The organism is Bradyrhizobium sp. CB82, from assembly GCF_029714405.1.
Taxonomy (GTDB): Bacteria; Pseudomonadota; Alphaproteobacteria; order Rhizobiales; family Xanthobacteraceae; genus Bradyrhizobium.
In genome coordinates this window covers 6,658,825-6,715,808 of record NZ_CP121650.1, presented here as the reverse complement: position 1 = coordinate 6,715,808, position 56,984 = coordinate 6,658,825, and the positions used below count along the sequence as shown (strand labels likewise).

54 protein-coding genes and 2 pseudogenes (2 of these 56 only partly in view) are annotated in these 56,984 nt (G+C 59.3%); 45 read left to right on the top strand and 11 right to left on the bottom strand.

Annotation, left to right across the window (positions count from 1 at the left end):
• The 9 genes from msrA to QA640_RS32585 all read left to right on the top strand — a co-directional run.
• On the top strand, positions 1 to 230 hold the end of the coding sequence (msrA, locus tag QA640_RS32625) for a peptide-methionine (S)-S-oxide reductase MsrA (protein WP_283036934.1). Its footprint begins 286 nt before the window's first position; the window shows 230 of its 516 coding nt (coding positions 287-516); its start codon lies off the left edge, out of view; its stop codon occupies positions 228 to 230.
• A complete protein-coding gene (locus tag QA640_RS32620; RefSeq protein ID WP_283036933.1) occupies positions 227 to 745 on the top strand; it encodes a DNA starvation/stationary phase protection protein in 519 nt (172 codons plus the stop codon). The genes msrA and QA640_RS32620 overlap by 4 nt, the downstream gene beginning before the upstream one ends.
• Before the next feature lie 451 nt (positions 746 to 1,196).
• Positions 1,197 to 2,087: a hypothetical protein gene (locus QA640_RS32615; RefSeq protein WP_283036932.1), complete on the top strand. Its 891-nt coding sequence runs from the start codon at positions 1,197 to 1,199 to the stop codon at positions 2,085 to 2,087.
• Positions 2,023 to 3,942: a KUP/HAK/KT family potassium transporter gene (locus QA640_RS32610; protein ID WP_283036931.1), complete on the top strand. Its 1,920-nt coding sequence runs from the start codon at positions 2,023 to 2,025 to the stop codon at positions 3,940 to 3,942. Before QA640_RS32615 ends, QA640_RS32610 begins: the two co-directional genes overlap by 65 nt.
• Before the next feature lie 809 nt (positions 3,943 to 4,751).
• Positions 4,752 to 5,582, top strand: coding sequence for a haloacid dehalogenase type II (locus QA640_RS32605; protein WP_283036930.1), 831 nt, complete (start codon positions 4,752 to 4,754; stop codon positions 5,580 to 5,582).
• A gap of 154 nt (positions 5,583 to 5,736) precedes the next feature.
• Positions 5,737 to 6,312, top strand: a complete 576-nt coding sequence (locus tag QA640_RS32600) for a carboxymuconolactone decarboxylase family protein (protein ID WP_283036929.1) — start codon at positions 5,737 to 5,739, stop codon at positions 6,310 to 6,312.
• 182 nt (positions 6,313 to 6,494) lie between these two features.
• The gene (locus tag QA640_RS32595; protein WP_283036928.1) at positions 6,495 to 7,334 is read left to right on the top strand and encodes an alpha/beta hydrolase; all 840 of its coding nucleotides are present in this window, start codon (positions 6,495 to 6,497) and stop codon (positions 7,332 to 7,334) included.
• Positions 7,331 to 8,272, top strand: a complete 942-nt coding sequence (locus tag QA640_RS32590; protein WP_283036927.1) for a D-2-hydroxyacid dehydrogenase family protein — start codon at positions 7,331 to 7,333, stop codon at positions 8,270 to 8,272. The genes QA640_RS32595 and QA640_RS32590 overlap by 4 nt, the downstream gene beginning before the upstream one ends.
• Positions 8,273 to 8,372: 100 nt before the next feature.
• Positions 8,373 to 8,882 carry a hypothetical protein gene (locus QA640_RS32585; RefSeq protein WP_283036926.1) on the top strand — a complete coding sequence of 170 codons (510 nt, stop codon included), beginning with the start codon at positions 8,373 to 8,375 and terminating at the stop codon, positions 8,880 to 8,882.
• A 420-nt stretch (positions 8,883 to 9,302) separates the two neighbouring features.
• On the opposite strand, the gene QA640_RS32580 is transcribed toward QA640_RS32585, so the two are convergent.
• On the bottom strand, positions 9,303 to 9,524 hold the full coding sequence (locus QA640_RS32580) for a hypothetical protein (protein WP_283036925.1): 222 nt from the start codon (positions 9,522 to 9,524) through the stop codon (positions 9,303 to 9,305).
• A 78-nt stretch (positions 9,525 to 9,602) separates the two neighbouring features.
• Between QA640_RS32580 and QA640_RS32575 the strand changes: the two genes are divergently transcribed.
• The 3 genes and pseudogenes from QA640_RS32575 to QA640_RS32565 form a co-directional block, all read left to right on the top strand.
• On the top strand, positions 9,603 to 10,187 hold the full coding sequence (locus tag QA640_RS32575; protein ID WP_283036924.1) for a hypothetical protein: 585 nt from the start codon (positions 9,603 to 9,605) through the stop codon (positions 10,185 to 10,187).
• Between the two features lie 394 nt (positions 10,188 to 10,581).
• Entirely contained in the window at positions 10,582 to 11,493 is a 912-nt protein-coding gene (locus QA640_RS48395) for a hypothetical protein (protein WP_349253648.1), read from the top strand.
• A 186-nt stretch (positions 11,494 to 11,679) separates the two neighbouring features.
• Positions 11,680 to 12,314: pseudogene (locus tag QA640_RS32565) on the top strand (transposase); the annotation flags it as partial.
• Between the two features lie 178 nt (positions 12,315 to 12,492).
• Here the strand turns inward: QA640_RS32565 and QA640_RS32560 are convergent.
• Positions 12,493 to 12,951, bottom strand: a complete 459-nt coding sequence (locus QA640_RS32560) for a hypothetical protein (RefSeq protein WP_283036923.1) — start codon at positions 12,949 to 12,951, stop codon at positions 12,493 to 12,495.
• 476 nt (positions 12,952 to 13,427) lie between these two features.
• Here QA640_RS32560 and QA640_RS32555 point away from each other — a divergent pair, with 476 nt between their 5' ends.
• Entirely contained in the window at positions 13,428 to 15,380 is a 1,953-nt protein-coding gene (locus tag QA640_RS32555) for an adenylate/guanylate cyclase domain-containing protein (protein ID WP_283036922.1), read from the top strand.
• Positions 15,381 to 15,433: 53 nt separating this feature from the next.
• Positions 15,434 to 16,669, top strand: a complete 1,236-nt coding sequence (gene urtA / locus QA640_RS32550) for an urea ABC transporter substrate-binding protein (RefSeq protein WP_283042950.1) — start codon at positions 15,434 to 15,436, stop codon at positions 16,667 to 16,669.
• Positions 16,670 to 17,008: 339 nt separating this feature from the next.
• Here urtA and QA640_RS32545 read toward each other — a convergent pair whose 3' ends face one another.
• A complete protein-coding gene (locus tag QA640_RS32545; RefSeq protein ID WP_283036921.1) occupies positions 17,009 to 17,971 on the bottom strand; it encodes a helix-turn-helix domain-containing protein in 963 nt (320 codons plus the stop codon).
• Positions 17,972 to 18,828: 857 nt separating this feature from the next.
• Here QA640_RS32545 and QA640_RS32540 point away from each other — a divergent pair.
• On the top strand, positions 18,829 to 19,401 hold the full coding sequence (locus tag QA640_RS32540; RefSeq protein ID WP_283036920.1) for an NYN domain-containing protein: 573 nt from the start codon (positions 18,829 to 18,831) through the stop codon (positions 19,399 to 19,401).
• Between the two features lie 1,985 nt (positions 19,402 to 21,386).
• Here the strand turns inward: QA640_RS32540 and QA640_RS32535 are convergent.
• Positions 21,387 to 22,298, bottom strand: a complete 912-nt coding sequence (locus tag QA640_RS32535) for a LysR family transcriptional regulator (RefSeq protein ID WP_283036919.1) — start codon at positions 22,296 to 22,298, stop codon at positions 21,387 to 21,389.
• Between the two features lie 151 nt (positions 22,299 to 22,449).
• Here QA640_RS32535 and QA640_RS32530 point away from each other — a divergent pair, with 151 nt between their 5' ends.
• From QA640_RS32530 to QA640_RS32515, 4 genes are all read left to right on the top strand, one after another.
• Entirely contained in the window at positions 22,450 to 23,109 is a 660-nt protein-coding gene (locus tag QA640_RS32530) for a peroxiredoxin-like family protein (RefSeq protein WP_283036918.1), read from the top strand.
• Positions 23,110 to 23,131: 22 nt separating this feature from the next.
• Complete coding sequence (locus QA640_RS32525; protein ID WP_283036917.1) at positions 23,132 to 23,335, top strand: hypothetical protein; 204 nt, start codon at positions 23,132 to 23,134, stop codon at positions 23,333 to 23,335.
• A 121-nt stretch (positions 23,336 to 23,456) separates the two neighbouring features.
• Entirely contained in the window at positions 23,457 to 24,164 is a 708-nt protein-coding gene (locus QA640_RS32520) for a glutathione binding-like protein (protein ID WP_283036916.1), read from the top strand.
• A gap of 12 nt (positions 24,165 to 24,176) precedes the next feature.
• Entirely contained in the window at positions 24,177 to 24,872 is a 696-nt protein-coding gene (locus QA640_RS32515) for a glutathione S-transferase family protein (RefSeq protein WP_283036915.1), read from the top strand.
• Here QA640_RS32515 and QA640_RS32510 read toward each other — a convergent pair.
• Together QA640_RS32510 and QA640_RS32505 are read right to left on the bottom strand one after the other, a co-directional pair.
• Positions 24,869 to 25,537 (bottom strand): annotated as a pseudogene (locus tag QA640_RS32510) (glutathione S-transferase C-terminal domain-containing protein); the annotation flags it as partial. The gene QA640_RS32515 and the pseudogene QA640_RS32510 overlap by 4 nt on opposite strands.
• Entirely contained in the window at positions 25,500 to 26,147 is a 648-nt protein-coding gene (locus tag QA640_RS32505; RefSeq protein ID WP_283036914.1) for a hypothetical protein, read from the bottom strand. The pseudogene QA640_RS32510 and the gene QA640_RS32505, both read right to left, overlap by 38 nt.
• 354 nt (positions 26,148 to 26,501) lie before the next feature.
• Between QA640_RS32505 and QA640_RS32500 the strand changes: the two genes are divergently transcribed.
• Positions 26,502 to 27,506 (top strand): integrase arm-type DNA-binding domain-containing protein, encoded by a 1,005-nt coding sequence (locus tag QA640_RS32500; RefSeq protein WP_283036913.1) that lies wholly within the window; start codon positions 26,502 to 26,504, stop codon positions 27,504 to 27,506.
• Positions 27,473 to 27,898: a hypothetical protein gene (locus QA640_RS32495; RefSeq protein ID WP_283036912.1), complete on the top strand. Its 426-nt coding sequence runs from the start codon at positions 27,473 to 27,475 to the stop codon at positions 27,896 to 27,898. The genes QA640_RS32500 and QA640_RS32495 overlap by 34 nt, the downstream gene beginning before the upstream one ends.
• Before the next feature lie 52 nt (positions 27,899 to 27,950).
• Here the strand turns inward: QA640_RS32495 and QA640_RS32490 are convergent, their stop codons facing one another.
• A complete protein-coding gene (locus tag QA640_RS32490) occupies positions 27,951 to 28,904 on the bottom strand; it encodes a helix-turn-helix domain-containing protein (protein ID WP_283036911.1) in 954 nt (317 codons plus the stop codon).
• Positions 28,905 to 29,365: 461 nt separating this feature from the next.
• On the opposite strand from QA640_RS32490, the gene QA640_RS32485 reads away from it, so the two are divergent.
• The 7 genes from QA640_RS32485 to QA640_RS32455 all read left to right on the top strand — a co-directional run bounded on the left by QA640_RS32485 (position 29,366) and on the right by QA640_RS32455 (position 33,149).
• Complete coding sequence (locus QA640_RS32485) at positions 29,366 to 29,980, top strand: hypothetical protein (RefSeq protein ID WP_283036910.1); 615 nt, start codon at positions 29,366 to 29,368, stop codon at positions 29,978 to 29,980.
• Positions 29,928 to 30,644 carry a hypothetical protein gene (locus QA640_RS32480; RefSeq protein WP_283036909.1) on the top strand — a complete coding sequence of 239 codons (717 nt, stop codon included), beginning with the start codon at positions 29,928 to 29,930 and terminating at the stop codon, positions 30,642 to 30,644. The genes QA640_RS32485 and QA640_RS32480 overlap by 53 nt, the downstream gene beginning before the upstream one ends.
• Positions 30,637 to 31,020, top strand: coding sequence for a helix-turn-helix domain-containing protein (locus tag QA640_RS32475; RefSeq protein WP_283036908.1), 384 nt, complete (start codon positions 30,637 to 30,639; stop codon positions 31,018 to 31,020). The genes QA640_RS32480 and QA640_RS32475 overlap by 8 nt, the downstream gene beginning before the upstream one ends.
• A 4-nt stretch (positions 31,021 to 31,024) precedes the next feature.
• On the top strand, positions 31,025 to 31,450 hold the full coding sequence (locus QA640_RS32470; RefSeq protein WP_283036907.1) for a helix-turn-helix transcriptional regulator: 426 nt from the start codon (positions 31,025 to 31,027) through the stop codon (positions 31,448 to 31,450).
• Positions 31,425 to 31,778, top strand: a complete 354-nt coding sequence (locus QA640_RS32465; protein WP_283036906.1) for a hypothetical protein — start codon at positions 31,425 to 31,427, stop codon at positions 31,776 to 31,778. The genes QA640_RS32470 and QA640_RS32465 overlap by 26 nt, the downstream gene beginning before the upstream one ends.
• A gap of 81 nt (positions 31,779 to 31,859) precedes the next feature.
• Positions 31,860 to 32,102, top strand: coding sequence for a hypothetical protein (locus QA640_RS32460; RefSeq protein ID WP_283036905.1), 243 nt, complete (start codon positions 31,860 to 31,862; stop codon positions 32,100 to 32,102).
• Between the two features lie 342 nt (positions 32,103 to 32,444).
• Positions 32,445 to 33,149, top strand: a complete 705-nt coding sequence (locus QA640_RS32455) for a nucleoside deaminase (protein WP_283036904.1) — start codon at positions 32,445 to 32,447, stop codon at positions 33,147 to 33,149.
• A gap of 139 nt (positions 33,150 to 33,288) precedes the next feature.
• Here the strand turns inward: QA640_RS32455 and QA640_RS32450 are convergent, their stop codons facing one another.
• A complete protein-coding gene (locus tag QA640_RS32450; RefSeq protein ID WP_283036903.1) occupies positions 33,289 to 34,041 on the bottom strand; it encodes an adenosylhopane nucleosidase in 753 nt (250 codons plus the stop codon).
• 222 nt (positions 34,042 to 34,263) lie between these two features.
• Between QA640_RS32450 and QA640_RS32445 the strand changes: the two genes are divergently transcribed.
• Both QA640_RS32445 and QA640_RS32440 read left to right on the top strand, forming a co-directional pair.
• Positions 34,264 to 34,458: a hypothetical protein gene (locus QA640_RS32445; RefSeq protein ID WP_283036902.1), complete on the top strand. Its 195-nt coding sequence runs from the start codon at positions 34,264 to 34,266 to the stop codon at positions 34,456 to 34,458.
• A gap of 240 nt (positions 34,459 to 34,698) precedes the next feature.
• Positions 34,699 to 35,121, top strand: coding sequence for a GFA family protein (locus QA640_RS32440; protein ID WP_283036901.1), 423 nt, complete (start codon positions 34,699 to 34,701; stop codon positions 35,119 to 35,121).
• Between the two features lie 113 nt (positions 35,122 to 35,234).
• Here QA640_RS32440 and QA640_RS32435 read toward each other — a convergent pair whose 3' ends face one another.
• Positions 35,235 to 36,620 (bottom strand): FAD-dependent oxidoreductase, encoded by a 1,386-nt coding sequence (locus QA640_RS32435; RefSeq protein WP_283036900.1) that lies wholly within the window; start codon positions 36,618 to 36,620, stop codon positions 35,235 to 35,237.
• 477 nt (positions 36,621 to 37,097) lie between these two features.
• On the opposite strand from QA640_RS32435, the gene soxC reads away from it, so the two are divergent.
• The 5 genes from soxC to QA640_RS32410 all read left to right on the top strand — a co-directional run bounded on the left by soxC (position 37,098) and on the right by QA640_RS32410 (position 40,837).
• A complete protein-coding gene (soxC, locus tag QA640_RS32430) occupies positions 37,098 to 38,513 on the top strand; it encodes a sulfite dehydrogenase (protein ID WP_283036899.1) in 1,416 nt (471 codons plus the stop codon).
• Complete coding sequence (locus QA640_RS32425) at positions 38,500 to 39,039, top strand: cytochrome c (protein WP_283036898.1); 540 nt, start codon at positions 38,500 to 38,502, stop codon at positions 39,037 to 39,039. The genes soxC and QA640_RS32425 overlap by 14 nt, the downstream gene beginning before the upstream one ends.
• 810 nt (positions 39,040 to 39,849) lie before the next feature.
• Positions 39,850 to 40,431 (top strand): ABC transporter substrate binding protein, encoded by a 582-nt coding sequence (locus tag QA640_RS32420; RefSeq protein WP_283036897.1) that lies wholly within the window; start codon positions 39,850 to 39,852, stop codon positions 40,429 to 40,431.
• A 16-nt stretch (positions 40,432 to 40,447) separates the two neighbouring features.
• Positions 40,448 to 40,684 (top strand): hypothetical protein, encoded by a 237-nt coding sequence (locus QA640_RS32415; protein ID WP_283036896.1) that lies wholly within the window; start codon positions 40,448 to 40,450, stop codon positions 40,682 to 40,684.
• Between the two features lie 12 nt (positions 40,685 to 40,696).
• Positions 40,697 to 40,837 (top strand): ABC transporter substrate binding protein, encoded by a 141-nt coding sequence (locus QA640_RS32410; RefSeq protein ID WP_283036895.1) that lies wholly within the window; start codon positions 40,697 to 40,699, stop codon positions 40,835 to 40,837.
• Between the two features lie 821 nt (positions 40,838 to 41,658).
• On the opposite strand, the gene QA640_RS32405 is transcribed toward QA640_RS32410, so the two are convergent.
• Positions 41,659 to 42,321 carry a phytochelatin synthase family protein gene (locus tag QA640_RS32405; RefSeq protein ID WP_283036894.1) on the bottom strand — a complete coding sequence of 221 codons (663 nt, stop codon included), beginning with the start codon at positions 42,319 to 42,321 and terminating at the stop codon, positions 41,659 to 41,661.
• Positions 42,322 to 42,516: 195 nt separating this feature from the next.
• Between QA640_RS32405 and QA640_RS32400 the strand changes: the two genes are divergently transcribed.
• From QA640_RS32400 to QA640_RS32365, 8 genes are all read left to right on the top strand, one after another.
• On the top strand, positions 42,517 to 43,746 hold the full coding sequence (locus QA640_RS32400) for an adenylate/guanylate cyclase domain-containing protein (RefSeq protein ID WP_349253647.1): 1,230 nt from the start codon (positions 42,517 to 42,519) through the stop codon (positions 43,744 to 43,746).
• Between the two features lie 257 nt (positions 43,747 to 44,003).
• The gene (locus tag QA640_RS32395; RefSeq protein WP_283036892.1) at positions 44,004 to 45,059 is read left to right on the top strand and encodes a class I SAM-dependent methyltransferase; all 1,056 of its coding nucleotides are present in this window, start codon (positions 44,004 to 44,006) and stop codon (positions 45,057 to 45,059) included.
• A gap of 194 nt (positions 45,060 to 45,253) precedes the next feature.
• Positions 45,254 to 46,285: an IS110 family transposase gene (locus QA640_RS32390; protein ID WP_283036891.1), complete on the top strand. Its 1,032-nt coding sequence runs from the start codon at positions 45,254 to 45,256 to the stop codon at positions 46,283 to 46,285.
• 368 nt (positions 46,286 to 46,653) lie between these two features.
• Positions 46,654 to 47,631: an ABC transporter substrate-binding protein gene (locus tag QA640_RS32385; RefSeq protein WP_283036890.1), complete on the top strand. Its 978-nt coding sequence runs from the start codon at positions 46,654 to 46,656 to the stop codon at positions 47,629 to 47,631.
• A gap of 233 nt (positions 47,632 to 47,864) precedes the next feature.
• A complete protein-coding gene (locus QA640_RS32380; RefSeq protein WP_283036889.1) occupies positions 47,865 to 48,830 on the top strand; it encodes an ABC transporter substrate-binding protein in 966 nt (321 codons plus the stop codon).
• 225 nt (positions 48,831 to 49,055) lie between these two features.
• Positions 49,056 to 49,289: a hypothetical protein gene (locus QA640_RS32375; RefSeq protein WP_283036888.1), complete on the top strand. Its 234-nt coding sequence runs from the start codon at positions 49,056 to 49,058 to the stop codon at positions 49,287 to 49,289.
• 14 nt (positions 49,290 to 49,303) lie between these two features.
• A complete protein-coding gene (locus QA640_RS32370) occupies positions 49,304 to 50,824 on the top strand; it encodes an adenylate/guanylate cyclase domain-containing protein (RefSeq protein WP_283036887.1) in 1,521 nt (506 codons plus the stop codon).
• 1,036 nt (positions 50,825 to 51,860) lie between these two features.
• A complete protein-coding gene (locus tag QA640_RS32365) occupies positions 51,861 to 52,112 on the top strand; it encodes a hypothetical protein (RefSeq protein WP_283036886.1) in 252 nt (83 codons plus the stop codon).
• A 177-nt stretch (positions 52,113 to 52,289) separates the two neighbouring features.
• On the opposite strand, the gene QA640_RS32360 is transcribed toward QA640_RS32365, so the two are convergent.
• Complete coding sequence (locus QA640_RS32360) at positions 52,290 to 52,877, bottom strand: hypothetical protein (RefSeq protein WP_283036885.1); 588 nt, start codon at positions 52,875 to 52,877, stop codon at positions 52,290 to 52,292.
• Between the two features lie 466 nt (positions 52,878 to 53,343).
• Between QA640_RS32360 and QA640_RS32355 the strand changes: the two genes are divergently transcribed.
• Together QA640_RS32355 and QA640_RS32350 are read left to right on the top strand one after the other, a co-directional pair.
• Positions 53,344 to 56,316, top strand: coding sequence for a GAF domain-containing protein (locus tag QA640_RS32355; RefSeq protein WP_349253646.1), 2,973 nt, complete (start codon positions 53,344 to 53,346; stop codon positions 56,314 to 56,316).
• 413 nt (positions 56,317 to 56,729) lie between these two features.
• On the top strand, positions 56,730 to 56,984 hold the 5' portion of the coding sequence (locus QA640_RS32350) for an NADP-dependent oxidoreductase (RefSeq protein ID WP_283036883.1). It continues 750 nt past the right edge of the window; only the first 255 of its 1,005 coding nucleotides appear in the window; it begins with the start codon at positions 56,730 to 56,732; its stop codon lies beyond the right edge, outside the window.

Here is a 56,984-nt window from a genome sequence, read left to right as displayed (position 1 = left end):
TCTATACGAGCGACCAGCAAAGGAAGGTCGCCGAAGACACGATCGCGGACGTCGATGCTTCACATCTTTGGCCTGGCAAGGTGGTGACCGAGGTCACTCCTGCCGCCGACTTCTGGGAAGCCGAGCCCGAGCATCAGGATTATCTCGAGCGCTATCCAGACGGCTACACCTGTCATTATGTGCGCCCCGGCTGGAAACTGCCGAAACGCGTGAAAGGATCGAACGTATGAGCATTCGAAACGCCAAAGAGCTGAAAACTGCTTCGCTCCAGACGCCCACAGATCTGAAGTCGGATGCTATACGAGATATTTCAGGCGCGTTGAACATCCTGCTCGCCGACATGTTCGGGTTGTACCTGAAGACCATGAACTTTCACTGGCACATGGCAGGCCCGCACTTTCGCGACTATCACCTCCTCCTGGATGAGCAGGGCGATCAGATCTTCGCCGCTACCGATGCTATTGCCGAACGCGTTCGCAAGGTTGGCGGCACGACGTTGCGATCAATCGGGCACATCGGTCGGCTGCAACGCATCCTCGACAACGACGCAGATTTCGTGACGCCCATGGACATGCTCGCCGAGCTTCGTGACGACAACAAGCAGCTCACCGCGAACTTGCGCGAAACGCATGGACTTTGTGACGCGTACGGCGATATCGCCACCGCAAGTCTGTTGGAAAACTGGATTGATGAAGCCGAGCGGCGAACCTGGTTCCTATTCGAGGCCACACGCCAACGAGAGTAGTTCGCATTCAATGACGGACTGTCGCGGTTGTGAGGTCAACAATTAACGCCATGACGCCTGCGATGGGAGACAGGAGTTGCTCGTCAAGATCAAGGAGGAGAGAAGGCAGAGTTCTCGCTGTGCGAGACGCGGGCCTGGGGCTGACGCCGGAGGCCGTCGAAGGTCTTTTCGACGCATTCTACACGATAAAGCCGTGGGGATGAGACCTGTCGATCTGTCGTACGATCGTCGAAGTACACGGCGGACGATTGTGGGCGAACACACATGCCGCATTGGGCCACCTTCGTCACCGTTTCTAGCCGTCGACAGTTCGATCAAATCTTGCGAGCGGCACGGCAGTATTCTGTCGCGCCGACCATAGCGGTCCCTGATGCTACCGGTCGGCATTGCCCTTGTCGCGCTTGTCACTGGGAATCGCAGCGGTACGGACTCATCCCGCGGAAAGGCAAGCATGAGCGACGACCGAATTCAAACCGATGGCCTGCGCAAAGTCGCGGTGCTCGCCGCGAAACTCTGGGCCGCGGCCCAGGTTCAGCGCAGGCTTGAGCGTTACCGCAAGAAGATCGCCGAATATGTTGACCGTTCGTTGATGCGGGCAACCGTGGGCCCGCCGGTAAATCGGTTGCGACAAGGCCCACGGCTCCGCCAGAGCCCACGGGATAGCACCATGTCGTTCTTGCTGAGAGGCGTCGGCTGGCGGTATGTGTTTGCGCTGATGTTGTCGTGCGCCGCCTCGCCAGCCTGGGCCGGCGGAGCAATGACGCCGAACGCTGGCGACACTGCTTGGGTCTTAGTCGCGTCGGCGCTTGTGCTGTTTATGACGTTTCCCGGGCTCGTGTTATTCTACGGCGGTTTGGCGCGCGCGCGGAAGAATCGTCTCTCAGTACTGATGCATTGCTTCGGCATTTGTTGCATCGTCTCGCTGCTCTGGGCGGGATTCGGCTACAGTCTTAGCTTTGGCCACGGCGGGGCATTGATCGGTCCGCTGGACAACGCCTTCCTCGTCCATTTCGGCAACAAGGAGCTCCGCAGCAACCTGCCAGAGGTGGTGTTCCTGCTGTTTCAAATGACCTTCGCCGTCATCACCTCTGCGCTCATAATCGGCGCATTTCCCGAGCGCGTGCGCTTTCCGTTCGTCCTGCTCTTTACGATGGGGTGGCTCGTTATAGTCTATTTGCCGGTTACCCATTGGGTGTGGGGCGGCGGGTGGGCCGCGGCCGCGGGCGTCATCGATTTCGCTGGCGGCATCTCACTGCTCGCAGACCTTGGTGCAAACTATGCCCTATTCGACCACTTCTGCCCTCAATCGCCACACCGGGTTCGCCGGGGAGATTCACAATAAGCTGGGGCAAAGTCCGAACCTCGCAACGGTTCTCGTTGCGCTCGGCATCGTATATGGCGATCTAGGAACGAGTCCGCTCTATACGCTCCAGACCATCGTTCATATCATTGGACATGAATTCACGCCCGAGGAAGCCCTTGGTTCTCTATCTTTGATAGTTTGGTCGTTGATCATCACGATCTCGGTCAAATACAACGTGTTAGTCATGCGTGCGGACAATCACGGTGAGGGTGGTATTCTCGCGCTCATGGCTATGACCGGTGAAGATCGGTCAGGACGGCGGCGTTGGCTGGTCATTTTCGGGTTATTTGGGGCGGCTCTCATCTACGGCGATGGCATCATTACACCAGCCCTTTCGGTCTTGAGTGCGGTGGAAGGCCTGAACGTCGCGACTGACATTTTCAAACCTTACACAATGCCGATCGCGGTTCTAATCCTTGTCGCCCTGTTCGCGCTGCAAACCCGAGGCACAGCCACCGTCGGCAAGGCGTTTGGACCGGTTATGCTGATTTGGTTCGCAACGATGGCCATGCTGGGCATCGGTGCCATTGTGCGGCATCCGCAGGTGCTATGCGCACTCGACCCTGTTCACGCTTTCCGGTTACTGAGTACGAATGGATTCGTTGGCTTTGCCGTTCTTGGTGGTGTTTTTCTGGCGCTCACGGGGGGTGAGGCCTTGTACGCTGATATGGGCCACGTTGGTCGTTACCCCATCCGCCTTGCATGGTATTGTATCGTACTTCCTGCCCTCGTTCTAAACTATGCCGGTCAGGTCGGGAATTTTCTGGACGCTCCTGATATGGAGTCGAATCCATTTTTCAAGCTTGCGCCGGATTGGGCGATCTACCCTCTGGTAGCTTTGGCAACCCTCGCAACCATCATCGCAAGCCAGGCCATCATTACCGGGTCGTTCTCGATGACCCGACAAGCAATGCAACTAGGATGGTTTCCTGGCGTTCGGATCGATCAGACTTCGGCTGAGGCATATGGCCAGATCTACGTGCCCTTCGTGAATTGGACCATGATGTTCCTTACAGTTGCTTTGACCGCAGTTTTCGGAAATTCGGAGCGCATTGCCGGAGCTTACGGCACGGCTGTCTCAACAACGATGGTTTTGACGTCAGTCCTTCTGTACGAGGTGATGCGACGTCGCTGGCGTTGGACGCTCTATCAAGCTGCCGCAACCGCGGCGCTTTTGCTGGCGGTCGACTTGGCCTTCTTCTCCGCGAACCTTTTTAAGATCCTCGAGGGGGGCTGGATTCCACTGACTTTCGGCATCCTTGTCTTCACTATCATGACCACATGGCATTTCGGCGTTGAGGCGTTGTACCGGCGAAATATCGCGCGACCCCAGCAACGAACCGAATTCTTCGGTCGCCTCCGCAACGAGAATGTGGTCCGCGTTTCGGGTACCGCCATCTTTCTAACGCGGTCTGGCAAGGGTATGCCGCCGATCATCGTCAACTACGTTAAACAAGGACGATGTCTCCACAAGACAGCCATAGCGCTGACGGTTAGCTTTGAGAGCGTTCCCAGGGTTCGTCCGCGGGATCGCATGCGATGCGAGAATCTTGGCGAGGGGGTGTGGCACGTCACCGTGCATTTTGGTTTTGTTGAGATTCCTGACCTTCCCTCGGTGATCTCCCGGGCTACGAGAAAGGGAGTGCCCGCGTGGGATGAGCCAATCTATTACATCGAGCGACATGATCCCATAAGCCGCAAAAATCGAAATATGCTCTCGCGTTGTGGCGTTGCGCTGTTCGCTTTCATGTCCCGAAACTCCGCCCACGCAATCGACCGATTTAGAATACCCTCCAATGCCTTGGTAGAAATTGGACGGCGGATCGAGCTTTAAGTTCAAGGGAAGTGATGCTCGCTGCTACGTTCAATGCTGAAGTTCACCAGAGCTAGACGGCATCCCCCTACATATTGCTTGCTGCCTGAAACCATGCGCGCCGCTAGCCCGTACTTTGTGACTGCGAAGACTCTTAAAGCAGGCACTCAAAACTTCGCAACGATATACCCGCTTTGTCAACTTCCGCTTTCCACTACACGCCACGTCGCCCGTTGAGAGATCGAGTGCGGCTTACTGCTTCGCTTTGATGCTCAAGTGCTGTGTCCCTGCTCATAACATCCGAGATGAGCTGCAACGGATTTGCGATGTACTGGTAGGTCCGCGGCTCTAGGTTTCCGGATTGGCGTAGATTCCCATCGAATGCAGGCGCCACTGACGCAAGGAACAGCAAAATGCAGCATTCTCGGATCAGCACGTGATCCATGAGCCGGGTATTGTTCGAATTGAGATCGGAAGAATGTCGTACGTCGCGCAAAGCGTCTTTGGTGCCATCGTCCTCCTCTCTCGCGTCTGTTCCGGATTTGGTGGATCATGTCGGCCGGTAGGTCCATCACAAACTCGGCACCGGACTTAAGCCCGTTGCTCAAGGCCAACCTGCGTATGAATGTTTTCGCACCAAAGTTCGACGAGAGCGGCGGGCTTCCATCTGGCTGCTGTCATCCTTGGAAAGTTGCTAGCTAAAGCGCGATGGAAATTCGGGACCAACTGCGGAGACGTGTCGGCGCTCCAATTCGACGCGGCAGCCACGCGCTGCGCTCGCAAAGCGCAGGAAAGGATACTCAGCCGTCGAAATGGAAAAGGAGAACCCGATGACGGACGATGTTCTGCTCTCATTGCCGCGCCGCAAGCTACTTGCCGGGCTCAGAGCTTCCGCAATTGGTGGTGTGACGGCGAGTGCTGTCGGGCGAACTGAGCCCGCGCGCGCTCAAGAAAGCAAGAGCGGCGCTGCGGTGCCGTCGATCCTTGCGTTCGTGGTCAATGGGTCGCTGCTCGACATCCGGCACCTGGCACCGCTGTTTGAACGGCTATTCGGCGACGGCAGGCTCATGAACGAGTGGTATACAAGGCTCATCCTCCACTCGGAGGCAATAAGCCTGGCTGGGGGACCATACATACCGTTCTTTAATTTGTCGGAGGCCGTGTTCAAATCGATGGGCTCGATCCACGGCGTCTCGATACAGCAGGCCGATATCGTCGAACTGGAAATGCGATCCGCCACGCTGCCCGCGCACTCCGATGTACCGGCAAGGCTGAAGCAATTGAAGGACGCTGGTTTTCGGCTAGTCACGCTTTCGAACTCGCCGGAGGGCGCGCAGAGCGTACAGCTAACGCGCGCAGGTATCGATGGTTTCTTTGAAAAATTGCTGAGTGTTGATCTCGTGCGTCGATATAAACCGGCGCCACGGGTATACCATATGGCCGCGGAGGAGCTGTGGGTACCGACGGCTGCGATTTGCATGGTATCGACCCAGGTGTGGGATAATCTCGGGGCGCAGAACGTTGGTTGCCCGGCAGCGCTTATCGCCCGACCGGGCAGTGCTCCGCCGCCGACGCTGGCCGTGCCTGGGTGGCCGGCGCCGGTAGCCGTCGGGCCAGATCTTCCAAGCGTGGAGGCGCAACTGATCAAGCTCTGGCGATGATAGTGTTCGTGCCGAACTTGGAAGACACCGTGTCGGCGGTTTCATGCACATTCCACGGAGGAATGAATGATATGGCCGCGGCGCATCTGCCGCCGCGCCGCGGAATGGATGAGTTTGCCCGCACATCATTCATCGACCATCGAGGAGAAGGACAATGATCAACGGCTTCAAACTTCAGGACGCCACGACCGCGCCCGCGGCGTCCGCCGAGATCCTGAACGGCGTCCAGAAGACCTGGGGTTTTGTGCCCAACCTGCACCGCGTCCTCGCAGAGAGCCCGGCAGCGCTCGAGGCGTACAGCACGCTATGGGAAATCGCCGAGAAAACGGGCTTTACTCCGCAGGAACGCAACATCGTCTATCTGGCCATCATCTACGAGAATGAATGCACCTATTGCATGGCCGGCCATACCAACCTGTCGCGCATGGCCAAGGTCGACCCTGCCGCGATCGCTGCGGTGCGAGAGGGCCGTCCCATTGCCGATCCGAAGCTCGAGGCGCTGCGCCTGTTCGCCGCCAAGTTGACTCGCCAGCGCGGCGTGGTCAGCGAAGCCGACGTCGCGGCCTTCAGGCAAGCGGGCTACGACAACCGCGCACTGCTCGACGTGCTCGTGCTCGAAGCGACCAAGTTGATCTCCAACTACACCAACCATCTCGCGGAGACGCCGAACGACTCCTTCATGAAGGGCGCCGAATGGACCGCGCCCGGTAAACTCAAGCCGGTTGCTTGACCAGCGGGACACGCTGCCCCTCCTTCCGGGCTGGGGCGGCGCTTCGCTTCCCGAGCCGTCGCAAGGATCTTGGGGGACAATGACGATTCTGGCAGGCGATTGTCGAACAAGGAGGCAAGCATGATCAGCACACATTTCGCAGACGAGATCTTGGACTCGGCGCAGGTCAAGAGGCTCGTCCGATGACGCGTCGGGCTACGATCAACGTCGACGGCATTCCGATCAGCTATCTGACCGCCGGCGAGGGCGGTCCGTTGGTGCTGCTGCTTCATGGCACCTATTGGAGTCGCGTTTGGCTGCCCGTGCTGGATGACATTGCAGCCGCGGGGCTTCGCCCTGTGGCGGTCGATTTCCCCGGTTTCGGGCGTTCCGCCGGCGAACTCACCATAAACGAGGCTTCCGTCCCGCGCCTTTCCGCTTGGCTGGTGCGTTTCCTCGAGGCGCTCGGGCACAAGGGTCCGGTCGTGGTCGCCGGCCACGACATCGGCGGAGGCGTGGCGCAGCATCTGATGCTCGCAAAGGAGATGGAGGTGCCGCGCGTGGCCGTCGTGAACGGGATCATGTACGACTCGTGGCCCGTGCCAGGCGTAGCCCGCTTCCGGGATCCGGCGGTCGCTGCAGCCACCACGCGCGACGATATTCTGGCTGCGCGTCGTGTATCCGTCGTGAAGGCGCTCGGACGTCCGGCCAGTGAAGCCGAGATCGCGGAATATCTCGAACCATGGACCGATCCCAGGGTTGCCCGATCCTGGCTGGCGCTCGCGGCTGCTGCCGACCACCGCTATACTATGGAGATGCTGCCGGCCTTACTGCAATCCAAGACGCCGAAGCTCCTGGTGTGGGGCGAGGACGACCCATTTCAGACTATCGACTATGCCGAACGTTATGTCCGCGAGATTCCGGACACGAGGCTCGTTCGGATCAAGTCGGCTGGCCATATTCCGATGGAAAACGATCCCAAAGCCGTTGCGGGGGCCTTGGCCGAGTTCTTTGCCGGCGAGCCTGAAGGAGGGATCCAATGAAAGTTGCGATCCTCGACGACTACCAGAACGTGGCCCTGCAGCTCGCCGACTGGTCGGGCGTCCGTCGGCACGCCAAGATCATTGTATTCAATGACCATGTGGCCCACCCCTCGGCTGTTGTCGAACGGTTGCGGCCGTTCGATGTGGTTTGCGTGATGCGCGAACGCACGCCTCTTCCAAGGGAGATCCTGCAGCAGTTACCGAACCTGCGGATGATAGCTTCCACGGGACCGCGAAACGCCTCGATCGATACCCAGACCGCGGCCGATCTCGGCATCGCGGTCACGGCGACGGGCTATAATTCCACTCCGACCATCGAGTTCACCTGGTCGCTGATCCTGGCGAGCATGCGGGGTATCGACCGGGAGTCCGCCTCGCTGAAGGCCGGTGCGTGGCAAACGGGCCTCGGCTCGAACCTGCGAGGCAAGAGCCTTGGCGTCGTCGGGGTAGGCAACGTCGGCAAGGAAGTCGCGCGCATCGGACTCGCCTTCGGCATGAAGGTGATCGCCTGGAGCCAGAACTTGACCGAGGAGAAGGCCAGCGCCGCTGGCGCGAGTCTCGTCGACAAGCAGACGCTGTTTCGCAAAGCCGATATCGTGACCGTCCATCTCGTCCTCAGCCCTCGTACCAGGGGCCTGATCGGAGCGCCCGAACTCGCGCTGATGAAGCCGACGGCAAGACTCGTTAACACGTCACGTGGTCCGATCGTCGACGAGCCTGCTCTGATCGAAGCGCTGCAGACACGCCGGATAGCCGGGGCCGCGGTCGACGTATTCGAAATCGAGCCGCTGCCTGCCGACCATCCTTTCCGGAAGCTTGATAACGTTCTCGCGACTCCGCACATCGGCTACGTTACCGAGGATCTTTATCGAACGTTCTATGGCGACGCCGCAGCCAAAATCACGAAGTGGCTCGACGTCAACGCAACGTCGGCATAGCCACCTTCACGAGTAACGCTCTACATCAGACAACGATGTCTTGGAATCATGAGCACGATCAATCAGAGCAAGATCGTTCCGAAGAAGGTACTGATCACAGGTGCAAGCGGCCTGCTGGGGGTCGCCGCGATCGAGAAGTTTCTTTCCGCCGGTTGGCGTCTCACGCCGCAAGCCTGAGCTGACCAGCGGCCGCAAGATTGACTTTCTGTCGGTCGATTTGCGAGACGAGGAAGCCCGCGCTGCGTTCGAGCCGCTGACTGACATTACGCACATCGCTTACAGGGCTCCGCACGAGAAGCCCGAGCTGGTCGCTGGCTGGTCGAGTAAGGAACAGATCGAGACTAATAGCGCCATGCTGCGCAACGCGGTCGAGCCGATCGTGCGCAACACCCCGAACTTCCAGCACATCAGCATCCTGCAGGGAACGAAGGTCTACGGCGTGCACCTACAATCGATCCCAATCCCCGCCCGCGAACGTAATGCCCGTAAAGATCACCCGAACTTCTTCTTCGATCAGGAAGCCTATGTGCGTGAGATGGGCGCACAGAATGGTTTCAACTACATGGCACTGCGTCCTCAACTCGTCACCGGGCCTACTCCAGGCGAGTGAACGTTTTCCCGCCATCGGTGCCTACGCGGCAATCCGCCGCGAGAAGGGTGAACCGTTCGGTTATCCCCGCGGTCCGTCGTTCGTCTGGGAGGCCGCCGATGCGGACCTCGTCGCCGACGTGATGGTCTGGGCTGCGCAGTCATCGCAGGCGGCGAACGAGGCTTTCAACATCACCAACAGCGATATGTTTGAGTGGCGCAACGTGTGGCCGGTCCTAGCCGAAACCCTCGGTGTCGAAACCGGGCCGGACAAGCCAACGAGCGTGGCAGCCTGGAAGAAGACGCTGATGTCTGGAACCGGATCGCAAAGTACAATCTTCGCTCGCGGAACCTGGGGAGCTGGTCGGCCAAGGAGACCAGCATGCGGACTTTGCGTTCGCCTATGGCGACCTGGAAGGACCTCGGGCATTCGTGAGCACCATCAAAGCTGCGCCAGGCTGGGTTCACAAAAACGATTGATACCGAGGTCTCGTTTCGCAACGCACTGCTGTCTCTGATCGACCACAGGCTTCTGCCGCCAACCGCGACGAGCGTCATGTTTAACAAATGCCGCTGCTGCCGCCGCCCCGTACATTCCAGACTGGAATAAGTCCTGTTCCAGCACGAGAGTTACCTGGATGGCAGGAACGAGCGATACACTCATCGCCCGATCACGGCTTGAGTGCGCTTTGACGGCCTGAAGCAGCAATAAGTCTAGCCTTGAATATGTACCGAGACTGAAATGAGCCTCCTCGTCACAAGCGCCGCCGGCGCGGGCTACGGAAACATTCTGGCCTTCGCTGACAACGGCGAACTAGTTGGCACTTTCGGCGACGATCCACGGATTGTCGATCCGCGCGGGCTTGGGATCGACCCGGTCGACAGATTGCTCTTTATCAACAGCGGATCCAATCGGATTCTCGCACTTGATCGCAACGGAAAGGTCGTGCGCGCGACGGGAAGCGTGGAAGGGTTGAATCCAGGTGGCGGCAATCTTGGACCGGACGGAAGATACCATGTCGGCCTCCGCAGCGAGCGAACGATCATGGCGTACGCGCGGCAGCTGGATAGGCCGGGCGAATATTTCCTGCCGCCGCACATCGTCCCGTTTTCGCGCGGTTTTGCGTTTGGTGCCGATGGCGCGCTATTTCTCGCGTCCGGCAGCGAGCATCCCTTCGGTGTAGCGAATGCAGTGACGACGGTTCGCGAATACGACCGCGCCGACGGGCGTCTCGTGCGGGTCCTCCTCCCAAATGATGGCGTGCGATTTCAGAAGCCGCGCGGTTTGCGCTTTGGGCCGCATGGCCAGCTCTATTGCGTGGCTTAAGATGAGGTCGTCGCTTTCGATTTCAAGTCTGGAGATTGCCTTGGCCCGATCGTCACGCTGCCAGATCTCAACGGCCAGGCCTTGATCTCTTTTCATAACGTGAACCCTTCAGAGAAAGCGCGATGAAGGGCGATCCAGGGAGGGCCCTCGGGCTACTGCGTCCGGAGTAATTGCGCGCTTCTGCGCTGCTCACGAAACGCGCAATCGGGGTCATTCGAGTGCTTCAACGAAGTCCAGCGCGCTCCCCGCCTGCGCATCCGCGCCAAAAATGGGTCGTGCACCCAAAGTTGCTGCCGAATCATACGAGAGATTAATCGAGATATACCACCGACGGGAGGCGCCGCACGGCTCACTATGGTAGTCGACGGTCTGGGGCCAAACGATCGAGTTGAGGATGCCTGAAGAGATCGCGAAGGCGAACATCGAGCATAGCGAGGCGATGCGCATTATGGCACGCGACCTCGGCGGCGATCGACTTCGCATCACCAGAGAACAGCGCGAAGAGATTTTGCGGCTCTATGTAGGTGGCGAGACTCGGAAGGCACAGCTGTACGCCATGAGCTTAGGTTTGCGCGAACAATACGCCTACCGGCTGGCAAGAGAGCGCGGCGCGATTCCGTTTGCGAGTAGCGGCCACTCCCACCGAGAGCGAGTGGAAAAATCCACTCCCACTCCACAGGCGCCGGCTGGCGCAATTCCAAAGGCGCAACCGCGGAGCATGCCAGTGCTAACGACGATATTGCCGCTTGCTGCGATCGCAAGGTCAAGTGGACTGAGTTGTCGCCTTCTCCGCCAGGTCCGATGTGTGATAGGCCTCGTTCGGCGTCCCGACGTGAAGGCCATCATCCCACCTCGCTCACCTCAAGCCCCAAGGCGAGGGCATGGCGCTCGTCGGGGGTTTTCAGCAAATGAGAGAAAGGATGTCCTGATGCGAAGTCGGTTGTGGTTGTGCCTCACAGGCGGGCTGATCTCGGGAGTTTTCCCGCACGGCGCCGTGCATGCGCATGACCACGAGCATCCCGAGCTCAACAAGTGGTTCGAGAGCCTGAAAAGCGGCAAAGGCTTGTGCTGCGATGGTAAAGACGCCGTGCACGTCGCCGATCCCGATTGGGAAACCAAGAACGGTCACTACCGCGTTCGCATCGATGTCTCTTCGGAGATGGGCAAGGTTGATATGGAATGGATCGACGTGCCCGATGAGGCCGTGATCACCGAGCCGAACCTTTCGGGACATACGCTGGTGTGGCCACTCAGGGGGCATCTCGGCGTTACCATCCGCTGCTTCATGCCGGGGACGATGACTTAAACTCTATCGCCGTGTGCAGGGAGGTGCGATGTAAGGGGCCTTCAATGCTGTCTCAGCCGGACAAGGTGTGAATTTTGTCGCTCAAGGCCCAACCGCCCCGGCAGCGCGTCGCAGTTCCCGGCTAGACTGACGAGGCGACGCGGAACGCGATCGAGGTGTGACGTGCTCCTAACCACAACTGCGCCCGTTGACTGGGAAGGTCGGCGTCAGGTGCTTGCGGTTGAGCTCACCAACCGGGAGAGCCGATCGAGCTGAAAGGAGCTTTTGGAGGGACTGAAGGCCCGCCGCCTTCAAGGCGTCGAGTTCGTCGTCTCCGACGATCATCCCGGGCTGAAGAAGGCGATCGCTGAAGTCCTCGCAGAGGTGTTCTGGCAGCGCTGCTATGTGCACTTCCTTAGGAACGCGCTCGACTACGTGCCGCGCAGGGTCGACGACGATTGTCTGCTCGAGCGACGATGGATGTACGACCGGCGTGATCTTGGCGAGGTGCGGCTCGATATGGCGGCGTGGCTCGGCAAATGGGGCGGCAAATACCCCAAGCTCACCGGCTGGGTCGAGGAGAACATCGAGGAGACGCTCACCTACTTCCATCTGCCGCTAGTGCATCGCAAGCACATGAAGTCGACCAACATGCTCGAACGTCTCAACGAGGAGATCAGGCGGCGCACCTATGTGGTGCGAATCTTCCCCAACTCCGAGAGAGCTGCTTACGGCTCGTCCGGGCGCTGACCGTCGAGCGCCATGATGCCTGGCTCGAGGACCATTTCAACATGGATCTGTTGAAGGAGCACAAGGAGGAGGCGCTACGCCAAGCGGCCTGACGATGCTCAGGCCCACCAAGCGGATAGCTCGGCCGGACCCCATGATCAATTTTGCTGAACTTGACGCACAGAACTCCGATCACCGCAGGGTTCTGGTAACGGGCATGGGTTGCAGCTGAGGTTGGCCTTGAGCTGGTCTCAGCATTTCACCGTTCTTACGATGTTGCTCCCGGCTCCTTTAGTCGGTCAGGTCGCGAATTCGCGGTCGGGTATGAATCCGATACCGATCCGGCGCGCTGTCCAAGGACTGGAATTGTTCTGACCAGGTGTCCCGAAACACAAGATGGTGGAAAAGCGCCGCCGTCACGTGGAGAGAAATAATCGCTAGAAGCGACCAAATAAAGAAAACATGAACGTGGTACGTCATCGCCCTGATTGGATGGCCGATGGAAAAGCTGGAGCCGAGACGATCGATGTTCGGCAGCCTAGGAACCGCCGTGCATCCCACCTCTGCGGCGCCGCCAAAGGTGACGATGGCTTCCGCGGAAGCCGGGCTGAAGCCGGCAGCCGCGATCAAAGTCCGCGAGAACTTCGACCACAGGTGCTGAGCGGCGATCGGCGCTCGGCCATGCGAGACTTCTTCGGTGCCACTGATGCCGCTCGACCACGTGGGGTAGCCTGCGACAGCGACGGTCACCTTTGACTGATTCCGCCGGGGCGAAACACCGTTCGCTTCCCTCACGCGCGGATTTCGACTCGTAAGGTCCTCACTCACTAGCTCCCGAACTGAAAAACCTACCCGCTCATCCATTGAGACGCCGGCGATCCCATAAGCTCCCTTCTGATCGACAGTCGGATCACATGCAACCATTTCGGAGCTCTCGAATGGATTGTCACTATAAACTCGCCCGACTGAACTCAACATTTGCCGCGTAGCCGACTGAGCAGCCTGAGCGAGCAATATTTGGCGGGCAGAGCGACGAGCTTAGGCTCAATTGCTCTCGTTCGCTCGTTATTGCGGTTATTTGCGACGCAAGGATTGCTGAACACAGCTGACAGATTTATCGCGAAAGTGGACGGCTGGATGGAGTCTGAACAATGAACCTTTTGCATTGGCGCAGCCGGCCGTAACCAAACCGGCAGGGCGCACGAACTAGCAGAGATAGAGCAGGTATGGCGATCCAGGAGATTGAACTCGAAGCATTAACGCGGCCAAGTGACCAGTGGATGTTGACATTTCGAACCTCAATTACCTTCGCGGTGATGGCGTTCATCATCGCTCTAGCCGCGCTGCTAATCACTATTCAGGTCCGGGCTCTTCATTTGGCAACGCAGGAAGCTGCGTCTGCCTTTATGGACGCGACCAGCTCGAAGGCGTTGGGACGTCTTCAAATGGAGATTACCGCTATGGCGTCGTTGGTGCGTGTGCTGGCGACCAGTTCCAGCGTAGCCGATTCAAATGAAAGCATCGAGACCAGCCCTGCGATCAATCTATTCAAAGCCGCGCTGCAGGAACTGCCCCAAATGGACAGTATCTATGTCGGCTTTGAAAATGGCGCTTGGTTGGAGGTGCGACGTACCAGCGACCTCAACGAGGAGCAGCGCGAGAGGTTACGTGCGACACCTCGCGCTGATATTGCCATCAATTTGATCCGCCCCTGCCCGGATGGCGAACTGCCTATGCGACGAATTTTTGAAGATCGGCAGGGCAACGAAGTAGGACAACTGAATCTATGGAAATACGGATATGACCCCCGCAAGCGGCCCTGGTATCACAAGACGCTGAAGGCCGACCGGTCGCTTGTCTCCTTCCCTTATCTTTCGTTCGATATCGACGCACCCGTGATGACGATTAGCACGCCTCTGCGGGGCAAGGTGCACGGCGTCGTTGCCGCTGATCTCAAGCTCGACACTTTCAACGATTTCGTCCAATCGCAACGGCCTGGAGAGCACGGTATCGTCTTGATTTTTGACGCCGCCGGCTCGCTCATTGCCCATCCCGATTTTGGACAATTCGTTACTAGCGCGATGACACACCCATCCCAACCGCAATTGCCCAACATCAAGGAGATCAACTCGGGGGTCGCAGCGGCCGTGTTGCGAGGGGCGCATGGCCGCGACCAATACGACGGAAATATTCGCGACGACCAAGGCAACGGCTATTTGTTCAGGTTAGCGAAATTCACTCTGGGTGAGCAGCACAGCGGCCGGATATTGTTGCTGGCGGCCCAAGGAGACTTTGTTCAAAATGTTCGGCGGCTCCAGGTTACTGGATTAATCGTCGCGATTGTTGCTGGCGCCGTGTTTGTTCCGGTTGTTTGGATATTTGGCAGCGGAATGTCTCGTTCCTTGAAAGACATTACGGCGCAGGCCGCCAGACTCCAGAAGCTGGCCGCACCCGACCCTTCACCAGTTCCATCACGCATTAAGGAAATTTGCGAACTCGGTAGTGTGGTGAATCTCGCGCAACGCACCATACGGTCGTTCGCGCGCTTCGTCCCTAAGGAGATCGTCCGAGGAGTCATGGATAATTCCATATCCGCTGAGCTTGGCGGAGTCAGAGAAGAGGTTACCGTCGTTTTCACCGACGTTGGAGATTTTACAACCATCGCCGAGTCCGCAGACCCCGACATGCTCATGCATCAAACGACGCGGTATTTCTCCGTGCTTACGGAGGCTTTCCTGGCCGAAGGCGGGACGGTCGACAAGTTTATTGGCGACGCAGTGATGGTCTTCTGGAACGCACCCAATCCACAGCCCGACCATGTCGAGCGGGCTTGCCGCGCAGTTCTTTCGGGCAAGATGGCGTGCGAAAGGCTCAACGCTCAATTTGAAGCTGAGGGCCTGAAGCCATTCTTTACGCGGTTTGGCATTCATGTCGGGGAGGCCGTCGTCGGCAACCTCGGGTCGACGGAGCGCATGAATTATACGGCTCTCGGCAATACGGTTAATCTGGCGGCGCGTCTCGAAGGACTGAACAAGCGGTTTGGGACCGCTATCCTTGCGAGCGAAGACGTCTATTTGCGAGTACGGCACCGCTTCCAGTTCAGACCCTTCGATGCGGTCATTACCAAGGGGATGACGAAGGAAACACGCATTTTCGAGCTCGTAGGGGCACCAACATGAGGTCAGCTGCGGTCCCACGAGGCATTGTGCTGGTATTGCTCGTTTTGCAACTCATGCTCGACGCCGTTCCAGCGGCTCGCGCAGGCGAAGACACCATCAAAATCGGCATTCTGCACTCTTTATCCGGCACCATGGCAATCAGCGAATCGGTGCTTAAGGACACGGTTCTCATGCTGATTGAAGACCAGAACAAGAAAGGCGGGCTGCTCGGTCGGAAACTGGAACCGGTCATCGTAGATCCGGCATCTGATTGGGACGTCTTTGCCGAAAAAGCCCGAGAGCTCCTCACAAAGGAAAAGGTTGCGGTCGTGTTCGGCTGCTGGACCTCCGCCTCCCGCAAGTCTGTGCTTCCGATTTTCGAGAAGTTGAACGGCCTACTCTTCTACCCCGTGCAGTACGAGGGTGAAGAGAGCTCGCGTAACATTTTCTACACCGGAGCCGCGCCCAACCAGCAGGCAATTCCTGCCGTTAGATATCTGATGGGTAAGGAAGGCGGAGAAGTTCGCAGATGGGTTCTGCTCGGCACTGACTACGTATATCCTCGCACCATCAACCGAATCTTGAGCGCGTACCTTACCGCGGAGGGGGTATCGCCAGACGACATAATGACGATTTATACACCGTTCGGCTATTCCGAATGGCGAGGGATCGTCGAGCGGATCAAAGCCTTCGGCTCGGAGGGAAAAAAGACCGCGGTGATATCAACCATCAACGGAGATGCAAATTCGTACTTTTATGAGGAACTCGCAGACCAACGGGTAGACGCCAACGCAATCCCGGTCATGGCTTTCTCCATCGGCGAGCGCGAATTGCTCGGTGCAGACGTCCCACCCGTCGGACACTTGGCGGCCTGGGGTTACTTTCGGTCGATCAACTCGGCAGAAAACGAAGCGTTCACCAAAATGTGGGCGAACTTCAACGAGCAACGAGACAAAACCACAAATGATCCGATGGAAGCCACCTTCGTCGGCTTCAGAATGTGGGTGCAGGCCGTTGTTCAAGCGGGCACCACCGACGTAAATGCGGTCCGGCAAGCCATGTACGGTCAACGAATCAAGGCGCCCAGCGGCTTCGAGGTTGTGATGAACACAAATCATCATCTTTCCAAGCCAGTCATGATAGGCAAGATAAATTCTTCTGGGACCTTTGATGTCATTTGGCAATCAATCAATCCGATCCGAGCCGACGCTTGGAGCAAGTACATTCCCGACAGCGCCAAGCGTACGGCCGATTGGACTTATCCTTGGGTCTGCGGGGGATGCATCGAGCCGACATTCAAGGAATGGTGATGGTCCGATTGTTGACGATCTGTTCTTCTCTGCGATCGAGAGCTACACTGTGTTGTCTCTGACGGTCACATCCGGGCGGTGTGGTTGCCGGCATGCAATTCCGTCGCGTGAGACGAGGACCGCCGAGGCCGTGTAATTCGGCTTGCATGTCACGTCAGAGGCAACCTCCGAGCGTCGCTGGTGGAAACTCACGGCGGACAGGCTTCTGCGTGCCGGAATCAAGGACATGCCATCCTCCGAAGGCGCGTTCTCGTGACCGCAGAAATTTTTCCGTTTTGCGGGTTTGTCGGCATGCGGCAGTACGAGCACGAACACTGCCGGCGGAATTGGACTTTCTTCTCAGACGGAGGACTTTGAGAGCCTACGGTATTCGCTGGGCAGCGAGCCATAGGTCGCACGGAAACTGCGGCCGAAGTGCGTCATATCGGAAAATCCCCAGCCATATGCGACCTCACTCACTGTCCGATGCAATTGTGACGGATCCTCTAGAGCACGTCGGCAATGCTCAAGACGCCGCGCCCAGATGAGACGCGTTATCGAAGTGCCGCTCTCGGCAAGCACCGCATTGGCATATCGGACGCTCACTCCGGCGGCAGCGGCCACCGTCTTGGCGTCCAGCGCCGGGTTGCTGAGACGTGTTTCGATTGCTGTGCGGACGTTGATAAGGACAATTGAGCGGGCGGATGAAAGGAGTGGCCTTCCTCCGCCTATCGCTTTCATCAGGGTTACCGCGACGAGATCAAGAATCTGATCCCTTACTACCTCGGCGGCCGCAGCACCGAGACCGTCCGCGTATGTCGGCAGCATCGCCAGATAAGCGGACGTCAAGCCGTACTCGGCTTCCTCGAAGGGCTTGATCGGACGGGCGACCGCTTGCCGCGCGTCGCCGACGCGAGCCTCCAGGTGGAGGCGAGGAACCTTGAGGACCAGCTGTTTCGCGCCTTTCAAATACTTCCCGCGCATCGGCCGGCGCGGGTCGAATAATGTGATATCCCCCGGCTCAAGCACGATCGAACGGCCGTCCTGCTCAGCAACGAACACCCCGGTCATTTGCCGGCGGACCAAGAGCTCGTCGGCGCCCGCGTGCGCGACGTGCCGCACTGTAACATCGTTTTGCATCGGCGTGCTCTCGTATTGAACGACTGCGGTGTCTGCAAGAAATGCGGATCGAATCTCGGCCGCGAAGATAAGCCGGTCTTCCGGCGTACAATCGTGCGGGATAACCTTCCTGCACAGCGCTTCGTGCCAGTAGTCAAAGGCATCGCGCCGGTGAACGTCCGCTGTCGAAAAAATCGTCTTCACCGCCACCTCCTATCCGATCCAGCCGATCAATTGTGCCTATTCGGCCGATTCGTAGATCGATAATTACTTAAAATCTTTCTAGGTCCATAAATAAGTGCGTTTCACGTCTGTTCCTCATAGCGAGGCGCAGTGAAGGAAGTGATCAGCAACGGGAACGACCCTAGGGCAAAGGCGCGCGGAATGCTCCATTCTCGGCAACTTTCAACTCTACCAGTGGGCAGACCTGCGTTGTCAGCGGACGCGCAAATAGGTGGACGTCCCGCTTCTCGTTCCTTGCGCGGCGCGGTGCTCTTTTTTTGCGAAATGCATGTCCATAGAAATGCATGTCCATAGATGGCAATCCGATCGATGGATGGTCTTGTCACGAGCTGGGATGGCCGCGCGCCGCTTCAAATTGGACGCTCTAGACCAATTCCGGAGTTGTTTTCTCCCGTTCCCGTCACCGGTATAGCCGATTTATTGGCAATGCTAGCAGGTCTAGCTCCGCGGGCAGCGAAGCGAGGTTGGATGTCAGTGCAGAGCTCCAAGCTTTGCAATGGCGACGGACTCGGGGGCCTGAGAGCCAACTTCCTGCGCATGACAATGGAGCGGCAACGCAGCCCTTCTAATGAGCTGCCGGCAAAGCGGGCGGAGAGAACCCACTCCAGGCTGCGCGATACGAGGACGGCCGCCGCGCCGAACCGGCGCAGATACGACCGGGTCCGCCAACCGCGGAGCGAGGCAAGCGCAAGCCAGGCGGTACGATATGCGACCGCACCGGATGGGATCCGCCGGCTCCCAAGCTGGCTTCCCAAGCGCCGATCAACGGCGCGACCGCTGAGAAATCCCAAACTAACCGAACCCTGGGGTGGTTCAAAATGTCTCCACCGAGAACGGCCATCTTCATCGATGGCCCCAACTTATTTGCAACGGCCAAGGCTCTTGGTTTTGACGTCGACTACAGACGCCTGCTCAAGGAATTCCAAAGCCGCGGAACCTTGGTGCGCGCATTCTACTACACAGCGATCATCGAGGATCAGGAGTATTCGTCTATCCGACCACTGGTCGATTGGCTGGAGTACAACGGCTTCACGGTGGTAACGAAGGCGACGAAGGAGTTCATCGACGCGAGCGGCCGTCGCAAAGTGAAGGGCAATATGGATGTCGAGCTAGCGGTCCATGCTATGGATTTGGCCAGACATATCGATGAGATGGTACTGTTCTCGGGTGACCGTGACTTTCGCCCATTGGTCGAGGCGGTGCAGCGCCGTGGCGTACGGGTCACCGTTCTGTCGAGCATCACCAGTCAGCCGCCAATGATTGCCGACGAGTTACGGCGACAGGCAGATGTCTTCATCGATCTCAGGGAATTGCGTCTCAAGATTGGACGCGATCCCTCTGAGCGTTCGGCAGCGGGCGAGCCGCGACATCAAACGCCGCGGTTCCAATAGCGCTGGGAGGCGTCTGCCGATTGTTTCCCACGAGTTATGATGCACTTGCCATAGTCCGAGCGGCACCGTGATCCGTTGGCGCCGCGCCGGTTCCGGATTGTATTGGCGCTGGAAATTGCGCCGCTGCTGCGGCCGATCAATTGTGCCGTTGGAAATTCGGCGGTTAATCCGCGAGATGAGCGTCGCCAACCCGTTGCGGGGTGCTCCGCACCTCCACGAGGAGCTTCTCAAGCTTGGCGTCAATGTCGGTCAGACCAGCGTGGTCAGAGTTGGGCCGCAACGCGATGAGGAGGCGAGGGGAGACGCGAAGGCTACTTTGCGGTTCGCGCAATTCCCTTGAAACGCAATAGCCTGCCGCTCGATCGTCGTGAGCCAAACCGCCATCGGGTAGGTAGCGGTGTAGATGGTCGTAGGAAATTGCTTTTGGTGCTAACGGCCACAACTAAAGCGCAACTTTATTTCGAGTCCCGCCGACGTCCCCGGGAGCGAAAGACATCGACCGGCGCACACCGTTCACTGAATGGCCTCGTACATGCTTTCATCGTTTTACATTCCACAACGATTTCTTGCAGAAGACAACACACCAAGTCATTGAGCCTCGAGTATAGTCAGATTCAGAAACCTAGATGAATGCGGCTTTCGTCACAAGGGACGCGTTCTACGAAATAGGAGCGGTGTGGGACAATTTGTTAGTCCAAGCAACGCGCCAGCCGAAGCGACGATCACGACAGGAGAGGCGGATGAGAATCCAAGACGCGAAAGCAAGGCAATCGGATTTGCTCCAGGTACACACAGATCCGTGCGCGAGCGAGTCGCGCGATATTTCGGGCGCGTTGAACATTCTGCTAGCCGATATGTTCGTGCAATATCTGAAAACGAAGAACTTTCACTGGCGCTGTCAGGAACGCACTTTCGCAGCATCTATCGCGCCAGATGCGCGTCGAATTCTTCGGTCCGCCATATGTGATGCCGCCGATGTGACTAGCCGTGAAGCAGTCATAGGTTGCGGTGATGCAGCTCGAGCTTCACTTAATTGGTCCTTGTAAGTCGATCGGAGAAGTACCATGCGTTCTGTTCTGGCCTTGAGCCTTTTGCTTACGCTGTGTGCCCCTGTCACCGCTGCTACGGCGCGTCATGCACACCGGCAGCACGCCGTTGTTCGCTCTACCCACGGCCTGCTCATGGGGCCCGTTTCGGGTTGGGCCTATTCACCTCCGCCGCGGGTCCTCTCTCACCCGGCGCCATTCGATGACCAACCAGAACTAGGTCATAATCCCTTTGCAGGCTGGGGTGGTTAAGACCAGTCAACTGTGGTCTTTAGCTCGGAACCGTTCTGCACGATCGATTTCGCTGGCCGGCTCGCGTAGACGGCACCGCAACAGGTTAGCGGGAGATGGAGCTGACATGAAGTACCTGAGACTACTGAGCGCGGTTGCGCTGATGACCGCGATTTTGTCCCTCACTACAGCAAGCACAAGCCTTGCTGCACGGCATCACCACCATCACTGGGGCCGCGGATATCAGCATTATTATGGTGGTGGCGGGGCCGGCTCTTGGAATAGCAATCCGAGGAACGCCGAGAGTGCCTGATAGATTGGACGTGGCGAACTAGCGAAGCGGCGGGTCCTTTCCAGCCACCAGCTGGGGCACCGGGGCCGGGCAACTTCCCCGTCACCGCAACCGCCACCCGCCTACCTCTGCCCAAAGAGTGAGCCACTGATGCCCCAGCAGCGCAATGCGATCGTCGTCGAGGCGGCGGTTGCTGGAACTACACGACGACATTGCTCAACATTCCCTTCTCGCGCTCGCGGCATCGCTCGTCTGCCGCGTTGTCCGGGCGGGCGGCGTTCCGATGCTGAGAATGATAAATCGACCGGAGGCATGCAGACTCATTGACGCATCACATCATGGAGGAAATTTGTGATGAAGTCCTCAACGGAGCAACTGCAGGCACCCGAGCGCTGGTCGACAACAAACACGCGCGCCTAGACGATATGCATCGACAGGCTGGGGTCCAGCGCGAACTCGTGCGCGAGATGATCGATGATGGCGCGGACCTTGAGCGGCACGAACCGCCGGGAAGCGTAGACCGCGCTGAGCGGAAGGCGCTTCGGTTCGTAGTCCTTGAGGAGCACGGTGACGGCTCCAGACTTGATCTCGTCGACGAAGGCGAAGGCCGGTATCACGGCGATGCCAAGACCGCTCACGACCGCCTCGCGTACGCCCTCGGAATTGTCCGCCCGGAAGCGTCCCTTGACGTCGACCGTCAGAGGTCCTTGCGGTCTTTCGAAGAACCAGCGGTTGCCTGTGGCAAGCCGCGAGTAGACGATGCAGTCGTGATCCGCAAGATCGTCCGGCGTTTTCGGCGTGCGGCGCCTCTTCAAATATGCCGGCGCCGCGACGGTGATGCGCCGGACCATTCCGATCCGTTTTGTCACGAGCCCAGGATCCGTGATCTCGCCGACGCGGATCGCGACGTCGAGTCCCTGTTCGACCAGATCGATGAACGTATCGCTCATGACCAGGTCGATCGACAATTCCCGATTCCGAGCAAGGAAGGTGGCAAGGCGCGGCACGATATGAAGACGCCCGAACACGACGGGCGTAGTCAGGCGAAGCGTCCCCGACGGCTTCGCCCGGCGTCTGCCGACGGCGCCTTCGGCTTCGGAAACGGCCTCGAGTGCGCGCAGCGCGTGCTCGTAGAAGGCCCGTCCGTCATCGGTAAGAGTTACCGCGCGGGTCGTCCGCGTTAGAAGACGCGCGCCGAGATGGTCTTCGAGCGCTGCGATCTGGCGGCTGATCGTCGGCTGTGTTGTGTTCTGCTCGCTCGCGATTGCTGTGAAGCTGCTGGCTTCCACCACACGGACGAACGTCTTCATCGGAGAGAGAAGGTCCATTTGAATCCATCCATACGAAAAACGTATCAGTATTATGAAACCAAAGGCAATTATTCAAGACGAGGCTTGTGGCAAGTTACCCAAGCGCATGGAGGCCTGGGCTCCGCAGCCGCACGAATGTCAAGCCGGCAACGCTCCGTGGAAGGAACACATGTCTTTGCAGACCGAAATGGAAACCTTCAAGGCATCCTGGCTCGAGCGGGTTGGACCAGAGGTGGCGAAGCTTGTCGATGACGACAACGCTGGCTTGCAGTCGCTTGCAGACCGCTCGCTTAAGGAGGGAGCCCGGTTCCCAGCGATGACGCTTGGCAACGACCGGGGAGGCGAGACGGACCTGTCAGCTCTCGTCGCCGAAGGACCGCTAGTGGTCGTGTTCTACAGGGGCGGATGGTGTCCGTACTGCAATCTCGAGCTTCGGGCTTATCAGGGCCGGCTGGCCGAAATCGAAGAGCTCGGCGCCCGGCTAGTCGCCGTCTCCCCGGAGACGCCGGACCACACCTCGTCGACCGTCGCGAACAACACGCTCGGCTTCGAAGTGCTGAGCGACGCGAAAGGTGGTCGTCTCGCAGACGCACTCGGGATCCGGTTCGAGCTGTCTCCCGCAATCCGGGAGCTCTACCGGAAATTCGGTCACGACCTGCCGGCGCGCAACGGCGACGATATATGGTCGCTGCCGATGCCCGCGGTCTACGTCGTGGAGCAGGGCGGACGTATCGCGCACGCGTCCGTCGATCCGGACTACCGCAAGAGGCTCGATCCGGCCATCGCGATCGCTGTCCTGAATGATCTCAAGAAGGTACGCACCGCCTGAGAGGGACAAGAGGAGCGCTGTCATGACGACGAACCGATCGCTGGCGGTCGCGATGGCGCCGCAGGTCCTGGTGCAGGGCGTGCTGTCCGGTGTCGTCGCGACGATGGCCTTTTTAAGATCGGTGCAGAGTCTTGGAGCGAGGAGAGCGGCCGTCTTTCCGGCCTCGTGCCCGCGTTCGCGCGTGGCGTATCGGTCGCCGGCGAGAAGCCGAACACTCTTCGACTGACCGAACTGGCCGTAGTCACGGCGGGCCTTCTGACCGTCGTCGGCCGGTTCAAATACCTGGCGGCCAGTCGTGAAACCAATCCCGATCGAACCGCGAACGAGAGGCACCGCAGGAGACAAATATGATTGATTTGTACTACTGGCCGACGCCGAACGGCCACAAGATCACGATGTTTCTGGAGGAGGCGGGTCTCGAATACACGATCCATCCCGTCGACATCAGCGCCGGAGACCAGTTCAAGCCGGAATTCCTTCGGATATCGCCGAACAACCGGATGCCTGCGATCATCGACCGCTCTCCAGTGGATAGCGGAGCGCCGGTTTCGGTCTTCGAGTCAGGTGCGATCCTCGTCTATCTCGCCGACAAGGTCGGTAAGCTTCTGCCCCAGGACTTGCGCGACCGGACGGCGACGCTGGAGTGGGTGTTCTGGCAGGTCGGCGGACTTGGACCGATGGCCGGACAGAACCACCATTTCGTTCAGTACTCTCCAGAGCGGATAGCGTACGCGATGGACCGTTACGTGAAGGAAACAAACCGCCTTTATGGCGTGCTGAACAGGCGTCTCGCCGGCCGTGATTTCATCGTCGGTGATAACTATTCGATCGCCGACATAGCAGCCTACCCTTGGATCGTGCCATGGAAGCGCCAGCAACAGGATCTCGAGTCCTTCCCCAATCTCCGCAGATGGTTCGAAGCGGTACGCGGGCGTCCCTCGACGCAGCGCGCCTATGCCAGGGGCGAGCCGTACACGAACCGGCCCACCGTGACCGAAGAGGGCAAAAAGATCCTCTTTGGCCAGACCGCCCAGTCCGGATCGGCAGCAAGTTAGGAGGAACGAAGCATGCCGAAGCTTTACGATCTGGCGGGGGCCGAGGAAGACCGGCGTTTCAGTCCGTACTGCTGGCGCATCAAGATGGCTCTTGCGCACAAGGGCATCGAGCCGGAGACGGTGCCGTGGAGGTTCACGGACAAGGAGGCGATCGAATTTTCCGGGCAGACACGGGTGCCGGTCCTGGTCGACGGAGAGAACGTGGTGTCCGACTCATGGAGGATCGCGAATTATCTTGAGGATCGTTTCTCCGACCGGCCGTCTCTGTTCGGAGGACCAGGGGGGCGCGGCGCGGCGCGGTTCATCGCGAGCTGGGCGGACACTGTTCTTCAGCCGGCGATCGCGCGCCTCATCGTCGCGGATATTCATGCGCATCTCCATGAGCGCGACAGGAAGTACTTCCGCGCCACGCGCGAGAAGGCACTCGGTGGTTCGCTCGAAGAGATCTGCGCGGATCGCGACGACAGGGTCGTGAAGTTTCGGGAGACCGACCTCCGGCCGTTGCGAGCTACGCTGACGGAGCAGCCCTATCTGGGTGGTGAGAGCCCAACCTATGCGGACTACTCCGTCTTCGGTGGCTTCCAGTGGGCGAGAGCGGTAAGCGTATTTCGCTTGCTTGCGGACGGCGATCCGATTGCCGAGTGGCGCCACCGGATGCTGGAGCTCCATGGGCGGCTTGCCGGAAAGGCACCGGGCTACGCAGTTTAATTGACGGCGCTGCCAAGCCGTCCACGATCGTGCGGGGCAGCGAAATCGAGCACCGGTCCCACCGGGACGATCCCCGTCGGATTTATCGAGCGGTGGCTCGCATAGTGCCGTTTGATATGTTCGAGATTGACCGTGCCGGATACGCCTGGCCGCTGAAAGAGATCGCGCGTGTAGGCCGAAAGGTTAGGGTAGTCCGCTATTCGCCTGATGTTGCACTTGAAGTGGCCGAAATACACGGCGTCGAACCGGATGAGCGTCGTGAACAGCCGGATGTCCGCCTCGGTGAGTTCGTCGCCCATGAGGAAGCACTGGCCCGCAAGCCGCTTCTCCAGCCAGTCCAGCGTATCGAAGAGGGGGCGACGGCCTCCTCGTATGCCTCCTGCGTGGTGGCGAAGCCAGCCTTGTAGACGCCGTTGTTCAGGGTGTCGTAGACGAACGCCATCGATGTCCTTGCGCAACCGCTCAGGATAATAGTCGCCCTCTCTTGCGCCGATGCCGTCGAAAGCGGAGTTCAGCATCCGGATGATTTCCGACGACTCGTTGCTTACGATCGTCTGCCGGTGCTTGTCCCAAAGCACCGGTACGGTCGCCCGGCCGGTGTACCGGCCGTCCGCCTTAGCATAGATTTCATGCAGAAACTTCGCGTGGTTCACGCCGTCGGGGATGGGATATTGGTTGAGCAAGACGCCAGTCCAGCACTTCCCACATAATACGGCGCTTCTGAAGGACGAGAGCCCCAGCTTTCGACTGTATCTTAAGCAACTCATGATAAGCAGCCGTCTGCGCATAGGAGTGGGCACTCCGTTCGCTATACAGTATCTTTAGGAAGCGATCTTTTGCACGATCCTTGGCTGCATGCTGATAGCAGAAGTCCGTTACCCGTTCCAAAAGCAGGCGTAGACAGTAATTGTAGAACCACTGCTGGGCTCCAACGCGCTCCGCTCGTTCGTTCCGATGGCGGCGCATGTTCTTTTTGTTCGATGCAAGCACAAAACCGCGTAAAGGAAGCTGAGCGATCTCCCCTAATGCGATCCGCTTCTGAGCGGCCGACAAGTGCCGATAGTGAAGGTCAGTGCGCTTGCATCCAGTGTTGGACAAAATCGTCCGTGCCCAGTTACTTACCTCGGGCTCATGCGTCGCTCTGATAACCACCGCGCCAAGGCACAGCCATTCCGTTGCGCCAACTGGGTCAATTGGGCGCACGTTTTTCAGTCCTGAATCACCCGCTTCATCAATGAAAGCGACGTAGTAAGGGTCTGGGATTTGAGCCGCCATAGCGTGCAACTATGGCGTGTTCGGAAATGGTGGATCAATCCGTGTAGAACCGGGTCCGGCGCTGCTATAAACAGGCAAGGTGGTCACCGGCGTTCGGGACATTATGGGGACACCAACGCCATAACATATTGAATTATCAGGTGAAACTTCGCGCCACCCTCTCCCACAAGGGGAGAACCATGTCCGTTTTTTGGTGTCTGGCCACGTCCGCCCACGTCCAGCTAAACCAATAACCCATTGAAAAAGCACCACTTTTCCATATCTTCCCCTCCGTAATCGTCCGCCACCATCCACCATTGTCAGGGCGGATTCCAGACTCGAATGCAGACTCGCTCAAGAGGGGAATAACCGGAAATGGCCAATAGGACACCCACCAAACGCAAGGGCATTGACGACGCGGCGCTGGCGAAGCTCCCGGCGAAGTCGACGCAATATCGCCACGGTATCGGCTCGGGGCTTTACCTCCTGGTCAAACCGAACGGCACGAAGATCTTTCGTTTCGACTACGCGTTCGGCCTCTACACCGAGGGCAAGCACATCGGCGAGCCGATCCGCAAGACCATCTCGTTCGGCATCTTCGACGAGATGAAGGTCGGGGAAGCGATGAACGCATTGACCGCTGCGCGCGATCATCTCAAGGCAGGCCGCGACCCGCTGGCGATCAAAGCGCTCGGTGACGAGGCGCCGGAGGCGAACGGTTTTCCCCTGTTCGAAAAGGCAGCCAAGGGATGGCTGACGACGCTCGCGGGCAAATCGTACAAGACGCGCAACCGGGCGGAGAACATGGTCCGCTATCTCTGCGAGGGCGTCGACCGCAACGGCATCAAGATGGCGGGGTTCGGCAAGGTCGCGACTGATCAGGTCAAGGGCAGCCACCTGTCGGCGCTGCTGGTCGCGTTCGAGAACGAGTATGAGACCCGGCGCCGCCTGCTTCCGGCCGCGCGCGATATCATCGACTACGCCATGCCGCGCGGCATGTGGCCGGAGGACTACGCGCCGTTTGATCGCCTGAGCGCGTCGAAGGGATTCGCCGAGCACGTTGCGGGCAGCCGCCCGGCGATCACCGAGCCGAAGCCGTTCGGCGAACTGCTGCGCAAGATCGAGACCTACCGCGCCGACAAGATCAAGACGACGCGGCACGTTCACGAGCAGATCGCTCTCAAGCTGCTGGCGCTGACGTTCGTCCGGCCCGGCAACGTCGAGCAGGCCGAATGGTCGGAGTTTGAATTCGGCGAGGTCAACCAGTGGACCATCCCGGCGCCAAGCTCAAGATGTTCAGCCAGCGCCGGAAGGCAAAGAAGGACAACGCCGCGCGCGACTTGGTGGTGCCGCTGTCGCGTCAGGCGGTCGCGCTGCTGATGGAGCTGCGCAAGCGGACCGGCAACAGCCGCTATCTGTTCCCCGGGGTGAGCAAGGACGACCCCGAAAAGGAGATCGGTCTGCCGACCGGTCGGCTCAACGATGCGCTGGTCGAGCTCGGCTATCAGGGCATTCATTGCGCGCACGGCTTCCGCTCGTCCGCGTCGACCATGCTCAACAAAGAGCGCATCACCATCAACGGTCATGAGGTCGAGCGCTGGGTTGAGCAAGGCGCGCTGGTCGAGGTCCAGCTCGACCACGACGACCCGTCAACGCGCGCGATCTACAACCGCGGCGGTCGCCTGACAGAGCGAACCGACATGATGCAGTTTTGGGCCGACAAGGTTGATGCGATGCGCGATGGTGCGCAGGTCGTGAAGCTCGCAGCCTGATCCATCGACCATGCACTTTGAAGGCCGGCCGCCTTTCGTGGCGGCCATTTTTTTAGTTTCTGTTCACAATGACATTGCGCCGCCGCAAGGTCTCGTGCGGCAGCTCGCCGAACAGCAAGCGGTACTCTTTCGCGAACCGGCCGTCATCGCCAAAGCCGTGCTTGATTGAGATTCCCGAGATCGTCACGCCTGGTCCCGCCCTCAGGAGCGCCGTGTGCACGTCCCCCAGCCGCTTGCGGCGCAAAAATGTGATCGGCGGAATGCCCAGCACGTCATCGAAGGCGCGGTGCAGGCTTCGCCGCGGCACTTCGAATCGCTCGCACAGCTCGGAGATGTGGACCGGCCGGTTGCCTGCATCAACGAGATATCGGTCCACCGCCCGCACCAGTTTCGCTGCCGACTTCGGGTGGGGACCGCGATACCCGGTGGTGCGGATCGGCGCGGTCAGCAGCTCCAGAATGCGACGCTTGTAAAACTCCACGACTTCGTCCGGCAACGCCGGGCCGTGGGTATTGAGAGCAGCGAGCACCATGCGAAACTGCGCGACGTTGATCGCAGCGGCGGCTGGATCGGTCTTCAGCACGGAATTAGCGCGCCGCCAAGCGTCTGCCGCGCCGGGCTGTTGGGCATCGAGAAATGCGAACAGCTCACTTGGCGTGATGAACGCCGCCGCATACTGGTTGCCGCTGTGGTGGGACGAATAGAATTCCTGATGTGGTGCGGTGATAATGTGATCGCCGGGTGTCGTCTCGACATGCTCGATCAAGGCCGGCGCACTGAGCGTCATGCCAATCTGCCACCGCTGTTCGCTCAAGGCACCGCGAAAGCGCACGCCGCGTGAAAATGATCCGGTCGAAATGCCGAGCGACCCGACTGAAATATGCGTCAGTGTTCCGCTTATCTTGCCATGCTCGAGCTGGACAACTTCCAACGAACCATCCTGCACCGCATCCCGCAGCGCTTCGAAGTCGAAGAATTCCGTCCGCCTTACCGTTACCGTCGTCACGCCTGATCCCTTTGGTGTCAGTCAAAGGGACGTAGTAGGCGCGCTCGCGATCGATTCTTCAAACGGACATTTTTGTTAGAAAGGTTGGCACAATTCGCGTGTTCCTCCGGCAGAAAAGGAGGTCGGTGCTGTCCTAGTCAACTAACTCAGACTGGGAATAACTGGCACTTTTGGGGTTCAATGCAGTTAGGGGGACGACCCGGTCCGCTTCGCGGGAGGAACGGGTCGGCAAGCTGCATCTTCATATGCCAAACGTGGCGTATCTCTTTCGTCAAATCCCGACGCTCTCTGTGAGAATGAACACGAAAGGATATACAACCGTAATCCCAAATACACGCGTAGGTTTTTGGGAATCTAACACAAGAGTTAGGCGTGCTTTAGCCATATTCGAATTAGAACCTTTTCGGGAAAGAGTCGCAGCGAGGGCCAACCTCGCGCGAGAGGTTGCGTAGGGCTCCACAATGAAGCGTCAGTGCGGCGGTTGCTCGCTCTGTTGCAAGCTGCTCCCGGTCCCACCGCTGCGCAAAGCAGCCGGAGAAGCTTGTCAGCATCAGAAGTTCCGAAAAGGCTGCATCGTTTATCGCAGCACATCCATGCCGCCGGAGTGCAGTCTCTGGTCCTGCCGCTGGCTGGTCAACGATGACGCCGCGGAGCTGTCCCGCCCTGACCGTTCGCACTACGTCATCGACATGATCCCCGATTTCATTTCGCTGCGAGACAACGCGACCGGCGAGCTGACGAATATCCAGGTCGTTCAAATCTGGGTTGATCCCCATCACCCCGATGCACATCGCGATCCCGCTCTGAGGCGCTGGCTGCACCGCCGCGCCGAAAAGGGAATCGCAGCCTTGATCAGGAACAACAGTCGCGAGGCAGTCGCGCTGTTCGCTCCGCCCTTCAATGCCGATGGAGATTGGCACGAGATTGGCGGCATCTCAGATCACCGGACCCACTCGTTCGGTGAGGTACTGCAAGCGCTCGCAGAAGCGCCAACCACAACGAGCATCGAAAGGAAGACGCGGCATGAACAAGACAGACAAACCCCCGGAGGTGGACCACTTCCTCATCCACTGTGAGGCGCTTGCGCCGGACGTCGGGCCGATCATCGCAGTGCTGACGCGCATGGGCGTGCGAAACATCGGTTATGAGCTGAAGACGGACATCCCCGTCTTTGCGGGCAACCGCTCACACGCGATCAAGGCGGAGGATTTTCTCGCCGCCTGGATCGTCGATCATCCAACCTTCAAGGCTATCGATGCGGTCCGGCACTTCCGCGAGGACCACCGGACCGACGGCGCCGCCTACTCGGCGCTGCGCGTCCTGGTCGACAAGGGCACGCTCAAGAAACCGTCGTCCGGCAACTACGCCCGCGCCGACGTGAGAGCGCTGGAATCGCCCAAGGCGCCAGCCAAAGCAGCCAAGCAACCGAAGGCGGTCGAACACGACCGCTCCGGGCGCGAGGAGATCGAGCGGTTCATTCGCAACCGCAAGAGCTTCTCGGTGATGCAGCTCCGCGAGCTGTTCCGTGGGCAGAGGCGCAACGAGGCGTCCGTCAGCCCGATCCTCGACAAGCTACTGGAAGGGAAAGCCATCAAGAGAATCGGCGCGACTGGCTCCGGCGAGTACGCGACCGTGAAGCGGTCGGCGGCGAAGCAGAAGAAATCAACCAAGCCGAAGAAATCGGCGGCGGGACCGCGCCTGAATGGCGGGTCGCCTGTGTTGGAGGTTGGAAATGGCTAGGGTGGGACACAATTCGCGGACGCTGTGGCTGACACGGTCCTACAATTTTATCGACAAAGATCCTGAGATTGATCGGTTCAGATCGCTGTACCAGAAGGACCGCGTCAAGGAGCGCGATCTCGCGATACTGGCGGGACTCTCGGCGTCGACGGTGACCAACATGTTCGGCGGCAAAACCCGTCGGCCGCAGCACGCGACTTTCGCCAAGATGGCCGGAGCGCTCGGCTACAAATACGACCTCGTCGCCGAAGACAAGCCGGACTATGAGGCCGAGTTGCCAAAGGCGAAGCAGGAGTTCAAGGCCTATCGGGCGACGCTCGCAAAACGCAAACGGCGCAAAGCGAAGGCGGCCAAGAACGGACACGCGAGGGCCTGATGCGATGGGCCAACGCAATGCCGTCGCGCGGCCGAAGCGCGAGCCGACGGACAGTGATGTCCTGGTCGGGCAGCGGATTCGGCGCCACCGCATGGAGAAGGGTCTTAGCCAGACCCAGCTCGGTAAGGCGCTCGGAATCAGCTTCCAGCAAATCCAGAAATACGAGAAAGGGGTCAACCGCGTCGGCGCCATCCGCCTGCAGCAGATCGCCGCCGAACTGAGTACCGAGGTTGCAGTCCTGCTCGCCGAGACCGGCAGGCATCTGCCGTCGGCGGTCGACGAGTTTCTCGCCACCAAGGAGGGACACGATCTGTTCGTGGCCATCATGCGGATCAGCAACGACAAGAAGCTCCTGCGGGCGGTCGTCCGCTCGCTCGACGTGTTCTCTAGGGAAGCCAATTCGGATGGCAATGACGATGATGATGGATGACGCAACGAAAACCATATTCCGGTCGATGCAGGCGCAGAATATGATCGACAGCGCCGCGCGGGTGATCGATCAGTTCGCCTTCCGCGACGGCCGCGCATCGATGCTCCCGCGCCAGCGCATCGCGCGAAACAAGGCCTGCATGATCCTCGCGGACGCAAACGCCGCCCGCGAGGAACTGCTCGAGGAGTTAGTCAGCGCGCACCGGCAGATAACGAGTTTACTCGCGGCCATCGACAAGGGCCAACTCGAGATCGCGTCGCCGGAGCTGTGGAGCGGCATCAGTCGCCGCTGCGCTTTGCTGGCGAGACATGGGAGGCTTGTGTCATGACGAACGAGCGCGGCGGCGGCCGGAATTGGCGCGAGGATCTATTTTCGCGCATACTGGAGTGAACAACGAGGGGGAAGCGCCATGGAGGCATTCGAGGAGATCGGCGAGCTTATCATCCTGCACCAACTGCTCAAAATATCGTCGGAGAAGACCCGGCGCATCCTTGAGCGTCAGGATGCCGACCGCGAGCTGGACCGCGCGCGGCTTGAGAAGGTCGTCGTCGGACTAGACGACGCCGAGGATAGCCTGCGCTGCATCCTGCGCACGACGTTGGCCGCAAACAAAACAGCCCCGCCCGGAGGCGGGGCTGGAGGCTTGTCCTGATTCGCAGCGTGCGGCGTCGAAGCGCTCGCTCAATTCGAAACTAAGCAGAATTGCAGCTCGACCAACGGACTGGCCTCCCGGACCAATGTCTGCACTCGGCGGAAGCGGACGTGCGCCCCCGAAGGAGGAAAGTCCCGGTTTGACCCCTTCCGGACAGCTATCCGATGAACGTGGCGCGCCGTTTAGCCGAAATCGCATAGCGCGGGAGGGTTGCTTCGCCTAACCTCCCGTCTGGATTGAAGTGGAGATCGCCCTGGCCGCGAACCATGACGCGCGGGGGAGTAGCCAGGCTCGGTCAGGCCCAAGAACGCAGCAACCAAGGGGGACTGCTCGTCAACTCGGATGGAGCAGCTGACGCTCATGAACAGGCCGGAAGCTCACCTTCAAGATTTGCAACTGATGGAGCGATGCTTTGAAGTCGCTCGACTTGGAGCGAAGAAAGGAGAGCTGCCGTTCGGCGCCCTGATTGTTTCTCGAGGACAGGTCATTGCGGAGGCGACAAATCGCGTTTCATCGGAGGGCGACGTGACGCGCCACGCGGAGCTCGTGGCACTTTCCGCGGCACAAAAGGTCCTCAACCGAAAGCGTCTGCAAGATTGCACCTTGTATTCGATCGTTGAACCTTGCCCGATGTGTTCGTTTTCTTCGAGGGAGGCGCGGATTGGTCGGGTGGTGTTCGCCCTCTCGTCTCCTGTGATGGGCGGATATTCGAAATGGGACGTGCTGAAGGACGACGATTTATCGAACAAGCTGCCTGAGGTTTTTGGACCTCCGCCGGAGATCGTCTCCGGCCTGTTGGCAGCGCAGGCCGAGCAGGTCTGGAGCCAGTGGAACCCGCTCGCTTGGCGCTTCATAAAGCGAAGAGGCTGCTTTGGATCGGCGGCGGATCTGCCTGAGCGCCATGCGGCCGCGCCGCGGCCCATCCTTTCGTGGGCCGTCTTGACCGCCTTTTTGGCCGCGCCGGCCCTAGCGGTGAGCAAGGCCTTCCTGCGCTCACGTGCGGGTTCGAAAGCTGTGCCCAAGTTCGACTCGCAGTCCGACTCGTGAGCGCGCTGCCGACGTAGCTGTTTGGAATCGCCATCGAAATAACGCTGATCGCACAGGGGCTCGGCAGCTCGGATTCGCACTTGTCTCGCCGGCGTCGCGCCGTGCGGGCAGCAGCACTGACGGCGGGATCGGACTGGAGTTATTGTTTCAAGTGCAGCAGTCGACGCGGTAAGCGGCCGTGAAGATGCGGGAAACCGAGGTGAGTTCCAAGCCGTCGTTTGGCCCTGCGCAATGCCCTCACCGCAATAACAGCGTCAACGGCCAATCGGCTAAGTCTAGGAAGTTGCCGTGGGTCGCTAACAACTGAACCTCCAATCTTGCGCAGTCTAGGCTTACCTGCGGGTCCGATCTTTATGAGCGCCGCTCTCGGAAGTATCCGATGGGCAGGATTTAGAACAACGCGACAAGCGGCAAAGGGAATTCTGAATTCGGCAGCGATTCGGGCCACGATTTGCGACTCCATGTCAGCTGCGACAGCCCCGGTGATGGCATGGAAGTCCCGTCTCTCCTCAAAACTTGTCATCGGGGTAGCCACTCCAGCAATCGGAGAGTAGCCGGCGCCCGGGATCATCCGAAGAAGCTCCTGGGCCCAAGGGAGGTCACTTGGATAAGCTTCATCTTTCCCGGCAAACACCGACGAAGCGATGACAACCTTCCCCGGTCGGAGCTTCGGATCCAGCCCGCCGCATACGCCAAAGCTTATTATCCCGCGCGCACCTTTTCGGATGGCGTCACGTAAATGAGACGCGGTCCGGTCACCATCAGCGATCATCGCTGCCATCCCCGCTATTCTGGCCTCAATTGCCAGTCCAACAACGGCGATCACAGCCTTCACGTTGGGGGCGCCAGTCTGATTCTCCTCTGCCTCATTTACGGTCACAAGTAGGGTCATCGCAGGCCTTCTAAAACGAGTGTCTCTGGATTTAGCTTGCGATCCCAAACAAGGTAACTTGCGGGCCGTGCGTTTCTGCGAAATCTATGTGGGTGTGCTTTCGCGGTCACTAATCGTGGATCATGCAAACAGCGCCGAACCCTTGGTGATTTTCGGGCAAGTGCCGCTCTCGTGCCGCCACAGCCAGCCGAGAGCGACGGCGCGCTCGATACAGGTGCGGAATTGCTCGCCAATGCGGCCAGCCGTCAGAAATGGCTCATTGACTCGTTCGACGAAGATACGGCCATCCTCCACCGCTTGCCGTTCGCGATCTCGACAATCCTGCGCGCGGCGGCATCGAGATCAGCGAAGGGGCTGCCGCTCGACAAATTTCATGCTGCCATCGTGATCTCGAGTGCGCCTTGCTGCAGCGCATGAGTCCGTTGGTGGGCCCGTCGCGACATCTCGCACCGCCGCAAGACATCAGTCGCGAACGGGGCATAGCGGAAGTCAACGGACAGCCGAGTGTTGCGGAGGGCGACGCTCGTGGCCCGAGGTCGACATGCGAAGAACCGCGATTGCCTCATTGCGTTCTCCGATTGAGGGCTGCGGCGCGCCAATTGGTTTGTTACTGTAGCGCTCTTGTTGCCGTACGAACGAAGTCGATGGAGGTCGCCAATGTCTCATCTTGGAAGCTGCTTTTGCGGAGCAGTCAAACTGGAGGTCATGGGGTCACCGGAGGCGATGGGCTATTGTCATTGCAGTTCTTGTCGCTCGTGGTCCGGCGGACCCGTAAACGCCTTCAGCCTCTGGAAGCCCGAGGCGGTGCGGATCACATCGGGAGCCGAGCATGTCGCGATGTTCCAGAAGTCTGAGCTCAGTCAGCGTCAGTATTGCGCGAAATGCGGCGGCCACCTGATGACCAACCATCCGCCGCTGGGGTTGGTTGACGTTTTCGCTGCGACACTACCCACGTTGGAATTTTTGCCCGCTGTACACGTAAACTACGCCGAGACAGTTCTGCCGATGCGAGACGGCCTTCCCAAGATAAGGGATTTTCCGAAGGAGTTTGGTGGCTCAGGAGAGCTCGTCCCGGAATAAAGACGGGCGAACGCTGCATGGCGCGCGACTGACAGAGATAGCCGGAGCGTTCGCTCGTTCCGCAAAAAGGAGCGCTCCGACAAGAACCTTAGGCGCGACCGAACCGTGCGGCTCTACGAGTGCAGAGGTCTGATGTTCTGGTTCATGTGGAAGAAGTTCGTCGGGTCGTACTTGGCTTTCAAGGCGGCAAGGCGGTCGTAGTTGTCGCCGTAAGTGGCCCTAAGTCTGCTGTCGTCCCCATCCTCCATCATGAAATTCACATAGCCGCCGTCCGCGGAGTAAGGATGCACGGCCTCCCAATAGCCCTTGGTCCAGCGCGTGATTTCACCTGCTTTTTGCGGATTGGGATCGATGCCGGCGATGACCATCGACCAAGTCGCTTCGCGCGTGTTCCAGGCGGTGTCGCTCTTGCCAACGCGATGGACGGCGCCATCGATTGGATAGAGGTGCATGAGCGAAAGCGCGCTCGGTGCATTCCGCGCCTGCTCGATATGGGCGTCAATTGCTGCGTCTGTCAGCTCTTTTACGAAATCGCCGCGCCAGTACCATTGCAGGCCTTTCGGGAAGAACGGGTCGAACATGGATTGGAGGGCCGGATAAGGCATTTCGCCCATCCAGTTGAAGAGCGGCGCGGGCAGCCCATCGAGCAACCTGGCCATGACGGTCTGGCCATCTTCTGTCGGACCGTTGTAGCAGCCAATGATGGCGCAGGCGCGCTTGCCCTGATGTTCCGCCGGGAACGGGTCCACCGGTGGAACGGTCTTCAAACCGACGAAGACCCCGAGCTCCTCGGGAGCGCTAGGCAGGAAATCCCTGTACCTCTGCATGACGGTCCGGGCGTTTTCGAGATCCCAAAAGATCGGACCGGCATACACCATGTTCACCGGATGAGCCTGGAACAGGAAGCTCGTGACGATGCCGAAATTGCCGCCGCCGCCCCGCAAGCCCCAGTAAAGGTCAGCGTTCTCCGACTTGTTGGCGGTGACGATGCGTCCGTCAGCGAGCACGACATCCGCCTCGAGGAGATTGTCGATGGTGAGGCCATGCTTGCGGGTGAGATATCCGGTGCCGCCGCCGAGCGTAAGCCCGGCGATCCCGGTGGTCGATACAATGCCGGCCGGCACCGCAAGCCCGTAGACATGCGTAGCGTGGTCAACATCACCTTGCGTGCAGCCGGGACCGACGCGGACGGTGCGCGCGGCCGGATCGACCCGCACGCCTTTCATCATCGACATGTCGATCATCAGCCCGTCCTCGACACTGCTAAGGCCAGGCCCATTGTGCCCGCCTCCGCGGATCGCGACCTGGAGTTCGTTCGCCCTTGCAAAATTGACCGCGGCCACGACGTCAGCGACGTCGGCGCATCGCGCAATCATCACGGGACTCTTATCGATCATCCCGTTGTAGAGACTCCGCACGGCGTCATAATCGGCATCCATTCGCCTGATAACCGGGCCGCGCATGTTGCCGATGAAGGTTTCGGTGGCCATGGCCTGCATGATATCCTCCTGTTCCACCCATGATCGGTCATTGGGTCGGAGATCACTCATGAGGCCCCCGAGCGTTCTCCGCCCGCTGGGCAACGGTAGATCAAGCACAGCGCGCTCGCCATCACAAATCTACAACATATATACCTCCGGGCAGTCGGTCGACGAACCGCGTGCCTGCTCCAGGGTGCCGTGCCGCACGACCGCCGCCTTGGAGAGCGGCGACCGGGCAGCGCGCGCCTCGCACGACAGAGAGTCCGATCATGTGCCCATTGCTACATATTGCGCCGCCGCACGATGTCGGTAACTAACGGGGCAGAGCGGAAGTCGAAGTGTGGTCGTCTGTTGCAGGGGGCGACGCTCGTGACCCGGTTTTGACCAGATTGCTTGTGCGACATCCTTGCCAATTTGAAGGTCTTTTGGGTGGGCGTAGTCTTCTCTGGAGCTGCTTTTCGAGACAGGACGTGCCGACGTCTCCGTTCGAGGTGAATGGCAGCAGGAATGCCGTCGGCGGGCATGACGCTCAATAAAACCGACAGTTCTTTTTGTGCCGGTCCCTCACTGAGTACTCGCTGGTGCGCACGCAAGGGCGCGCAGAGTGCTTTATTTGATCGCAACGATGGGGTGCCGCTCATGTTTAGAAAAACACATCCCGAACTCGGCGATCCGGTGGCGGGCAACGGAATTCTAAGCCGCCGCATTTTTCTTGAAGGCGCGCTCGTTGTCGGTGCGACCAGTGCAGGCCTGTCCTGCGGATCGGCAGAACAGCTTACGGTGCAGCCGTGGATGAAGGTGCCGGGTCCGGGATTTGCGGGCTACGGCCAGCCCTCACCGTTCGAGAGCAAGGTCGTCAAAGTCTTTCCGCCGCCCCCCAACCCGGCCGGTGTCGGCTCGTCACGCACCCCGCTGCACATGCTCGAAGGAATGATCACGCCATCTGGGCTGCATTTCGAGCGTAGCCATTCCGGCATCCCGGAAATCGATCCCGATCAGCACCGACTGGTGATCCATGGACTTGTGAAGCGCCCGCTTGTGTTTACGGTCGAAGCGCTGTCGCGCTATCCGATGCAATCGCGCATCGCCTTCATCGAGTGTGGCGGCAACAGCCAGGCGCTCAACGCGCCCCAGGCCCAGCCGCTCAATGTGGCGGCTATTCACGGCCTGCTGGGTTGTGCGGAATGGACCGGAGTGCGGCTCTCCACGTTGCTTGACGAAGCCGGCATCGAACCTGAGGCGCGCTGGGTGATCGCCGAGGGCGCTGATGCTGCCGCCATGAGCCGCAGCATCCCGCTCAACAAGGCGATGGATGATGCGCTGCTCTGTCTCTATCAGAACGGCGAGCGAGTGCGGCCTTCGAACGGCTATCCGGTGCGGCTGCTGCTGCCTGGTTTCGAGGGCAACATGAATGTGAAGTGGCTGCGCCGGCTCAAGCTGACTGCCGTCCCCGCCATGACCAAAGACGAAACATCGAAATACACGATCCTGCTCAAGGATGAAAAGGCCTGGCAGTTCGTGTTCCCGATCGAAGTAAAATCCGTCATCACGCGTCCGTCGCCGGGACTCGTGCTGAGGGGATCGGGATTCTACGAGATTTCCGGGCTGGCCTGGTCGGGCAACGGCAGCATCCGGCAAGTCGACGTGTCGGCTGACGGCGGACGAAGCTGGGCGCCGGCAGCTTTGCAGGGCCCGATCCTACCAAAGGCGCCCGTGCGCTTCCGCGCAGCGTGGCAATGGAATGGCGGTCCCGCCGTGCTGCAGAGTCGCGCCACCGACGACACGGGCATGGTGCAGCCAACGCGCGTGCAGTTCGCCGACGAGCGCGGCTTGCGTGGGGTCTACCACTACAACGCCATCGCAAGCTGGCGCGTCGACGAGATGGGGGAGGCCAGCAATGTTTACGCTTAAACCCATTGCAGTCTGCGTATCCATGCTGACCATTGCACCGGCGGCCCTGGCCCAGGCCCCGCAGTTCGGGCAACCGATCGCGCCCGCCGACATCGCAGCGTGGGACATCAGCATCGGACCGGATGGCGCAGGTCTGCCGCCTGGTCGTGGCACCGCAATCGAGGGGGAAGCCATCTATGTAGCGAAATGTCAGGCCTGTCACGGCGAGAAGGGAATCAGCCCCAGTGTCGCACTAGCTGGAGCGCTGGTCGGCGGCATGGGCACACTGGCGCCGGGCAAAACACCGATAAAGACTGTGGGAAGTTTCTGGCCCTATGCAACAACGCTATTCGACTACATCCGCCGCGCAATGCCATTCCAAGAGTCGAAATCGCTCACTGCGGACGAACTCTACGCAGTATCGGCCTATATCCTTAATCTCAACGGGATCATTGAGCCGAACGACGTGATCGATGCGCACTCGCTGCCCAAGGTGAGGATGCCAAACCGCGACGGGTTTATCCCGTTCCCGCGTAATCCGAAGTAGGGGCCGGACCTTGGTCCGGTTATGTGCAGGTTTTTGGACGCTGGCAACAAAGCGGCTCCGCCCCCTCAACTGACCGGCGTCCAAAAAGCGCCAAGCACGAAGTCGCGGGAAGTTAGGCCCGGCTAAGCAGTGGGCGCTATGAGGAGAGGCGGCAACCCGACAGAGAACGCTTCCACAACTTCCGCGTTTCGGCATGAGGGTTGCACAGGAGTACTTTTAATGTTTGCGACATGTGTAATTTCAAATAGGTGCGCGTGGCAGAAATACCACATCCGACAACCACTGCGCGATTAAACGCTCGATCGATGTCCCGCGACATGGCGTGTATCAATTTCTTGCGAAGCCGAAATATAGACGGCACATTCAAGCAAACTGGTTGGCGCTTTCGTCAAGGCAATTTTCTATCATTGCGTTGTCGGTGCGGCTGATGATGTGGCTGGCCGCATGAAGATGCTGACCCGCGCGCGATCATGTGTTGCACGCCAACACTAGGCTGGTTGATCGTGTTGACCTTGCCACCCCGCTATCGCTGTCCTCTCAGCTGGCTACCGGCCTCTCGGCTCCTGCTCCCGCGCAGCGGGCTGGAGCGCAGCGACTTCGTGCCATGGCTCATCGCGACATCTCGCACCGCCGCAAAACTTCGGTCGCAAACTGGGCATAGCGGAAATTGACGGGCAGCCATCTACCGCAGGGGCGACGCTCGTGAGCCCGACCCGACATAGGTAGGGTTGAAATGCCGCAGCGCAGCCGGCTGCTGACGTGCCGAGGTTGTGCTACCTATTAAGAGCAGAGCACCGGAGGCGTTGAACAATGAAACGCCGCGACTTCATCACGTTGCTCGGCGGCGTGGTTGTGGCGTTGCCGCTTGATGCTGCGCGCGCGCAGGAACCGGGGCGGACCTATCGCATCGGTGCCTTATGGGGTGCGCAAAGCGTTAACGAGAGCCTCTACGTCTCTTGGCGCTCCGCCTTTCTCGATCCAGCGCGGCGGCACGGTTTTGTTGAAGGCCAGAACCTAACGCTTGATGACCGCGTCTTTGCGTCGGCTGTTTTTCCATTTTCGGAATGGGCGGACGAGCTAGTCAAGGCCCGAGTCGATGTCATTGTACCTGCCGGGGATTTGGCAATTCGCGCCGCTCAGAATGCGACCAAGACAACTCCGATCCTGGGGATGACAGACGATATGCTCGGAGCCGGACTGGTAACCTCGCTGGCGCGGCCAGACGGCAATACGACAGGCGTTAGCATCCTCGCGGCCGAGCTTGACGGCAAACGCCAGGAGATCCTGATCGAAGCAGTGCCAGGATTGCGCCGGATGGCGGCACTTGCCGATCCCAACAGAGCGGCTGTGAAACTTGAAGCCCTACGGGAGGCCGCGCGCGCGCAATATTGAGCTTTCAGTTCATCGGGTGGCCAGCAGCGAGGAAATTGTGGCGGCAATCAATACGGTTCAGGCATCAGGCCTGACCGCGCTCAACGTTTTGGCGTCCCCGCTGCTCTACGCCAAACGTAAGCTCATCATGGACCGGGCGAACGCGCTTAGCCTTCCGGCCATCTATCAATGGCCCGAAACAGCGGCCGAGGGCGGCTTTGCTGCGTACGGCCCAAGCCTCGTTGAGGTCTTTCGAGAGCCTTATGGCCGATAGCTTGTTCAGCTCTTGCGCGGTACCAAGCTCGCCGACATCCCGGTCGAACAGCCGACCAAGTTCGAGCTGGTGATCAACCTGAAGACCGCTAAGGCGATGGGTGTGACGGTTCCGGAGGGTCTATTGGCGCGCGCAGACAAGGTCATCGAGTGAGGCGATGCTGTTTGCTGCATTGCATGAGTCTGCACATGTGCCCTAGTGCGAAGTGCGGGCGCAATGTCGAATGGTCCGCTTATCGGAGCAGACCGGAAGCGGCTGGCCCCAAATGGCGCTGTTGCCGAGTAGGCCCAGGGAATTTCACCCTGAGCCTCTCACAGATCCGGATTTGAACCTCTCGATTCATCCGGCTCGTGCCATCGATTGAAGGCTGCCGCCTTCCGTTGAGCTTCGGGCTCCTCCCGTTGCCAGTTGGCCCGATTCATCGTCGATGACCCGGCCCCTTCGCTCTACGACCATTACAGCCGCTTCCTCGCTACTACGGAGCAGTCCGCCCCTCTCCGGCGCATTTGGTACTTTCGGCCTTGCGGTTGGCGCCGCTTGGGCCTTTTCCCTTGGCATCGCCGGCAAAGTTCTCACGTTCCTTACAAGAGCCTGGTTGAGCTTCGCGCCATCTACATGCCGGATGTCGCTCGGTCAGTATCAGGACATCCACCGAACTAATCCCGAAGGTAGGGTCAAGCCTCGGTTTTGACATCACCTAATCCGCTTTCGACACTTCATCGACGGTTCGCTTGCGCTCGCCTCTCTCAACCGTACCTGCCGGGATCATGGTCCCGACGTTTCCGCAGCGCTCACCACCGTGGCTTTTGACCAAAGCGGCCTGCGGTGGCTTGGGATCAGCGACCTGATCGCCGAACCCGAAGGACCTACCTTCATCTCCTATAAAGTTGCGCGGAGCCGTTTGGACCGGCTACGCTTCGTGACACAAGACCCTGAGCGGACCATTGGGGATGAAAATTCACACGGACGTGACGTTACTTGCCTTCGATCAGGAGCAGTCCGCGTTTTTTGTCGCCGTCGAGGGTATCCATCGCAGAGAACAGCCGCTGGCGCTGGATCAGCCAAGGCTTGTAACTTTCATTCACATCAAGGACGAACACCAAATCCTCGGCTTCCAAATAGCCTCCGATCGGTGAAAAGTGACCGACGCCGCCGCCAAAAATTTTTTCTCGGGCAAAATTGATAATGTAGCGGCGGCCGGGGTCGTTGCTGCGCTTCATATGCTCGCGGAATTCCTCAGCCGTTAAGTTCCGAAGCACTGTGATGCTTCGATGGGTTTTGGTTCGCGCGATGTCCGCAAGCTCGTCGAGCGTAAGCCCCAGAAAGCAAATGCCGGTCCAACACTTACCGGTGCCTTCGAGCACTTCGGCCTCAGTTGTCTCGTGCTCGCCGAGCGAACGAAACGTGTTGGCGACACTGGCAGGGCCACAGCGCGAGCCATTCGATTGCCACGTGACTTCCGTCTTGAATGTGGTCGCGACCGGAAGCTGCCACGCGCGGTTGATCAGTTCTGGCCTGTGTATGACTGAAGATTGGATCGCCTCAGGCGACACGCTCGGCAGAATAACGGCGAAATAGGCAGAGCCGCTAAGCAGTAGGAAGCCGACTGCTACGCCGAACCATCCGATGCGCTTCATCTAAGTACCCTTATACCGGGCAGCATCACAATGGTATCACATTCGAATGCCTCTGCCACGAACGAGAACGGAACTCTGGAGCCTTCCATCAGGCACCAGCCACGTATGGACGTTGGCTCGAAAAGAGTTCAAAATTTCAACGTTGCGAATTTGGTCGTGGAGTGCCCGCCGAATCATTTCTTGCGGATACCTCCGATGAGCGTGCTTCAAGCGCTTAGCTACGGTACCGAACGATACCCGCCGAAAGTCGCCAGGCGACTATGCGTCTTAAACTTCGGCTGTTGGGCAGTAGCATCTATGGCGATGGCCTTCGCTATTGTTTATCTCCCCGAGGTCAAGCTTCGCACAGTGGTCATCATTGACGTCGTGATGGCGGCCTGTGTCGCTGCGATTCCACTGCTGCACCGGGTTGGCCCACAAGCCGCGCCAATTGCCTTTCTCCTGGTCGGCTATCCAGGAAGCTTCATCGTCTGCTTCCTCCTCGGTACAGACAGCGGGATGCAGATGCAATACATGGCATATGCCGCTTGCGCGGTCCTGATTCTAGGGCCTGAGCCGCTCTACCTTCCGATCCTCTTTGGCGTTCTCGCCTTAGCACTGACGATTGCCCTGGAAGTCTTTGCACCCCGCGACGGCGGCTTGCTAAGCAAGGAAGCGATGCTCGCCAGTTTCATAGGATGTGCAACGGGAACCGGTGCCATCATGTTCGCGGTCGTATTCTATGCCGTTCGGACAGCCACACGGGCCGAGTTGACAGCCGAGTCTGAATACGAACGCTCCGAGGGCTTGCTTTTGAACATCTTGCCTGCCGCGGTGGCCGATCGGCTCAAAACTCCAATACCTCAGATCATAGCCGACAAGTACGAGGATGCATCCGTTCTTTTTGCCGATATGGCTGGGTCTACCGCTGCAGCCAGCGCCGTTGCCCCGGCTGATGTCGTGATGTTCCTGAATAAGATTTTCACTGCCTTCGATTGTCTTGTTGAGCGCCACGGACTTGAGAAGATCAAAACGACGGGCGATGGCTACGTGGTTGTGAGCGGCGTGCCCGTTGTGCGACCAGATCACGCGACAGCTCTAATCCAATTCGCCATCGAGATGCGGAATGCAGCAGCTCGGATCCAGGACCTTCATGGACATAAACTGTCCATCCGAATTGGCATAGCCAGCGGGCCGGTTGTTGCCGGCGTCGTGGGAACGAAGAAATTCTTCTATGATGTTTGGGGCGATACCGTGAATGTGGCGTCGCGCATGGAGTCGACAGGTTTGCCGGGTAGAATTCAAGTTTCAACGGAGACCTACGAACGCGTCAAGGACAAGTTTGAATTCGAAAGCCGTGGCCCTATCGATGTTAAAGGAAAGGGCAAGATCGCAACTTGGTTCGTGATCGGCCCGAAGAAGTGCGGATCTGTAGCAGAAGCATAGAGTTCGTCGTCTCTCGCAAACGCGCCAACGGCTGCTGTTGTGCCCGTCGCGACATCTCGCACCGCCGCAAACCTTCGGTCGCAAACGGGGCATAGCAGAAATCGACGGGCGGCAATCTACTGCAGCGGGTGCGACGCTCGTGCCCCAAACCGGAAGATAGCAGCGTTTGACGCTCAGCAGAACAGGAGTAGTCTCGCCCTGCTTGGTGCTTGGCAATTCATTTCCCGTGATTCGTAGTCGTTGCTCTGGAGATGGCCATGGATAAGACGAGGGTCAGGGCATTTGCCGATAAGGTTTACGCTGACATGGCCGGAACGATGGCGGTCGGCATGGCCTACGTGGGCGTCAAACGCGGCTTGTTTCGCGCGATGGCCGGTAAGGGGCCAATGACCGCTGTACAAGTGGCCCAAGTTTCCCGGCTGCAGCCCCGATATGTGGAGGAGTGGCTCAAGGGAATGGCTTGCGCGGGGTATCTTGCCTATGACCCGGCGGCCGAGACCTTTGAATTGGTCGATGAGAGCGCCTTTCTGCTTGCCTCTGAAGGCACGGATCACTTCATGGGCGGGCTATTTCTTATTGCGCCGGCGCTGCTGCGTGTTGCCCCTTTGGTCGCGGAGGCATTCGAGAAGGGCGGAGGCGTCGCATTCGACGAGATAGGGAGCGATGGAATTGAAGCGCTCGACTGGCTTAATTGCGGTCAATATGAGCACCGCCTCATAAGCCAATGGCTTGACACGCTTCCCGATGTGGTTGATCGCCTCAAACTGGGTGGTCGCGTGCTCGACGTTGGCTGCGGAGTTGGCCGGGTCAGCATCGCGATCGCCAAGGCATTTCCCGACTGCCAAGTCGTGGGTGTTGATCCAAACGAGCAATCGATCGCGCGGGCACGCGCGGCCGCCGCAGCAGAACGGATCGGTCCGCGCCTGCAGTTTCACGCTCAGACCACACGTGAACTTGATGCGAGCGGCGGATTCGACCTGATCACGGCCTGCGACTGCGTCCATGACTTCGCAGCCCCGCACACCACATTGCGCGAGATGCGCTCGCTGCTGAAACCAAATGGTGTCGTGTTCACCATGGAACCCAAGGCTGCCGACAGGCTCGAGGACAATATCAACGCGCTTGGCACCGTCTATTATGGATTCAGCGTGTTACACTGCATGACGCAATCGCTGGCGCAAGGAGGGCCTGGACTTGGGACCTGCATGGGGCCAGCGCGCACGGAAAAGCTCTTTCGCGAAGCGGGGTTCACGCGCTTCCAGCAGCTCGACATCAAGAACCATACTAATGTGTTCTTCGCCGCGCGCCCCTAAGGAGTCTGCAATTGTGCCCATCGCGACATATCGCACCGCCGCAAAACCTCGGTCTCAAACGGAGCATAGCGGAAGTCGACGGGCAGCCATGGCAGAGGGCGACGCTCGTGATGTGGTGGACGACGCCCGCTCCCGGCATCGAACGTGCCATAGGGTGATTGTTGAACAACGAATCACCGGAGGGGGTCGTCCAAATGCAAGTTAACACGATCGGCGTTGATCTCGCCAAGAACATGTTCCAAGTGCACGGCGTGGATAGTGCGGGCAAGGTCGTCATCAGCCGTCGGTTGCGGCGCAATCAGGTCATCGACTTCCTAAGCAAGATTCCTCCATGCCTGGTCGGCATGGAAGCCTGCGGAACCGCTCATCATTGGGCGCGTGAAGTCTCCAAGCTTGGTCAAACTGTGCGTCTGATGCCGCCGAGCTACGTCAAGGGCTATGTCAAACGGTCGAAAAACGATGCTGCCGACGCAGCCGCCATCTGTGAGGCCGTGACACGCCCATCGATGCGGTTCGTGCCGATCAAGTCGGCCGATCAGCAAGCCTTGCTGATGTTGCATCGAACGCGGGATCTTTTAATCCGTCAGCGCACGCAGCTGATCAATGCGCTCCGACCCCACCTTGCCGAGTTCGGCCTCGTTGCGGAGACGGGACACGAAGGTCTCGCGCAGCTTGCCGCGATCATCACGGACGAGAGTAGTCGCGAAGCTCTTCCGTCCGCAATGAAACAGGCGCTGCAGGCCATTGTCGATCAACTCGCTGCTTTGGAATTGCAGATCGGGGCTCTGGATCGGGCCATTCACGCCCATCATCGTGCCAACGATACGAGCTGCCGCCTCGAGACCGTGCCGGGGATAGGCGTGATCGGGGCCACGGCCATCGCTTCCACTGTCACAGACCCGAATGCCGTCAAATCCGGTCGCGATTTTGCCGCATGGATCGGACTTGTGCCACGGCAGCACTCGACGGGCGGCAAGGAGCGGCTCGGCCGCATCTCCAAGCAGGGAGATCGCTATCTCCGACGATTGCTCGTCATCGGTGCAACAGCGGTTGTGCGACACGCCCGGCAGTATCCGCAAAAGCATCCCTGGGTCATGAAGCTGCTGGCCAAGAAGCCGGCCAAGCTCGTCGCCGTTGCCGTTGCCAATAAGATGGCGCGCATCGCTTGGACGATCATGGTCAAAGGAGGACACTATCGAGCGCCGGAGCTTGCTGCAGCCACCTGAAGAGGCTTGGCAATGGCAGCGTGAGGCGACGGCGGAGCAAGGCAATCGAATTGCGAGGGTGATGATGGCGTGATGCGAAACGGTCGAGCCGTCGATTGGGACAACCCGCTTCTGGGTCATGGGCGTCAAAGCCCGTGCTCGTGATTGGGACCCCGCGGACTACATCAGGGCCAGCGGTCATGGTGCCGCGCAAACAGAGGCCGGACACATGACTTGCACCCGACCGCGAGCCGAACGTCAGATTCTTCTTGCAATGCGGGCGTCGTCCACACATGACCCAAACCGAACTACTCGGAGAGCTCACAACCTCTCTTTAGGCTGCCCACTTTAGCCAGTATGATCTCCATTCTCAGTCCGTGGGGGACCTCATGAGGCGACGGGAGTTTATAGCGGGTCTGGGTGCTGCCGCAGCTTCGCCTCTTTCGGTGCGTGGGCAGCAGGCACCAAAGCGGGTGCCGCGGGTCGGGGTTCTCATTGGTTTCGCGGAACAGGATTCGGCTACCCAGCGTTTGGTTGCTGCTTTCGTCAAGAGTCTCGGCGATCTAGGTTGGGCGGTAGATCGCGACGTCTCCATTGAACTTCGTTATAGTGGTGGGAATTCTGAGAAGAATCGGGCTCTTGCGAAGGAGCTGGTTGCGCTCAAGCCCGACGTGATTTTTGTCAATTCCACATCGGCCACTCTCGCTGTGCAAGGCGCGACGAGCACCGTGCCGGTGGTCTTCGCCACAGTCTCCGATCCAGTCGGCAGCGGCATTGTGGCCAGCTTGGCGCGACCTGGCGGCAACATCACCGGGTTTGTAAATGTGGAAGGATCAATTGCCGGAAAGTGGCTCGGGTTCTTGAAGGAGGTGGCGCCAAACGTCAAGGCCGCCGGTCTAATGTACAATCCCACGACTGCAACCTATTTCGAATATTATCTGAAGCCATTCATGGCGGCAGCTGAAGCTACTAATGTAAGGCCGTTTACTCTTCAAGTCGGCAGCGCTGCAGATATTGAGCGAGCGTTCAGGGAAAGGACGCCCGGCGAAGGTATCGTGGCGATGAGCGATCCGTTCCTCACCGTGAACAGCGCCTTGATCCGCGAGATGGAGCTACAGTTTCGCATTCCGGTCGTTTCTGGAGTTTCGCGAAGCGGTTCTCTCCTGTCCTATGCTCCGAATACTGAAGATCTGTTTCAACGCTCTGGCGCTTATGTTGACAAAATATTACGCGGGGCGCGGCCCGGCGATTTACCGGTGCAACTACCCACCAAGTTCGACTTGATCATCAACCTGAGGACAGCAAAAGCGCTCGGTCTCAAAGTGCCCCAGACCATCATCGCTGAAGCCGATGAGATGATCGAGTAACCCTACTTAGGTCCAGTGTTGTGCCCAAGGCGACGAAGCTGGAAACGCTGCGCCGGTCCGCTGTCAGGGTTAGACCGGACGTGTGCCTCGTGATCCTCGACCGGCGCTTTTGACCCTAGCGGGCATGCGCCATCGCGGCGCGCTTGGCGACGCAGCATTTGCACCCATTGAGTGCGACGACCATCGAAACCTGATACTCTGCACCCGCCTCCTCATGCTGCGATGAGGATCGAGTGAAGCGGCGGGAGTTCATAGCTACTATTGCGGCGCTGCTCGTTTCGCCACGGCGTGCGCGAGCACAAGGGGCGTCTCGCCGGCTGGGGCTACTTGGCGCTTTTGAAAATTTTCAAATCCTTAAAGTCTGGCATGAGGGCCTGCGCGATCACGGCTGGATTGAGGGGAAGAACCTGAGTATTGACTACCGATATTTCGGGGATCATTCGGAGCGCGCCCCGGCTCTGGGGGCTGAACTCGTAGCCCTCAAGCCGGATCTGCTCTTTGCCCCTAACCCCCAAGCAGCCGTGGCCCTGAAATCGGCAACTGCCGATATTCCGATAGTATTCGTGTCTGTGGCCGATCCAGTGGGGCTCGGTCTTGTCCAAAGCCTCTCGCGTCCAGGCGGCAACATAACCGGGTTGACGGAGCTCGTGCCTGGAGAATGGATCGCAAAACGGATAGAAGTCCTCAGGGAACTGGTTCCTAGCGCCTCAAAAATTGCGCTCCTGATTAATCCGCGCAACCCTCAGCACAAGCTACGACTAACTGACGAGGTGCCCCGTGCCGCTGGCCTCGGCATGACTCTTCTGGTAGTTGAGGCAACTACGCCTGAGGAACTTGATGCCGCATTTGCTTCGGCCGCTGCACAACACGCCGATGCAATCGTTATTTTCGGCGATCCGCTGACCGCTCAGAATGCCCCACGAGTTGTCGCGCTTGCGGCGAAGCATCATCTGCCCGCGAGTTATCTTTTCCGACAATTCGCCGATGGCGGGTTGATCGTCTATGGGCCCGATCTAGCCGATCTATTCCGCCGCGCAAGCGGCTACATCGACAAAATCCTCAAAGGCACCAAACCTTCCGATCTGCCGGTAGAGCAGCCGACCAAATTCGAGCTAGTGATCAACATGAAGACGGCCAAAGCGCTCGGCCTCACTGTGCCACCATCGCTACTCGTTCGCGCCGATGAGGTGATCGAATAGAGATGTCGGTTGCTGCGGCGCATTGAGTCCGGTTATGTGCCCATCGCGACATCCCGCACCGCCGCAAAACTTCGGTTGCAAACGGGGCACAGCGGAAATCGAGGGGCAGCGATTTACCGACAGGGGGTGACGCTCGTGGACCCGGAGCCGACAATCCGGTTGATGGACTCCCCGATAGGGCAGACATAAAATAGCGGCTGCCGCGGTTGAAGGCAGTACCCGCGCATGACCGAAGAACGCGCCCAACGCCGCCTTGCCGCCATCCTTGCTGCCGACGTGGTCGGCTACAGTCGGATGATGGGAGTGGATGAGGCCGGGACGTTGACGGCGCTCAAGGCCTGGCACAAGAATGTCATTCAACCACTGATGACGAAGCACAACGGCCGTGTCGTCAAGTTGATGGGCGACGGGGTTTTGGCGGAGTTCGGGAGCGCCGTTAATGCCGTCGAATGCGCCTAGGGCTGCAGGAAAGCATGATCGCCGCCAACGAGGGCGCTCCCGACAAGCGGAAAATAATGCTGCGCGTCGGCATCAATCTCGGCGATGTGATTGTGGACGGTGGCGACATCTACGGCGACGGTGTCAACGTGGCGGCACGGCTTGAGGCCATGGCCGAGCCAGGCGGAATCTGCGTTTCCGATGACGTTTATCGCCAGGTCCGGGACAAGCTCGATATCGGCTTTGAGGACGCCGGCGAACACCAACTCAAAAACATCGCGCGACCCGTGCGCATCTTTCGTGTGCGGTCCGTTGCCACATCTGCCGTGCCGCAACCGAGCCTGGCGCTGAACGATAAGCCGTCAATTGCGGTTCTGCCCTTCCAGAACATGTCGGGCGATCCCGAGCAGGAGTATTTCGCCGACGGCATCGTGGAGGACATCACCACCGCTTTGTCGTGCACGGGATGGTTGTTCGTGATCGCGCGCAATTCTTCCTTCACCTACAAGGGGCGCGCCGTCGACATCAAACAGGTAGGACGCGAGCTCGGCGTGCGCTACGTCCTGGAGGGGAGTATCCGGCGTGCTGGCGGGCGGGTACGCATCACCGGGCAGTTAATCGAGACGGTCACCGGCGGGCATGTCTGGGCTGATCGATTTGACGGCGCATTCGACGACATTTTCGAGTTGCAGGACCGCATTACAAGCAGTGTAGTCGGCGCCATCGAACCGAGCGCGCGACGCGCGGAAACCGTGCGTGCCTGGACGAAGCCGACCGACAGCTTGGATGCCTATGATCTGTACCTTCGTGGTGTCCATCAAATCTATATCGCGACGCATGAGTCGCTCAACGCGGCAATCGGGTTCTTGCGCCGCGCAGTGGCAATTGATCCGCACTACAAGCTCGCAAAGGCCTTTTTGGCAATCGCCTATGCCATCCGCGATACCCCCGGCTGGGCGGAATCCGGGGACCGCGAAACGGCGATCGCATTAGCGCGCGAAGCCATTGATGCAGCCGGCGACGATCCGACCACGCTTCGGGCCGCAGGGTACGCTCTCGCCTATTACGCAGAAAAAGTCGACGCGCCGGGAGGTGATTTCGCAACCGCGTCCGCCGCTCTCAACCGTGCACTGCGATTGAATCCCGACTCGGCTCAGACGCTCCACACCCTCGGTTTTGTTCACATGTGGTCAGGTGAGACCGAGCGGGCCATCGACTGCTTTCTTCGCGCCACGAGGATCAGTCCACGAGATCAGGAAATGGGCTACATGCTGCATGGTCTTGGGACGACCTATCTGATGTGCGACAGGAACCTTGAAGCCCTTGAAGCCGGGCGTCGTGCGGTGGAGGAAATGCCGAAGCATGGCCCCAGCCATCGTGTTTTGATCGTGGCACTGGTGCGTCTCGGCCGGAGGGAAGAAGCTTCGGAGGCCACCGCCCGGCTCTTGAAGATCGTCCCGGATAGTCGCCTCGCGAACATCAGGCCGCCATCGCGGATCCCCGGGTTTGCGGAGCGGTTCCGTGCCGATTTGCGGCTCGCTGGTTATCCCGAATGACCACCTCGCCGCCCACCGCAAACGCCGCCAACTGATTAAGAGGCCAGCCTCAATCGGAGCGGCCTGTTTCGTCATCCCGGCACAGGCGCGATGTCGCCTTCTGTGCGACGCTAACAAAGCGGCTCCGCCCCCTCAACTGACCGGCGCCCAAAAAGCGCCAAGCACGAAGTTGCGGGAAGTTAGGCACCGGCTAAGCAGCGGGTTCTATGAGGAGAGGCGGCAACCCGACAGAGAACGCTTCCACAACTTCCGCGTTTCGGCATGAGGGTTGCACAAGAGTACTTTTAATGTTTGCGACATGTGTAATTTCAAATAGTTGCGCGTGGCAGAAATAACACATCCGACAACCACTGCGCGATTAATCGCTCGATCGATGTCCCGCGACATGGCGTGTATCAATTTCTTGCGAAGCCGAAATATAGACGGCACATTCAAGCAAACTGGTTGGCGCTTTCGTCAAGGCAATTTTCTATCATTGCGTTGTCGGTGCGGCCGATGTGGCTGGCCGCATGAAGATGCTGACCCGCGCGCGCGACGTTTCTACGCAGGAGCGGAGATCGCTCATGAGTCACGAGCGGAACAGCCACTGTACCGCCGTCGCGCTTTTCGCAGTCGCGGTGATAATCGCATCACTCGCGGCCCTCTTCACGACGTTTGAGCGACACCAGGACAGCTAGCAACGAAACCCCGCCCGGTACGACGGGCCTCGCTAAGCCACGCGCGCCACTGGACCGCGCACCAGGCCACCCGCTGTTTGGCAACTGAATGGCCACACGGCCGGTAACCAGATGTTTCTCGGACCGCGAATTCATGGCGTGCTTGAGTTCTGGAGCAGTCAAGCTTGAGCGAGCGATGGCGCAATCCAAAGAATCCGAAGGGTAAGGACGCCGTGCCTAAGTTGGATTAGGAACGGGATTCGATGGCTGGTATTGTTCCAGCATCGCAAGGACCATCATCCAACGCGACCTAAGAGTGACCAAGGCGACCTGCGACTGAGAGACGCGACCGTGCTCCCCGCCAGAACTGGAGGAGTGATATGCCGCGCTTTCACTTCCATATTCTAAACGGAAAGAATCTCTACGACGACGATGGCATTGAGCTTGCCGACATCGAAGCCGCCAAGATCGAGGCAGTTCGGGTGGCTGGCACAGTCCTAGGCGAGGGCCTGCCCCCCGACTTTTGGTGGGGGACAGCGTGGGAGATGGTGGTCAAGGACACCCCAGAACTTCAGAGCGGACGGACCTTCTTTACCCTGACCTTTTCCGCCACTGAAGAACCCTCCAAATGATTGGCACAAGAAGTAAGGCCGCCGCAGTTGGCGGCCTTTTTCATTGCGAATGTCGAATCCGAGGAGCGGATAGGACCTGCGGGACCGGCAGCGTTTGACCCAAGGCGGTCGCCCCCTTTCAAATGGACAATCAGCCGCCGTGCCCGCCGGTCTCAGGCATGGCGGAGTTCGCGCGCGTCACCGCGTGCTGCCGGTCGTAAGCTCTTGTGAGTGCACCGGGATCATCAGGTGCTCGTTGGGTTTGCCGGGGTACATGACGAAAGGCTGCGTCTGGTCTTTGACATCCAGATCGCGCGGATAGGGACTGAGCATCTCGTGTGCTGCGCCGCCGACAATCATCACGTGCGGCCCGGTCTGGACCCAATGCTGGTGCGTGTGCCGTTCGGCGGCATCATGATTGCTCGTGCCGGTGTCCCCGGCCAGCATGAAAATGAGGCCAATGTTATGCGGCGGGGCCTGATTGGCCTGCAGAGCTTTGCGCCATTCCATGGCGTTCTGGTCATCGCATTCGGGCGTTCCATACTTGTCGATAAAACACGTGAAACCATTCGAACCGGTTTGGACGGTCTTAGAAGACCCATCCGGCTGCGCCATGGTGATCGTCGCGTTGTTCACGACCGACGCCGGGGCGGCGGTCTTCACCTTGGCGATGTACTCTGGTTCGGTCTTCGGGACTTCCTCGCTTGGAAGAGCCGATGCCGACGTGATGAGGGCTGCCGAAGCTACGCAGAACCCAACCGACGCGAGAGCGTAAAGCCTCTTCATAGCTTATCTCCTGTGGTGTCCAACCGGTATCAATTCTAGCCCAAAACGAAGTGGGTGCGCAGCTAAGAGCCGGAGTGCGCCAACATATCTCGCTGTTGCGACGGCTGCCCTTTCCGCCATTTCGCGTGCGCGCAACAATGCGGTCGCTTTCAGGTAAAAGCTGACATTAAATGGTGGGCAGGACCGGCTGGCTCAGTCGAGAATGACCCGGAGCTGACTTCGGCCCATGGCGCGAAACCCGGGATTTGTATAGGGTTGGGCCCTGTCCTGTTCTGATCCCCTCGGGGCGAGCGAAATGTGGCGACGCGGTGGAAGCGAACGTCCGATCAAGAGTCGGCGCGCGAATAGGCCCAAGGTTCGCAAAGCATCGACTAAGGCCCCATCCATTGCCGACCTGCGAAAGCAGGTACGCACTCTCACCCACGAGCTGAAACATGCAAACGAGCGGCAGACCGCGACGGCGGAAGTGCTGCAAGTCATATCCAGTTCGCCTGGCGAGCTTGGGCCGGTGTTCGAGGCCATGCTGGAAAAGGCCGTGGGCATCTGCCGCGCCAGTTTTGGGACGCTGCTCCTATACAAAGGCGACAGGTTGCGGCGGGTGGCGCGAATGGCCGCTCAAAACGTGCCGCAATCGTATGCGCCCGACCAGGAAACGCCGCCACACTTCATCGCGCCGTTTGATGGGGCGCCTTCGCTGGGGCGCCTCGTCGAGACCAAGGCGCTGGTTCACATTGCCGATATTGCCACCGAGCATCCCGACGATCTGATCTACAAGGTCGCCGCAGCCCGCACCGTTCTGATTGTGCCGATGCTCAAGGAGAGCGAGCTTGTCGGCGCCTTTGCCGTCTACCGCAAGGAGGTGCAAGAGTTCAGCGACAAGCAGGTCGAGTTGCTGGAAAATTTTGCGGCACAAGCGGTGATCGCCATCGAGAACACGCGGCTGCTCCACGAGGTGCAGGCCAAGACGCGCGATCTCACGGAGGCCCTGACCTACCAGACCGGCAGCTCCAACATCCTGAAGGTGATCGCTTCGTCGCCGACCGAGGTCGCCCCGGCTCTCAAAGCCATTGTCGAATGCGCCTGCGAGCTGTGCGATGCCTATGATGCGGCCGTGGTGCTGAGAGACGGCGACGATCTCCGCTTCAGCGCCCATCATGGCCCGATCCCGATCGGGCTCGAGAAATGGCCGATCAACCGCCGCTGGACCGCGGGCCGCGCCTTCATCGACCAGAAGACCGTGCATATCGAGGATCTTCGCGACGAGAAGCACGCGGATTTCTCCGACGGGCGCGAGCTTTCGATCCGGATGGGCCACCGCAGCATTTTGAGCGTGCCGCTACTGCGGGAAAAGGAGAGCATCGGCGCCATTGTGCTCCGCCGCAAGGAGGTGCACCCGTTCAGCGACAAGCAGATCGCGCTGCTCCAGACCTTCGCCGACCAGGCGGTGATTGCGATCGGCAACGTTCGGCTGTTCGAGGAAGTTCAGGCGCGGACGCATGAGCTGACCGAATCGCTGGAGCAGCAGACCGCGACATCTGAGGTGCTGAGCGTCATCAGCCGATCGGCCGGCGATCTCGCGCCGGTATTCGACGCGATGCTGTGCAAGGCAATGCAGCTCTGCGGCGCCAATTTCGGCGTGCTCAACACCTACGATGGAGCGCAATTCCACACGGCGGCCACTTACGGCCTGCCCCCCGCTTACGATGCGTTCCGGCGCAAACAGCCGCTCGATTATGGTCCGGCCACCGCGCCTGCACGGCTGTTGAAGGGAGAGCCATTCGTCGAAATCACCGACCTTGCCGAGTCCGAGGCCTATCGCAGCGGAGAGCCGAACCGTCGCGCGCTGGTCGATCTCGGCGGTGCGCGCTGCCTGCTTGCGGTGCCGTTGCTCAAGGACGAGCGCGTGGTCGGCAACGTCATGATCTTCAGGCAGGAGAACCGGCCGTTCTCCGAGAAGCAGATCACCTTGCTGAAGCAGTTTGCGGCGCAGGCCGTGATCGCCATCGAGAACGCGCGGCTGCTCGACGAATTGCGCCATCGCACCGAGGATTTGACCGAGGCGCTGCAACAGCAGACGGCGACCGCCGACGTGCTCAAGGTGATCAGCCGCTCCGCGTTCGACCTGCAGGCCGTGCTCGATACGCTGGTCGAATCGGCGGCACGACTATGCGAAGCCGATATGGCGGCGATCACCCGCAAGACTGGCAATATTTACTTCCGGGCGGGCTCCTACGGCTTCCCCACCAAATTCGCCGAATATGTGAAAGATCTCCCGGTCCGGCCGGACAAGCGCACGATCACGGGCCGGACTTTGCTCGGCGACAAGGTGGTCCATGTCACCGATGTGCTCGAAGACCTGGACTACTCCTTTGAAGGCCAGGAGCTCAGCGGCAATCCGCGCAGCTTCCTTGGTGTGCCCTTGCTGCGCGAAGGCAGCCCGATCGGCGCCATTGTCCTCGCACGTCGCGCCGTCCGGCCGTTCAGCGAAAAGCAGATCGAGCTCGTGACCAGCTTCGCCGACCAGGCCGTCATCGCGATCGAGAATATGCGCCTTTTCGACGAAGTGCAGTCCCGCACCAAGGAACTTGCCGCCTCGCTCGATGAACTCCGCGCGGCGCAAGATCGCCTGATCCAGACCGAAAAGCTCGCTTCGCTCGGCCAGCTTACCGCCGGCATCGCCCACGAGATCAAGAACCCGCTCAACTTCGTCAACAATTTTGCCGCGCTGTCGGCCGAGTTGACGGACGAGCTGAACGACGTCCTCGCCTCGACCACGCTCGCCGAAGGAATTCGCGGCGAAGTCGATGAGCTCACCGGCCTTCTGAAGGACAATCTGCAAAAGGTCGTCCAGCACGGCAAGCGTGCCGATTCCATTGTCAAAAACATGCTGTTGCATTCGCGCGAAGGCTCCGGCGAGCATCGGCGAGTCGACATCAATGCCATCGTCGAGGACAGCCTTAATCTCGCCTATCACGGCGCGCGAGCAGAGAAGTCGGGCTTCACCATCACGCTGCGGCAGAACCTGGACCCGCGCGCTGGTGCGGTCGAGCTGTATCCGCAGGAGATCACACGGGCGCTGCTCAACCTGATTTCCAACGGCTTCTATGCCGCGACTAGGCGCAAGCTCGAAACGGGCGACGAGAGCTTTGAACCAGTCCTCAGCGCTTCCACGAGGAACCTCGGCAAGACAGTCGAAATCCGTATTCGCGACAACGGCACAGGCATCCTGTCTGAAGTACGCGAAAAGATGTTCAATCCTTTCTTCACTACAAAGCCGACAGGGGAAGGAACGGGGCTCGGACTCTCAATGACCCATGACATCATCGTCAAGCAACACGGAGGCCGGATCGACGTCGAGACTGAGCCTGGCGTCTTTGCCGAGTTCATCATTACACTGCCGCGCGACAACGGAATTGCCACCGGCCCTAAATCCGAATGACCGCTCACCTCCGCCGTCGCGGTTGCCATGTCGCCTAATGTGCCCATCGCGACATATCGCACCGCCGCAAAACCTCGGTCGTCAACGGAGCATAGCGGAACGTGACCCATGCAGAAATCGCTGCCCAACCAATGCGACGTTTTGTCTATCTCAGCGTGCTACGGCGTAGCTACCATCCGACTTCGCTAGAGGAATAGTCTCTAGTGGCGCGACATCATTACGGCGCTCGGGGATTGACGCCCGTGACACAGGCACGGGCAAGGAGTGTCGAAAGGAGTAGCGGCGGAAGCATCAAGGGACCGCTTATTGGCTCTTCGATAGCCCATCTCCTGGTGCCCGCCGCCGCTCTTTGTTTTTGTGGGCTTGATCAAATGCAAACGTAAGACGCATTCTGCTACGGCACGGAGAAGATTATGCTGAAATCACGTGAAATTCGATTGAAGAACCGACCAGTTGGAATGCCGACAGCCGACGATTTCGAGTTGGCTACAGTTGAACTACCTAAACCTAACGAAGGCCAAGTTCAGGTCCGCAATATTTGGATGAGCGTTGATCCGTACATGCGGGGCCGGATGAGTGATGCCCCCAACTACGTCCCGCCTTTCGCTCTTGGGGTCGCAATGCAGGGCGATGCTATTGGTGAAGTCGTACTATCCAACGATCAATCA

Excerpts from the sequence above, each read along its gene's own strand:
- QA640_RS32620 (WP_283036933.1), top strand. The coding sequence starts at position 227 with ATGAGCATTCGAAACGCCAAAGAGCTGAAAACTGCTTCGCTCCAGACG.
- QA640_RS32615 (WP_283036932.1), top strand. The coding sequence starts at position 1,197 with ATGAGCGACGACCGAATTCAAACCGATGGCCTGCGCAAAGTCGCGGTG.
- QA640_RS32610 (WP_283036931.1), top strand. The coding sequence starts at position 2,023 with ATGCCCTATTCGACCACTTCTGCCCTCAATCGCCACACCGGGTTCGCC.
- QA640_RS32605 (WP_283036930.1), top strand. The coding sequence starts at position 4,752 with ATGACGGACGATGTTCTGCTCTCATTGCCGCGCCGCAAGCTACTTGCC.
- QA640_RS32600 (WP_283036929.1), top strand. The coding sequence starts at position 5,737 with ATGATCAACGGCTTCAAACTTCAGGACGCCACGACCGCGCCCGCGGCG.
- QA640_RS32595 (WP_283036928.1), top strand. The coding sequence starts at position 6,495 with ATGACGCGTCGGGCTACGATCAACGTCGACGGCATTCCGATCAGCTAT.
- QA640_RS32590 (WP_283036927.1), top strand. The coding sequence starts at position 7,331 with ATGAAAGTTGCGATCCTCGACGACTACCAGAACGTGGCCCTGCAGCTC.
- QA640_RS32580 (WP_283036925.1), bottom strand. The coding sequence starts at position 9,524 with ATGAGTGTATCGCTCGTTCCTGCCATCCAGGTAACTCTCGTGCTGGAA.
- QA640_RS32575 (WP_283036924.1), top strand. The coding sequence starts at position 9,603 with ATGAGCCTCCTCGTCACAAGCGCCGCCGGCGCGGGCTACGGAAACATT.
- QA640_RS48395 (WP_349253648.1), top strand. The coding sequence starts at position 10,582 with ATGCCTGAAGAGATCGCGAAGGCGAACATCGAGCATAGCGAGGCGATG.
- QA640_RS32555 (WP_283036922.1), top strand. The coding sequence starts at position 13,428 with ATGGCGATCCAGGAGATTGAACTCGAAGCATTAACGCGGCCAAGTGAC.
- urtA (WP_283042950.1), top strand. The coding sequence starts at position 15,434 with ATGCTCGACGCCGTTCCAGCGGCTCGCGCAGGCGAAGACACCATCAAA.
- QA640_RS32540 (WP_283036920.1), top strand. The coding sequence starts at position 18,829 with ATGTCTCCACCGAGAACGGCCATCTTCATCGATGGCCCCAACTTATTT.
- QA640_RS32535 (WP_283036919.1), bottom strand. The coding sequence starts at position 22,298 with ATGGACCTTCTCTCTCCGATGAAGACGTTCGTCCGTGTGGTGGAAGCC.
- QA640_RS32530 (WP_283036918.1), top strand. The coding sequence starts at position 22,450 with ATGTCTTTGCAGACCGAAATGGAAACCTTCAAGGCATCCTGGCTCGAG.
- QA640_RS32525 (WP_283036917.1), top strand. The coding sequence starts at position 23,132 with ATGACGACGAACCGATCGCTGGCGGTCGCGATGGCGCCGCAGGTCCTG.
- QA640_RS32520 (WP_283036916.1), top strand. The coding sequence starts at position 23,457 with ATGATTGATTTGTACTACTGGCCGACGCCGAACGGCCACAAGATCACG.
- QA640_RS32515 (WP_283036915.1), top strand. The coding sequence starts at position 24,177 with ATGCCGAAGCTTTACGATCTGGCGGGGGCCGAGGAAGACCGGCGTTTC.
- QA640_RS32505 (WP_283036914.1), bottom strand. The coding sequence starts at position 26,147 with ATGGCGGCTCAAATCCCAGACCCTTACTACGTCGCTTTCATTGATGAA.
- QA640_RS32500 (WP_283036913.1), top strand. The coding sequence starts at position 26,502 with ATGGCCAATAGGACACCCACCAAACGCAAGGGCATTGACGACGCGGCG.
- QA640_RS32485 (WP_283036910.1), top strand. The coding sequence starts at position 29,366 with ATGAAGCGTCAGTGCGGCGGTTGCTCGCTCTGTTGCAAGCTGCTCCCG.
- QA640_RS32480 (WP_283036909.1), top strand. The coding sequence starts at position 29,928 with ATGAACAAGACAGACAAACCCCCGGAGGTGGACCACTTCCTCATCCAC.
- QA640_RS32475 (WP_283036908.1), top strand. The coding sequence starts at position 30,637 with ATGGCTAGGGTGGGACACAATTCGCGGACGCTGTGGCTGACACGGTCC.
- QA640_RS32470 (WP_283036907.1), top strand. The coding sequence starts at position 31,025 with ATGGGCCAACGCAATGCCGTCGCGCGGCCGAAGCGCGAGCCGACGGAC.
- QA640_RS32465 (WP_283036906.1), top strand. The coding sequence starts at position 31,425 with ATGGCAATGACGATGATGATGGATGACGCAACGAAAACCATATTCCGG.
- QA640_RS32460 (WP_283036905.1), top strand. The coding sequence starts at position 31,860 with ATGGAGGCATTCGAGGAGATCGGCGAGCTTATCATCCTGCACCAACTG.
- QA640_RS32455 (WP_283036904.1), top strand. The coding sequence starts at position 32,445 with ATGGAGCAGCTGACGCTCATGAACAGGCCGGAAGCTCACCTTCAAGAT.
- QA640_RS32450 (WP_283036903.1), bottom strand. The coding sequence starts at position 34,041 with ATGACCCTACTTGTGACCGTAAATGAGGCAGAGGAGAATCAGACTGGC.
- QA640_RS32440 (WP_283036901.1), top strand. The coding sequence starts at position 34,699 with ATGTCTCATCTTGGAAGCTGCTTTTGCGGAGCAGTCAAACTGGAGGTC.
- QA640_RS32435 (WP_283036900.1), bottom strand. The coding sequence starts at position 36,620 with ATGCAGGCCATGGCCACCGAAACCTTCATCGGCAACATGCGCGGCCCG.
- soxC (WP_283036899.1), top strand. The coding sequence starts at position 37,098 with ATGGCAGCAGGAATGCCGTCGGCGGGCATGACGCTCAATAAAACCGAC.
- QA640_RS32425 (WP_283036898.1), top strand. The coding sequence starts at position 38,500 with ATGTTTACGCTTAAACCCATTGCAGTCTGCGTATCCATGCTGACCATT.
- QA640_RS32420 (WP_283036897.1), top strand. The coding sequence starts at position 39,850 with ATGAAACGCCGCGACTTCATCACGTTGCTCGGCGGCGTGGTTGTGGCG.
- QA640_RS32405 (WP_283036894.1), bottom strand. The coding sequence starts at position 42,321 with ATGAAGCGCATCGGATGGTTCGGCGTAGCAGTCGGCTTCCTACTGCTT.
- QA640_RS32400 (WP_349253647.1), top strand. The coding sequence starts at position 42,517 with ATGAGCGTGCTTCAAGCGCTTAGCTACGGTACCGAACGATACCCGCCG.
- QA640_RS32395 (WP_283036892.1), top strand. The coding sequence starts at position 44,004 with ATGGATAAGACGAGGGTCAGGGCATTTGCCGATAAGGTTTACGCTGAC.
- QA640_RS32390 (WP_283036891.1), top strand. The coding sequence starts at position 45,254 with ATGCAAGTTAACACGATCGGCGTTGATCTCGCCAAGAACATGTTCCAA.
- QA640_RS32385 (WP_283036890.1), top strand. The coding sequence starts at position 46,654 with ATGAGGCGACGGGAGTTTATAGCGGGTCTGGGTGCTGCCGCAGCTTCG.
- QA640_RS32375 (WP_283036888.1), top strand. The coding sequence starts at position 49,056 with ATGACCGAAGAACGCGCCCAACGCCGCCTTGCCGCCATCCTTGCTGCC.
- QA640_RS32370 (WP_283036887.1), top strand. The coding sequence starts at position 49,304 with ATGATCGCCGCCAACGAGGGCGCTCCCGACAAGCGGAAAATAATGCTG.
- QA640_RS32365 (WP_283036886.1), top strand. The coding sequence starts at position 51,861 with ATGCCGCGCTTTCACTTCCATATTCTAAACGGAAAGAATCTCTACGAC.
- QA640_RS32360 (WP_283036885.1), bottom strand. The coding sequence starts at position 52,877 with ATGAAGAGGCTTTACGCTCTCGCGTCGGTTGGGTTCTGCGTAGCTTCG.